This window comes from Micromonospora sp. NPDC047756 (assembly GCF_055587245.1).
This window is the reverse complement of the sequence record NZ_JBVJGQ010000001.1, coordinates 398,375-454,608: the sequence shown is the minus strand read 5'-3', so window position 1 is coordinate 454,608 and position 56,234 is coordinate 398,375. Positions and strand designations below refer to the sequence as shown.

54 protein-coding genes and 1 riboswitch (2 of these 55 running past the window's edge) are annotated in these 56,234 nt (G+C 71.6%); of the genes, 32 read left to right on the top strand and 22 right to left on the bottom strand.

Annotated elements, in window-relative coordinates:
- Positions 1–507, top strand: the 3' portion of a protein-coding gene (locus tag ACZ6NZ_RS02105; RefSeq protein WP_465855009.1) for a DUF3027 domain-containing protein. It extends 423 nt beyond the left edge of the window; 507 of the gene's 930 nt are visible here — the last part of the coding sequence; its start codon lies beyond the left edge, outside the window; it ends in the stop codon at positions 505–507.
- A 36-nt stretch (positions 508–543) separates the two neighbouring features.
- Here the strand turns inward: ACZ6NZ_RS02105 and ACZ6NZ_RS02100 are convergent, their stop codons facing one another.
- On the bottom strand, positions 544–789 hold the full coding sequence (locus tag ACZ6NZ_RS02100) for a DUF2530 domain-containing protein (protein WP_091395273.1): 246 nt from the start codon (positions 787–789) through the stop codon (positions 544–546).
- An 88-nt stretch (positions 790–877) separates the two neighbouring features.
- On the opposite strand from ACZ6NZ_RS02100, the gene ACZ6NZ_RS02095 reads away from it, so the two are divergent.
- The 4 genes from ACZ6NZ_RS02095 (at position 878) to ACZ6NZ_RS02080 (ending at position 4,882) form a co-directional block, all read left to right on the top strand.
- On the top strand, positions 878–2,356 hold the full coding sequence (locus ACZ6NZ_RS02095) for an NCS2 family permease (RefSeq protein WP_465855007.1): 1,479 nt from the start codon (positions 878–880) through the stop codon (positions 2,354–2,356).
- A gap of 115 nt (positions 2,357–2,471) precedes the next feature.
- The gene (locus ACZ6NZ_RS02090; RefSeq protein ID WP_366605676.1) at positions 2,472–2,921 is read left to right on the top strand and encodes a MarR family winged helix-turn-helix transcriptional regulator; all 450 of its coding nucleotides are present in this window, start codon (positions 2,472–2,474) and stop codon (positions 2,919–2,921) included.
- A gap of 71 nt (positions 2,922–2,992) precedes the next feature.
- Positions 2,993–4,276 carry an MFS transporter gene (locus tag ACZ6NZ_RS02085; RefSeq protein ID WP_366605675.1) on the top strand — a complete coding sequence of 428 codons (1,284 nt, stop codon included), beginning with the start codon at positions 2,993–2,995 and terminating at the stop codon, positions 4,274–4,276.
- Positions 4,277–4,372: 96 nt separating this feature from the next.
- Complete coding sequence (locus ACZ6NZ_RS02080) at positions 4,373–4,882, top strand: hypothetical protein (protein ID WP_465855004.1); 510 nt, start codon at positions 4,373–4,375, stop codon at positions 4,880–4,882.
- A 16-nt stretch (positions 4,883–4,898) separates the two neighbouring features.
- Here the strand turns inward: ACZ6NZ_RS02080 and ACZ6NZ_RS02075 are convergent, their stop codons facing one another.
- Positions 4,899–5,648, bottom strand: coding sequence for a helix-turn-helix domain-containing protein (locus ACZ6NZ_RS02075; RefSeq protein WP_465855002.1), 750 nt, complete (start codon positions 5,646–5,648; stop codon positions 4,899–4,901).
- A gap of 237 nt (positions 5,649–5,885) precedes the next feature.
- Here ACZ6NZ_RS02075 and ACZ6NZ_RS02070 point away from each other — a divergent pair, with 237 nt between their 5' ends.
- Positions 5,886–6,551: a DUF4097 family beta strand repeat-containing protein gene (locus tag ACZ6NZ_RS02070; protein WP_465855000.1), complete on the top strand. Its 666-nt coding sequence runs from the start codon at positions 5,886–5,888 to the stop codon at positions 6,549–6,551.
- A 65-nt stretch (positions 6,552–6,616) separates the two neighbouring features.
- Complete coding sequence (locus ACZ6NZ_RS02065) at positions 6,617–7,411, top strand: alpha/beta fold hydrolase (RefSeq protein WP_465854998.1); 795 nt, start codon at positions 6,617–6,619, stop codon at positions 7,409–7,411.
- A gap of 171 nt (positions 7,412–7,582) precedes the next feature.
- Here ACZ6NZ_RS02065 and sepH read toward each other — a convergent pair whose 3' ends face one another.
- From sepH to ACZ6NZ_RS02050, 3 genes are all read right to left on the bottom strand, one after another.
- Positions 7,583–8,662 carry a septation protein SepH gene (sepH, locus tag ACZ6NZ_RS02060; protein ID WP_366605667.1) on the bottom strand — a complete coding sequence of 360 codons (1,080 nt, stop codon included), beginning with the start codon at positions 8,660–8,662 and terminating at the stop codon, positions 7,583–7,585.
- Positions 8,663–8,847: 185 nt separating this feature from the next.
- On the bottom strand, positions 8,848–9,975 hold the full coding sequence (serC, locus tag ACZ6NZ_RS02055) for a phosphoserine transaminase (protein WP_465854995.1): 1,128 nt from the start codon (positions 9,973–9,975) through the stop codon (positions 8,848–8,850).
- A gap of 226 nt (positions 9,976–10,201) precedes the next feature.
- Positions 10,202–11,308, bottom strand: coding sequence for a citrate synthase 2 (locus tag ACZ6NZ_RS02050; protein WP_091395245.1), 1,107 nt, complete (start codon positions 11,306–11,308; stop codon positions 10,202–10,204).
- Positions 11,309–11,587: 279 nt separating this feature from the next.
- On the opposite strand from ACZ6NZ_RS02050, the gene pdxH reads away from it, so the two are divergent.
- The 7 genes from pdxH (at position 11,588) to ACZ6NZ_RS02015 (ending at position 17,705) form a co-directional block, all read left to right on the top strand.
- On the top strand, positions 11,588–12,217 hold the full coding sequence (gene pdxH / locus ACZ6NZ_RS02045; protein ID WP_465855902.1) for a pyridoxamine 5'-phosphate oxidase: 630 nt from the start codon (positions 11,588–11,590) through the stop codon (positions 12,215–12,217).
- A complete protein-coding gene (locus tag ACZ6NZ_RS02040) occupies positions 12,214–13,512 on the top strand; it encodes an MFS transporter (protein WP_465854993.1) in 1,299 nt (432 codons plus the stop codon). Before pdxH ends, ACZ6NZ_RS02040 begins: the two co-directional genes overlap by 4 nt.
- 18 nt (positions 13,513–13,530) lie before the next feature.
- Positions 13,531–14,460 (top strand): aldose 1-epimerase family protein, encoded by a 930-nt coding sequence (locus ACZ6NZ_RS02035; protein ID WP_465854991.1) that lies wholly within the window; start codon positions 13,531–13,533, stop codon positions 14,458–14,460.
- Positions 14,460–15,062, top strand: a complete 603-nt coding sequence (locus ACZ6NZ_RS02030; RefSeq protein ID WP_465854989.1) for a nitroreductase family protein — start codon at positions 14,460–14,462, stop codon at positions 15,060–15,062. The genes ACZ6NZ_RS02035 and ACZ6NZ_RS02030 overlap by 1 nt, the downstream gene beginning before the upstream one ends.
- A 187-nt stretch (positions 15,063–15,249) precedes the next feature.
- Positions 15,250–15,555: a type II toxin-antitoxin system VapB family antitoxin gene (locus tag ACZ6NZ_RS02025; protein ID WP_030329612.1), complete on the top strand. Its 306-nt coding sequence runs from the start codon at positions 15,250–15,252 to the stop codon at positions 15,553–15,555.
- A gap of 44 nt (positions 15,556–15,599) precedes the next feature.
- Positions 15,600–16,763 (top strand): acyl-CoA dehydrogenase family protein, encoded by a 1,164-nt coding sequence (locus tag ACZ6NZ_RS02020; RefSeq protein WP_465854987.1) that lies wholly within the window; start codon positions 15,600–15,602, stop codon positions 16,761–16,763.
- A 99-nt stretch (positions 16,764–16,862) separates the two neighbouring features.
- Entirely contained in the window at positions 16,863–17,705 is an 843-nt protein-coding gene (locus ACZ6NZ_RS02015; protein WP_465854985.1) for a DUF4230 domain-containing protein, read from the top strand.
- Between the two features lie 81 nt (positions 17,706–17,786).
- Here the strand turns inward: ACZ6NZ_RS02015 and ACZ6NZ_RS02010 are convergent, their stop codons facing one another.
- On the bottom strand, positions 17,787–17,996 hold the full coding sequence (locus ACZ6NZ_RS02010; RefSeq protein WP_030486383.1) for a PspC domain-containing protein: 210 nt from the start codon (positions 17,994–17,996) through the stop codon (positions 17,787–17,789).
- 629 nt (positions 17,997–18,625) lie between these two features.
- On the opposite strand from ACZ6NZ_RS02010, the gene ACZ6NZ_RS02005 reads away from it, so the two are divergent.
- The 9 genes from ACZ6NZ_RS02005 (at position 18,626) to ACZ6NZ_RS01965 (ending at position 31,113) form a co-directional block, all read left to right on the top strand.
- On the top strand, positions 18,626–19,996 hold the full coding sequence (locus ACZ6NZ_RS02005) for an L-serine ammonia-lyase (RefSeq protein ID WP_465854982.1): 1,371 nt from the start codon (positions 18,626–18,628) through the stop codon (positions 19,994–19,996).
- Positions 19,997–20,067: 71 nt separating this feature from the next.
- Entirely contained in the window at positions 20,068–20,895 is an 828-nt protein-coding gene (locus ACZ6NZ_RS02000) for an ABC transporter permease (RefSeq protein ID WP_433315376.1), read from the top strand.
- Between the two features lies 1 nt (position 20,896).
- Positions 20,897–21,643 (top strand): ABC transporter ATP-binding protein, encoded by a 747-nt coding sequence (locus ACZ6NZ_RS01995; protein ID WP_465854980.1) that lies wholly within the window; start codon positions 20,897–20,899, stop codon positions 21,641–21,643.
- Positions 21,640–23,694, top strand: a complete 2,055-nt coding sequence (locus tag ACZ6NZ_RS01990; RefSeq protein ID WP_465854978.1) for a DUF5941 domain-containing protein — start codon at positions 21,640–21,642, stop codon at positions 23,692–23,694. The genes ACZ6NZ_RS01995 and ACZ6NZ_RS01990 overlap by 4 nt, the downstream gene beginning before the upstream one ends.
- A gap of 14 nt (positions 23,695–23,708) precedes the next feature.
- Positions 23,709–25,919 (top strand): bifunctional glycosyltransferase/CDP-glycerol:glycerophosphate glycerophosphotransferase, encoded by a 2,211-nt coding sequence (locus tag ACZ6NZ_RS01985; RefSeq protein ID WP_465854976.1) that lies wholly within the window; start codon positions 23,709–23,711, stop codon positions 25,917–25,919.
- Between the two features lie 124 nt (positions 25,920–26,043).
- Entirely contained in the window at positions 26,044–27,342 is a 1,299-nt protein-coding gene (locus ACZ6NZ_RS01980) for an ABC transporter ATP-binding protein (RefSeq protein WP_366605648.1), read from the top strand.
- 74 nt (positions 27,343–27,416) lie between these two features.
- The gene (locus ACZ6NZ_RS01975; RefSeq protein WP_357232408.1) at positions 27,417–27,881 is read left to right on the top strand and encodes a DUF4442 domain-containing protein; all 465 of its coding nucleotides are present in this window, start codon (positions 27,417–27,419) and stop codon (positions 27,879–27,881) included.
- Positions 27,882–27,940: 59 nt separating this feature from the next.
- Positions 27,941–28,744, top strand: coding sequence for an HAD family hydrolase (locus ACZ6NZ_RS01970; RefSeq protein WP_465854973.1), 804 nt, complete (start codon positions 27,941–27,943; stop codon positions 28,742–28,744).
- Positions 28,741–31,113 (top strand): glycoside hydrolase family 65 protein, encoded by a 2,373-nt coding sequence (locus tag ACZ6NZ_RS01965; protein ID WP_465854972.1) that lies wholly within the window; start codon positions 28,741–28,743, stop codon positions 31,111–31,113. The genes ACZ6NZ_RS01970 and ACZ6NZ_RS01965 overlap by 4 nt, the downstream gene beginning before the upstream one ends.
- A gap of 98 nt (positions 31,114–31,211) precedes the next feature.
- On the opposite strand, the gene ACZ6NZ_RS01960 is transcribed toward ACZ6NZ_RS01965, so the two are convergent.
- Positions 31,212–31,406, bottom strand: coding sequence for a hypothetical protein (locus ACZ6NZ_RS01960; RefSeq protein ID WP_366605643.1), 195 nt, complete (start codon positions 31,404–31,406; stop codon positions 31,212–31,214).
- Positions 31,407–31,597: 191 nt separating this feature from the next.
- Between ACZ6NZ_RS01960 and ACZ6NZ_RS01955 the strand changes: the two genes are divergently transcribed.
- Positions 31,598–32,251 carry a dienelactone hydrolase family protein gene (locus ACZ6NZ_RS01955; RefSeq protein WP_465854971.1) on the top strand — a complete coding sequence of 218 codons (654 nt, stop codon included), beginning with the start codon at positions 31,598–31,600 and terminating at the stop codon, positions 32,249–32,251.
- Here ACZ6NZ_RS01955 and ACZ6NZ_RS01950 read toward each other — a convergent pair whose 3' ends face one another.
- Positions 32,252–33,352 (bottom strand): AI-2E family transporter, encoded by a 1,101-nt coding sequence (locus ACZ6NZ_RS01950; protein ID WP_465854969.1) that lies wholly within the window; start codon positions 33,350–33,352, stop codon positions 32,252–32,254.
- Between the two features lie 213 nt (positions 33,353–33,565).
- Between ACZ6NZ_RS01950 and ACZ6NZ_RS01945 the strand changes: the two genes are divergently transcribed.
- Positions 33,566–33,736 (top strand): antitoxin, encoded by a 171-nt coding sequence (locus ACZ6NZ_RS01945; RefSeq protein ID WP_231393380.1) that lies wholly within the window; start codon positions 33,566–33,568, stop codon positions 33,734–33,736.
- Positions 33,737–33,806: 70 nt separating this feature from the next.
- Here ACZ6NZ_RS01945 and ACZ6NZ_RS01940 read toward each other — a convergent pair whose 3' ends face one another.
- Positions 33,807–34,406 (bottom strand): hemerythrin domain-containing protein, encoded by a 600-nt coding sequence (locus tag ACZ6NZ_RS01940; protein WP_465854967.1) that lies wholly within the window; start codon positions 34,404–34,406, stop codon positions 33,807–33,809.
- 96 nt (positions 34,407–34,502) lie between these two features.
- Between ACZ6NZ_RS01940 and ACZ6NZ_RS01935 the strand changes: the two genes are divergently transcribed.
- On the top strand, positions 34,503–35,894 hold the full coding sequence (locus ACZ6NZ_RS01935; RefSeq protein WP_465854965.1) for an FUSC family protein: 1,392 nt from the start codon (positions 34,503–34,505) through the stop codon (positions 35,892–35,894).
- A gap of 10 nt (positions 35,895–35,904) precedes the next feature.
- On the opposite strand, the gene ACZ6NZ_RS01930 is transcribed toward ACZ6NZ_RS01935, so the two are convergent.
- The 8 genes from ACZ6NZ_RS01930 to eccB all read right to left on the bottom strand — a co-directional run bounded on the left by ACZ6NZ_RS01930 (position 35,905) and on the right by eccB (position 42,506).
- Positions 35,905–36,549: a C39 family peptidase gene (locus ACZ6NZ_RS01930; RefSeq protein WP_465854963.1), complete on the bottom strand. Its 645-nt coding sequence runs from the start codon at positions 36,547–36,549 to the stop codon at positions 35,905–35,907.
- A gap of 223 nt (positions 36,550–36,772) precedes the next feature.
- Positions 36,773–37,180, bottom strand: a complete 408-nt coding sequence (locus ACZ6NZ_RS01925) for a pyridoxamine 5'-phosphate oxidase family protein (RefSeq protein ID WP_357200033.1) — start codon at positions 37,178–37,180, stop codon at positions 36,773–36,775.
- Positions 37,181–37,211: 31 nt separating this feature from the next.
- The gene (locus ACZ6NZ_RS01920) at positions 37,212–37,553 is read right to left on the bottom strand and encodes a YkvA family protein (RefSeq protein WP_465854960.1); all 342 of its coding nucleotides are present in this window, start codon (positions 37,551–37,553) and stop codon (positions 37,212–37,214) included.
- 33 nt (positions 37,554–37,586) lie between these two features.
- Positions 37,587–38,405: a hypothetical protein gene (locus ACZ6NZ_RS01915; protein WP_465854958.1), complete on the bottom strand. Its 819-nt coding sequence runs from the start codon at positions 38,403–38,405 to the stop codon at positions 37,587–37,589.
- Between the two features lie 158 nt (positions 38,406–38,563).
- Positions 38,564–38,884, bottom strand: a complete 321-nt coding sequence (locus tag ACZ6NZ_RS01910) for a hypothetical protein (RefSeq protein WP_465854957.1) — start codon at positions 38,882–38,884, stop codon at positions 38,564–38,566.
- Between the two features lie 266 nt (positions 38,885–39,150).
- Positions 39,151–40,449, bottom strand: coding sequence for a WXG100 family type VII secretion target (locus tag ACZ6NZ_RS01905; RefSeq protein ID WP_465854955.1), 1,299 nt, complete (start codon positions 40,447–40,449; stop codon positions 39,151–39,153).
- Positions 40,442–40,852 (bottom strand): hypothetical protein, encoded by a 411-nt coding sequence (locus ACZ6NZ_RS01900; RefSeq protein ID WP_355004994.1) that lies wholly within the window; start codon positions 40,850–40,852, stop codon positions 40,442–40,444. Before ACZ6NZ_RS01900 ends, ACZ6NZ_RS01905 begins: the two co-directional genes overlap by 8 nt.
- A 46-nt stretch (positions 40,853–40,898) precedes the next feature.
- Complete coding sequence (gene eccB / locus ACZ6NZ_RS01895; RefSeq protein ID WP_465854953.1) at positions 40,899–42,506, bottom strand: type VII secretion protein EccB; 1,608 nt, start codon at positions 42,504–42,506, stop codon at positions 40,899–40,901.
- Between the two features lie 163 nt (positions 42,507–42,669).
- Between eccB and ACZ6NZ_RS01890 the strand changes: the two genes are divergently transcribed.
- Positions 42,670–43,857 carry a type VII secretion protein EccE gene (locus ACZ6NZ_RS01890; RefSeq protein ID WP_465854951.1) on the top strand — a complete coding sequence of 396 codons (1,188 nt, stop codon included), beginning with the start codon at positions 42,670–42,672 and terminating at the stop codon, positions 43,855–43,857.
- A 19-nt stretch (positions 43,858–43,876) separates the two neighbouring features.
- Here ACZ6NZ_RS01890 and eccD read toward each other — a convergent pair whose 3' ends face one another.
- Positions 43,877–45,274 (bottom strand): type VII secretion integral membrane protein EccD, encoded by a 1,398-nt coding sequence (eccD, locus tag ACZ6NZ_RS01885; RefSeq protein WP_465854949.1) that lies wholly within the window; start codon positions 45,272–45,274, stop codon positions 43,877–43,879.
- Positions 45,275–45,440: 166 nt separating this feature from the next.
- Between eccD and eccCa the strand changes: the two genes are divergently transcribed.
- From eccCa to ACZ6NZ_RS01870, 3 genes are all read left to right on the top strand, one after another.
- A complete protein-coding gene (eccCa, locus tag ACZ6NZ_RS01880; RefSeq protein WP_465854947.1) occupies positions 45,441–49,406 on the top strand; it encodes a type VII secretion protein EccCa in 3,966 nt (1,321 codons plus the stop codon).
- Positions 49,407–49,610: 204 nt separating this feature from the next.
- Positions 49,611–49,919, top strand: a complete 309-nt coding sequence (locus ACZ6NZ_RS01875; protein WP_030329557.1) for a WXG100 family type VII secretion target — start codon at positions 49,611–49,613, stop codon at positions 49,917–49,919.
- A gap of 25 nt (positions 49,920–49,944) precedes the next feature.
- Positions 49,945–50,223 carry a WXG100 family type VII secretion target gene (locus ACZ6NZ_RS01870; RefSeq protein WP_366605620.1) on the top strand — a complete coding sequence of 93 codons (279 nt, stop codon included), beginning with the start codon at positions 49,945–49,947 and terminating at the stop codon, positions 50,221–50,223.
- Between the two features lie 102 nt (positions 50,224–50,325).
- On the opposite strand, the gene mycP is transcribed toward ACZ6NZ_RS01870, so the two are convergent.
- Positions 50,326–51,555, bottom strand: coding sequence for a type VII secretion-associated serine protease mycosin (gene mycP, locus ACZ6NZ_RS01865; protein ID WP_465854944.1), 1,230 nt, complete (start codon positions 51,553–51,555; stop codon positions 50,326–50,328).
- A gap of 51 nt (positions 51,556–51,606) precedes the next feature.
- A complete protein-coding gene (locus ACZ6NZ_RS01860; RefSeq protein ID WP_366605616.1) occupies positions 51,607–51,942 on the bottom strand; it encodes a helix-turn-helix transcriptional regulator in 336 nt (111 codons plus the stop codon).
- 226 nt (positions 51,943–52,168) lie between these two features.
- On the opposite strand from ACZ6NZ_RS01860, the gene ACZ6NZ_RS01855 reads away from it, so the two are divergent.
- Positions 52,169–52,885, top strand: a complete 717-nt coding sequence (locus ACZ6NZ_RS01855; protein ID WP_465854942.1) for a carbonic anhydrase — start codon at positions 52,169–52,171, stop codon at positions 52,883–52,885.
- 59 nt (positions 52,886–52,944) lie between these two features.
- On the opposite strand, the gene ACZ6NZ_RS01850 is transcribed toward ACZ6NZ_RS01855, so the two are convergent.
- A complete protein-coding gene (locus ACZ6NZ_RS01850) occupies positions 52,945–53,964 on the bottom strand; it encodes a coiled-coil domain-containing protein (protein WP_465854940.1) in 1,020 nt (339 codons plus the stop codon).
- Between the two features lie 4 nt (positions 53,965–53,968).
- Positions 53,969–54,099: riboswitch (cyclic di-AMP (ydaO/yuaA leader) on the bottom strand.
- A gap of 166 nt (positions 54,100–54,265) precedes the next feature.
- Entirely contained in the window at positions 54,266–55,636 is a 1,371-nt protein-coding gene (locus tag ACZ6NZ_RS01845) for a YibE/F family protein (RefSeq protein WP_465854939.1), read from the bottom strand.
- A gap of 300 nt (positions 55,637–55,936) precedes the next feature.
- On the opposite strand from ACZ6NZ_RS01845, the gene ACZ6NZ_RS01840 reads away from it, so the two are divergent.
- Positions 55,937–56,234: the beginning of a copper-translocating P-type ATPase gene (locus ACZ6NZ_RS01840; protein ID WP_465854937.1), read on the top strand. It continues 1,787 nt past the right edge of the window; the window shows 298 of its 2,085 coding nt (coding positions 1–298); the start codon lies at positions 55,937–55,939; the stop codon falls past the right edge of the window.

Below are 56,234 nucleotides of genomic sequence, written 5' to 3'. Positions count from 1 at the left end.
CCGGGCGACCTGGGTCCGGGTGACCTGCTCCCGACCTCGCCCGACGACGATCGACTGGTCCCCGGTTACCTGCTCTCCGACGACCCGGCGGTCGAGGAGACGGCTTGGGAGTTGGGCCTCGGGCGCGCCCGCGTGCTCTCCCGGGAGGGTCGCATCGACACGGCGCAGCGCTGGTACGACGGTGACCACGGCCCCGCCGCGGCCATCTCGTCCGCCGCACCGGCCGCCGCCCGCTGCGGCACCTGCGGCTTCTACCTGCCGCTGGCCGGTGCGATGCGGCAGGCATTCGGGGCGTGCGGCAACTTCTACGCTCCCGACGACGGCCGGGTGGTGAGCGCCGACCACGGTTGCGGCGCCCACTCCGAGACGTTGATCGAGGCGGCCGAGACCGCTGTCGACGAGCTGCCCACTGTCTACGACGACAGCGCGGTGGAGGCCATGTCGGTCAGCCGGGCGCCGGGCTCGGTGGAGGCCGCTGAGCCGGCGGAGCCGTACGGGCACTCCTGATCGTCCGCGCCGGAGTGCTCCGGCGCGGCGGCCGGCTCACCTCGCGCGGCGACGTCGTCGGTTGGCGTCGTGCCGCATCATCACCGCGAGGCCCGGGAAACCCCACAGGAAACCGGCGAGGCAGGTCCAGAGCCAGTTCTGGTGACCGTGGTCGGTCAGCCAGCCCCGGAAGAAGATCAGCAGGACCAGCCCGGCCACCGCCCACGCGATCAACCCGGCGAGGGCGAACGGCACCATCGGCGGATCCAGTGGTGCGGGCCGCGGTGGCTGCTCGTTCGGCATTCGGCAAGCGTACGGGATCTGCTTCCCCTGCCCATCGACGATCTGGGACGATGCGCGCGACAACTGGAAGATCACCTGCGAGGACCTGATGGCCGTAGCGCCGCCCGAGAACGGCACACCTTCCAATCCCGCCCATCCGCGTAACGGTTTCGACCGGTTCTTCGAGATCTCCGCCCGCGGCTCGACGTTGAGCCGTGAGGTACGCGGTGGCCTGGCGACCTTCTTCACGATGGCGTACATCGTGGTGCTCAACCCGCTGATCCTGGGTGGTGCCGTCGACGGTGACGGCAAGAGCCTCCCGATTCCCGCGCTGGCTGCCGCGACCGCGCTGGTCGCCGGCCTGATGACCATCCTGATGGGTGTGGTCGGCCGGTTCCCGTTGGCGCTCGCCGCCGGTCTGGGTGTCAACGCGCTCGTGGCGTACGAGATCGCCCCCGAGATGACCTGGGCAGACGCGATGGGCCTGGTGGTGATCGAGGGTCTGATCATCGCGGTGCTGGTGCTGACCGGTCTGCGCACCGCTGTCTTCCGCTCGGTGCCGACCCAGATGAAGAGTGCGATCGGGGTCGGCATCGGTCTGTTCCTGACCATCATCGGCCTGGTGGACGCCGGCTTCGTCCGACGCATCCCGGACGATGCCAACACCACCGTTCCGGTCGGCCTGGGCATCGGTGGCAAGCTGGTGAGCTGGCCGATGCTGGTGTTCGTGGTGGGCCTGCTGATCACGCTGGTGCTGGTGGTCCGCCGGGTGAAGGGCGCGATCCTGATCGGCATCCTCGCCTCGACGGTGCTGGCGGTGGTCGTGGAGGCGATCGGCAACATCGGCCCGTCGTTCGTCAACGGTCAGCCCAACCCGAAGGGCTGGTCGCTGAACGTGCCGGAGTTGCCGAAGTCGGTGGTCGACCTGCCGGACCTGTCGCTGCTCGGCAAGTTCAATGTGTTGGACTCGTGGGGCCGGGCCGGCTGGCTGGTCGTACTGATGTTCATCTTCACGCTGTTGATCACGGACTTCTTCGACACCATGGGCACGATGGTCGCGGTCGGCCAGGAGGGTGGCCTGCTCGACGAGCAGGGCACCCCGCCGAAGGCCAAGGAGATCCTGCTGGTCGACTCGATCGCGGCGGCGGCCGGCGGTGCGGCCAGCACCTCCAGCAACACGTCGTACATCGAGAGCGCCGCCGGTGTCGCGGAGGGTGCCCGGACCGGTGTGGCCAACCTGGTCACCGGCGCGCTATTCCTGCTGGCGATGTTCCTGGCGCCGCTGGTCGTGATCGTGCCGTTCGAGGCGGCGTCGACGGCCCTGGTGGTGGTCGGGTTCCTGATGATGACCGCGGTGCGGACGATCGACTGGTCCGACTACGAGATCGCCATTCCGGCCTTCCTCACCATCGTGTTGATGCCGTTCACCTACTCGATCTCCAACGGGATCGGCGCTGGTCTGATCACCTTCGTGGTGGTCAAGCTGGCGCGGGGCAAGGCCCGGGAGGTGCACCCGTTGCTGTACGGGGTGGCCGCGCTCTTCGTGCTGTACTTCCTGCGTGGGCCGATCGAGTCCCTGGTGCTCTGAGGCACGTTCGGGCGGGGAGTCGATCGGGATTCCCCGCCCGTACCATTCGAATCCCCCTCGTGAGCCTGGTCATAACGGATGTCGTTAGCCATGCTCATTAGTTAAGCTAACTACTGTGACGGAGCGGACGGTGACGGCGGAACGCGTGCCACCGGCGCAGCTGGCTCCCCAGCTGCGTGATGCGATCACCCGACTCAACCGGCGGGTCCGACAGGCCCGACCGGTCGGCGACCTCACGGTCACCCAGGTCTCCGCGCTCACCAGCCTGCGGCTGGCGGGCGCGATGACACCCCGTGAGCTGGCCGACGTGGAACGGGTGCAGCCGCCGACGATGACCAAGATCGTCGGGAAGCTGGAGGACCGCGGCCTGGTGCGGCGGACACCCCATCCGACCGACGGGCGGCAGGTCATCCTCGCGGCGACCGAAGGAGCGCAGGCCGTGCTCGACCAGTTCGAGCGGGCCCGCGACGAATGGCTGGCCCACCGGCTGGCCGCGCTCGACGAGGACGAACGGGAGACCCTGCAGAGGGCCGCCCAGATTCTTCAGCAGCTCGCTCGCGCCTGAGCCGCGCCCGCGCCACCGGGTCCGTGCCGTCACCTGTCGATGACGCGTACGTCCGAGGAGGCGCACCAAGAGTGCAGGCGAAGCTGAGCACGATGTTCCAGTCCCTACAGGTCCGCAACTACCGGCTCTTCGCATCCGGGCAACTGATCAAACTGATCGGTGTCTGGATGATGTTCATCGCCCAGGACTGGCTCGTCCTCGACCTCTCCGACAACTCGGCGACCGCGCTCGGCGTTGTCACCGCCTGCCAGTTCACCCCGGTGCTCCTGCTCACCCTGTTCTCCGGCCGGCTCGCCGACCGGTACGACAAGCGGGTGCTGCTCTTCGTCGCCAACGCCTTCTGGAGTGTGCTGGCGCTCGGCATGGCGGTGCTGGTCCTCACCGACCTGGTGCAGCTCTGGCATGTCTTCGCCTTCGCCGCGCTGCTCGGCACGGCCAACGCCGTGGAGACCCCGGTCCGGCAGGCGTTCGTCTCCGAACTCGTCGGCACGCCGCTGCTGCCCAACGCGCTGTCGCTGAACGCCGCCGTGTTCAACTCCGCGCGGATCGTCGGCCCGGCCGTCGCCGGCCTGGCGATCGCCGCGTTCGACGTGGGCCCGGTCTTCCTGTTCACCGCCCTCAGTTCGGTCGCGCCCCTGGTCAACGTGGTCCGGATGCGGACGGCCGACCTGCATCGCGAGGCCCTGCTGCCGCGCGACGAGCGGGCGTCCGCACGGGTCGTCGATGGGCTGCGGTACGTGTTCCGTCGCCCCGACCTGCTGCTGCCGATGGCTGTCATGTCGGTGATCGGCATGTCGCTGTTCAACTTCCAGCTCACCCTCGCCGCGCTGGCGAAGACGGTCTTCCACACCGGTGCCGCCTCCTTCGGCCTGTTCAGCACGGCGCTGGCCGTGGGCGCGCTCGGCGGCGCGCTCAGCGGCACCGGTCGGCGCAGCCGGCCGTCGGTCTGGCTGGTGCTCGGCGCGGCGATCGCCTGCGCCAGCTTCGGCACCCTGGTCGGCCTCGCCTCGACGTACTGGCTGGTCGTGGCCCTGCTGGTGCCGACCGGCTTCTTCATGGTCTTCTTCGCCCAGGCCGCCAACCAGCGGGTCCAGTTGGGCGTGGACGCGGCCTTCCGGGGTCGGGTGATGGCGCTCTGGGTGCTGGTGTTCCTGGGCACCAACCCGGTCGGCGCGCCGCTGATCGGCTGGGTCGCGGAGCACTACGGTGCCGGTGCCAGCATCTGGATGGGTGGGCTCATCTCGCTGGCCGCCGCGGTGATCGCCCTCACCTGGCAGCTCCGCCACTCCGGTGCCCGGCTGCGTTTCCGGGTGCTGCCGATGCCCCGCTTCTACGTCACCTCCACCGACTGCTGAGGTTTACCACCGGCTCCGGCCGCGTCCGGTTGCGCGGATGACGCGGATGCGGCCAAACCGGTGGCGGGGTGGCACGGTGGGGCTTAGCGTCGATGCGTGGGGATCGGACACGCGCTGATGCTGGCCCTGGCGTTCCTCGCCGTGGCCACGCTGCCGGCGGCGTTCGCCCTGATCTTCTGCTACGACGAGATCCTCGACCGGGTGGTCTGCGGCTGGTCCGAGTGGCGTGACCGTCGACGGGAGAGGCGCACGATCGCCACCCTCGACCGCGCCATCGAGGCCGACGCGCTGACCCGCGACATCGACCTCAGCGAGTTCGACAACGTCGACCGCCGGCCACTTGAGCAGATCGCCGCCGACCTGCGTCGTCTCGGCGGTCAGCGGGTTGGCGGCAGCGGTCGCTCGATGGTCTGGGACAGCGCGCTGCTCCAGGCGTACGACGACCGGCTTCGTCTCGCCTGCCGCGCCCTCGGCATCGCCGAGCACCTCGCCGAGCTGGAGGGCGTCGACCAGGAGATCGAGCGGGTCCGGGTGGAGGGCGTGCTGCACGCCGCCGGTCTGGCTCTTCCGGCGGCCCGCCCCGGGCAGCGGCAGCGGCACCGCTGACCCACCCGCCCGTCGGTCACGTCCGATCCGGTTGCCCGGTGGCCTGGGCAGCGGGTTGGGATCCGGTGTGCAGCACCGCGCGGGCCTGTTCGGCGGCGCGGACGACGCTCTCGCTGATGAAGTCGAGAAAGCGGGCGATGTTCTCCAGTCGGGCGGCGGCGGGGGTCTGCGGGCCGAGGATGGCGACGCCCTGGCGCGCGGCGGCGACGAGCTGGTCGTTGGCCCGGGCGCTGGCGATCGTCGCCTGGTAGAACAGCTCGTTGTCGACCACGTAGCGGTCGCGGCGACGTTCGTCGCGTTCGCGGCGGACGAGGCTCTGGCTCTCCAGAAAGGTGATCGCCTTGGAGACGGACGCCGGGCTGACCTGAAGACGTTGGGCGAGCTGCGACGCGGTGAGGCTGCCCGAGTCGGTGATGAACAGGTGGGTCAGGACCCGAGCCGCCATCTTGGGCAGGCCGGAAGCCATGAGGACCGTGGTGAACGTCTCCCCGTACTCCGCCAGGGCCCGGGCGTCACGTCCATGCTCCTGAGGGAGCGCGGTGGCCCCCGGTGAGGTGACTGTCCTGCGCCGCTGGGCGCGACGTTCGGTGGCGCGGTGGGCCAGCTCGGCGCGGTACGCGGTGGGGCCGCCGTTGCGCATCACCTCACGGGTGACTGTCGACGTGGGACGGTCGAGGCGCCGGGCGATCTCAGCGTAGGGGAGGCTGTCGATCAGCCCCAGCGCGATCTGCTGGCGCTCCTGCTGACTGAGTCTGCCTCCCGGCATCACGATCTCCCCGGTGATTCCTCGTCGCCTCCGCTGACTGCTCCACCATAGCGTTCACCCTCCGGCTGTTGCAACGCCGATAGCCTTCGTCGTTGCGTTAGATCCAGAGTCGTTGCAACAGTTTATGCGTTGTGAACTGCTCTTATGTAACTTCACCGCAACGGGCTTGTTGTTAGGTTTTGGAAAGCAACGTAGCGTTTCCTGTGTCAGAAAGAGCTGTGAGCGTAGGAGAAGACGATGCAGACGTTCGACACCCCCGCCCCCATCTCGGCCGTCCTCGACATCCCCGCCGGACGAATCCAGTTGATCGCCGCGGACCGCGCCGACACCGTCGTCGAGGTTCTGCCCACCGACCCCTCGAAGAAGCGCGACACCAGGGCCGCCGAGCAGACCACTGTCGCCTACACCGATGGCGTCCTGCGGATCACGGCCCCAGCCCCCGGCAACCCGCTCGTCGGCCCGGCCGGGTCGCTCGAGGTGACCGTCCAGCTTCCCGCCGGCTCCACGATCAAGGCCAGGACCGCCAGCGCCGAACTTCGCGGCGTCGGGCGACTCGGTGACATCGCCTTCGACGGGGCGTACCGCCAGATCAAGATCAACGAGGTCGCGAGCCTGCGGCTCACCGCGATCGACGGCGACGTCGAGATCGGCCGGCTCAACGGCCCTGCGGAGATCAGCACCGCTCGGGGCGACATCCGGATCGCCGAGGCCGTGAGCGGCGCGGTCGTGCTCAGCACCCAGTCCGGCGACATCTCGGTCGGTGCCGCCGCCGGCGTCTCCGCCGCACTCGACGCCGGCACCGGTCACGGTCGGGTCAGCAACGCCCTCAAGAACCACGGCGCCACGACGCTCGACATCCGCGCCACCACCGCCCAGGGCGACATCACCGCCCGAAGCCTCTGAACCCCACCACGACCACCCGACAGGAGTACGACATGAACCCAGCTACCAGCTCCCCATGGACCGGAATGGTATCGGTCGACGACACGGCCCTGGCCGTCACCGACAGCGGCGGCCCCGGCCTCCCGGTGGTCTACCTCAATGGTCAGTTCGCCACCCAGGGCTACTGGCGGCGGGTCATCGCCGAACTGGGCACCGAGTTCCGGCACATCACCTACGACGAGCGGGCTCGCGGCAGGAAGTCGGGGCGCTCAACCGACTACTCGTTCGAAGCTGCCGTCCGGGACGTCGACGCCGTGCTCGCCGCCCGGGGGGTGGCCCAGGCGGTGGTGGTTGGCTGGTCCTACGGAGCGGTGGTCGGGGCGCACTGGGCCAACCGGAATCCGGAGCGTGCCGTGGGCGCGGTCCTGGTCGACGGCGCGTTCCCGCACGACTGGCTCGACGAGGCCATGGCGCAACGGATCCGCAGGATGTTCCGACGGATGAACCTGTTCATGCCGCTGCTCCGCCCGACCGGCCTGACCCCACGGATGAACGCGAACCAGATGGCGGACAGCAACATCGAACTGGGCGAACTCTCCCGGGAGCGCGAACTGGGCCCGGTGCTGGACGCGATCAGCGTCCCGGTGCAGTACGTCGTCGCCTCGGGAACGTCCCTCGGCAGTCGCGGGGACGAGCAGGAGCAGATTCGCACCAGCCTCGACGCGGTGACCGCCCGAAACCCCCACATCACCATCGGAGCGAAGGTCGCCAGCAATCACGGTGCGATCCTCAAGAAGGACTTCCGCGCCGTCGCCGAAGCGGTACGCGGAGTCGCCGCCCTCAACCAAACCCCACAAAGGACCCTCAACGAGGATGCGTAGTCGGCCGCTACCCCGCGCCGATCTTGCAGTTTCGGTGGTCGATACGAGCGGATTGCCCCATGATTCCCGACAGAAAGTGCAAGATCGCGGGGCGCGAGCGTGTCGCTCGGGGGCTGAGGTTCGAACGCGCGTGTTGACGGGTGACGCAAGGTCACCCGTCAACACGAGGCGTCAGGAAGATTCGCGGGCGGCCGGGCCGCTGCCGAAGAGCACGTCGTCCCAGCTCGGCAGCCGCTTGCGTGGCTTGCCGTTGGCGTCGGTGGACTCGCCGCCGGTGGCCGCCGCGGCACCCGTGCGGCGGGGCCGCAGCACCGCCAGCGACGGCACGGCCGGCACCTCCTTGGGCGCGTCCGAATCGTCGTCGAAGGCCGAGCCCTGACCGCCGCCGAGCAGCGCGGCAGCGCCGCCACCGACCGGCCGCTGCCGGGGCGCGTCCGACCCGGCCAGGGCAGCCGGGGTACGCGGCTCCAGCCCGCGACCCGACGAACCGCCGAGCGGACGGTCCAGGGAGGCCAGCAGGGCGTCACGGCCGGCCCGGATCGGATCACGGCCAGGGCGCGGGTGCTCGGACGCCGCCGGCAGACCGTGCCCGCCACGACTCGGCTCACCGCGCGACGGGCCCGGCAGGGCGTGCCCGCCGCGCTCCGGTGCCGGCTCCTGACCGAGGATCGGCGTGGGCCGCTCGGCGCACAGGTACTGCGCCATGTCGTCGTGCGGCGTGACCACCTGCCGGGCCTTGTCCATGTCCCAGATGGCCTGCGCGGTGGCCTTGCCCGACGGCCAGGTGGCGATGATCCGCCAGGTGCCGTCATCGCGCCGGTACGCGTCCCAGGAGATCTTCTCGGTGTCGATGCCGTGCTGGCTCAGCCGGCCGTTGACCACCTCGGCGAGCGGGGTGGGCTTCTCCGCGCCCTTGAGGCGGGTGCGCCGGGCGTGCTGGGCGAGCATCGCCCGCTCCTGCAACACCGGGCCGGCATAGCGCAGCACCCGGTCGACCGGCACACCGGCGATCCGGGCGACGTCCTCCGCGGACTCACCCGAACGGATGCGGGCCTGGATGTCCCGAGGGGACAGTGAGGGAACCGGGTCGACGGTGCTCGGTGCCACCGCGAGCGGCGGGGCACCCGGCTCGGGGTGCATCACGCCGGCGATGCGTTCGTCGATGGGCAGGGCGAGAAGGCGCCCGACCTCGTCGGCGAGCACCAGAGCCTGGCCGTCCTCGGAGAGGGCGACGAAGCGTACTGGGCGCATAACGTTGCCTCCGTCCCGCTTCGCTGGCCGCACACCACGAGTCGGCCACCCAGGCGTCTCGGACCACCGTACGCGCATCTGTCTCGGGGTGGGGGAAGCGACACCCCGCATGTCGTGACTGAGCTGCGGCGATGATCACGGTCGGTGTCCGTGGAGGCCCCAACGGACACCGACCGTGACGAACGTCAGAGTCGCTCGACCACGTAGTCGATGGACGCGGTGAGCGCCTCGACATCGGCCGGCTCGACGGCCGGGAACAGCGCCACCCGCAGCTGGTTGCGACCGAGCTTGCGGTAGGGCTCCGTGTCCACGATGCCGTTGGCGCGCAGCGCCTTGGCGATCGCCGTGGCATCCACCCCGTCGGCGAAGTCGATGGTGGCGACCACATTGGAGCGCAGCGCCGGGTCGGTGACGAACGGGGTGGCCACGCTGGACCGCTCGGCCCAGCCGTAGACCGCTGCGGCGCTCTCGGCGGTGCGCTTCGCTGCCCAGGACAGGCCGCCCTGCGCGTTCATCCAGTCGGTCTGCTCGGCGGCCAGGAAGATGGTGGCCAGCGCCGGGGTGTTGTAGGTCTGCTCCAGCCGCGAGTTGTCGATGGCGGTGACCAGGTCGAGGAAGGCGGGGATGTAGCGCCCGGACGCCTTGATCTCGGTGGCCCGGTCCAGTGCGGCCGGGGACATCAGGGCCAGCCACAGACCGCCGTCGGAGCCGAAGCACTTCTGCGGGGCGAAGTAGTAGACGTCGGTCTCACCGACGTTGACCTCCAGGCCACCCGCGCCGGAGGTCGCGTCGACAAGCAGCAGCGAGCCCTCGTCGGCACCGGCCACCCGGCTGATCGGGACGGCCACACCGGTCGAGGTCTCGTTCTGCGGCGTCGCGTACGCATCCACGCCGGACTCGGCGACCAGGGTCGGCGCGGTGCCCGCGTCGGACTTGCGGACGGTCGGCTCACCCAGGAACGGGGCGTCCTTGACCGACTTGGCGAACTTGGCGCCGAACTCGCCGAAGCTGGCGAACTGGGCCCGGTCGCGAATCAGGCCGAAGGTGGCGACCTCCCAGAACGCGGTGGTGCCGCCGTTGCCGATGATCACCTCGTAGCCCTCGGGCAGCGAGAAGAACTCGGCGATGCCGGAGCGCAGCCGGGCGACCTGGTCACGGACCGTCTTCTGCCGGTGCGAGGTGCCGAGATAGGTGGTCGCGACCTCGGCGAGGGCGGACACCGCCTCCGGGCGGACCTTGGACGGGCCGCAGCCGAAGCGTCCGTCGGCGGGCTTGATGTCATCGGGAATCCGGATGATCGGTGCGTCAGCCACGGTCTTGAAGATCCTTCCGCAAGGGCGAGGGCGGGCCCGGCGACACTGCCGGCCCTCATCCTCGCACCCGGACCGGACGACGATGGGCGGGGTCCCGGCGGTCGGTCTGAGTCCTTCGCCACAGTCGGCGCCGATGACCGACGACAACGACCATTGCGCGACCCACCGCATGGACAAGGGCCCTTCCTCGACGCGCGGCGTCGAGGAAGGGCCCTTGTCGACCAGCTCAGACGCCGTGCGGGATGGCCGCCCAGCCCTCGACGTCGGACGGCTTGCGGGTCTCCGGGCCCATGTAGCGGGCGGACGGGCGGACCAGCCGCTGCAGGCGCTTCTGCTCCAGGATGTGCGCGCTCCAGCCGCCCATCCGCGCGCAGGTGAACATCGAGGTGAACATGTGCGCCGGCACCTCGGCGAAGTCCAGCACCACGGCCGACCAGAACTCGACGTTGGTGGCCAGCACCCGGTCCGGGCGGCGGGCCTGAAGCTCGGCGAGGGCGGCCTTCTCCAGCGCCTCGGCGATCTCGAAGCGCGGGGCGCCCAGCTCCTTGGCCGTACGCCGGAGCACTCGGGCGCGCGGGTCCTCGGCGCGGTAGACGCGGTGGCCGAAGCCCATCAACCGCTCACCCCGGTCGAGGACGCCCTTGACGTAGCCCTCCGCGTCGCCGCTGCGCTCCACCGCCTCCAGCATGCTGAGCACCCGCGACGGGGCGCCGCCGTGCAACGGGCCGGACAGGGCGCCGATGCCCGACGAGATGCAGGCAGCCGCGTCCGCCCCGGTGGAGGCGACGATGCGAGCGGTGAAGGTGGACGCGTTGAGGCCATGCTCGGCGGCCGAGATGAAGTACGCGTCGACTGCCTTGACGTGCCGCGGGTCCGGCTCGCCGCGCCACCGCTTCATGAACCGCTCGACGATGGTCTGCGCCTTGTCGATCTCCTTCTGCGGCACCGCCGGCAGGCCGAGGCCGCGGGCGGACTGGGCGACGAAGGAGAGCGCGGTCACCGACACCCGGGCGAGATCCTCACGGGCCTGCTCGTCGGAGATGTCCAGCAGTTGGTTGAGACCCCAGTACGGGGCCAGCATGGCGACCGCGGACTGCACGTCGACGCGGATGTCACCGGAGTGCACCGGCACCGGGAACGGCTCCGCCGGCGGCAGGCCCGGCCCGAACCGGCCGTCGACGAGCAGCGCCCACACGTTGCCGAACGACACCTGGCCGATCAGATCCTCGATGTCGACTCCGCGATAGCGCAGCGCGCCGCCCTCACGGTCAGGTTCGGCGATCTCGGTCTCGAAGGCGACGACGCCCTCCAGCCCGGGTTTGAAATCAGCCATGTCGCTCTCCTGGATCTGGTCGGTGCGCCCGATCGCTCATCCGGCCCGGATCGGCCGAGCGCCTTAGGCGACCCTCAGGGATGTGTTCGCAACATACTGCCTGCTGAGTAAGGGATACGCGACCCGCTGCGACTGTGCTGCACGCGACATCCCCGGACGCGCATTCTCCGTCCGGCTCGGTGAGACTGGGCAGGGCGGGCTGGTCAGCGCTGGAGGGTGCTGGCGGGGCCCCCGAGAAGGAGTGGGGACGTGACGGGCGACACACCCGCCCCGGCCGCGATGCGTAACGAGTACGCCGCGGACCTGGGCCTGACCGAGGCTGACCTGGCCGCCGACTGGCACACCCAGTTCGACGGCTGGTTCGCCGACGCGGTGGCCTTCGGGCTGCCCGAACCGAACGCCATGGTGGTGGGCACCGCCGACTCGGCCGGCCGGCCGAGCGGGCGGACGGTGCTGTTGAAGGGGTACGACCCGGAGGGCTTCGTCTTCTTCACCAACCACCTGTCGCGCAAGGGCGTCGAGGCGACCGCCAACCCGTACGCCAGCCTGGTCTTTCCGTGGTTTTCCATGCAGCGGCAGGTGGTGGTCGCCGGACGGGTCACGCCGGTCGACCGCGCCACGAGCGAGGCGTACTTCGCCAGCCGGCCGCGCGGCTCCCAACTGGGTGCCTGGGCCAGCCCACAGTCGCAGGTGGTGTCGGATCGGGCGGCGTTGGAGCAGCGGTACCAGGAGGCGGTCGAGCGGTTCGCCGATCAGGCCGAGATCCCGACCCCGTCGCACTGGGGAGGGCTGCGGGTCCAACCCGAGTCGGTGGAGTTCTGGCAGGGCCGGGCCGGCCGGTTGCACGACCGGCTGCGCTTCCGCCGCCTCGACGAGGGTGGCTGGATCGTCGAGCGGTTGGCGCCGTGACAGGTGTGCGGGAGACCCGGCCGCGCGCAGCGCGCCGCTGGGCGATCGACGTGCGTCCGCTGCGGGTTCCGGCGTACCGCCGGCTCTGGCTCGGCAACACGGTGGCGATGTTCGGCTTCCAGTTCACCGCCGTCGCGGTGCCGGTGGAGATGTACGCCCTGACCCGGGACTCGTTCTGGGTGGGCCTGCTGGGTGTGGCTGCCTTCGTACCGTTGCTGGTCTTCGGGCTCTGGGGTGGCGCGGTCGCCGACGCCCGTGACCGGCGTGCGGTGCTGCTCGGCGGCTCATTGTTGCTCTGGGCATCCACTCTTGGGCTGCTGCTCCAGGCGGTGCTGGACGTGGGCAGCCCGGTGCTGCTGCTGGCGTTGATGGCGTTGCAGTCGGTGGCCTTCGCGATCAGCTCGCCGGCCCGCAGCGCCATGCTGCCCCGGCTGGTGCCGGAGAACCTGGTGGCGTCCGCCACCACCCTGAACTACACGACCTTCACCGCCGCCTCGGTCGCCGGCCCGCTCGCCGCCGGTCTGATCCTCTCCGCGTCGCCGGACACCACTGTGGTCCTGCCGATCGCCTACGGGCTGGACGCGGTGCTGTTCACCGCGATGCTCTGGGCGGCGCTGCGGCTGCCCTCGCTCCCGCCCGAGCCCACCGCCGACGGCCAGGCCCGGCGTGCCGGTCTGGCCAGCGTCGTCGACGGGTTCCGCTACCTGGCCACCACCCCGGTCCTGCTGCTGTCCTTCGCGGTGGACCTGATCGCGATGATCCTCGCCATGCCACGGGCCCTCTTTCCGGAGATCGCGCACGAGCGCTTCGGTGGTGGTGGCTCGGTCGGTCTGCTCTACAGCGCCATCGCGATCGGTTCGATGATCGGTGGGTTGACCTCCGGATGGATCGGCCGGCTCCGCCGGCAGGGGCTCGGCCTGGTGCTCGCGGTGGTCGGCTGGGGCCTGGCGATCGCCGCGGCCGGGTTGGCCCACCAGCTCTGGTTGATGGTCGTGCTGCTCGCCGTGGCCGGCGCCGCCGACCTGATCAGCGCGGTGCTGCGGCAGTCGATGCTGCTGGTCTACGCGCCGGACCGGATGCGCGGCCGACTCCAGGGCGTGAACACGGTGGTGGTGGCGGGTGGCCCACGCCTGGGTGACCTGCGCGCCGGCACCATGGCCGCCGGGTTCGGTGGCGGGGTGGCCTGGGTGGCCGGTGGGCTCGCCTCCGCGGCGCTCGTGGTGGTGCTCGCTGTCGCGTTTCCGGCGCTGCTGCGCTACCGGGCGGCGACGGCGTCGAGCGACAACCGGACCTGACCGGTTAGTGTCGCCGGCATGGAAAGCCCCGATCCGCGCCCGTTCTCCGGCGCCCAGTGGACCATCTCCGCCGCCGGCCACGAGGCCGTCATCGTGGAGGTCGGCGGTGGGCTCCGGACGTACCGGCACGACGGTGTCGACCTGCTCGACGGGTACCGGACCGACGAGGTCTGCCCCGGTTGCACCGGGCAGGTGCTGGCTCCGTGGCCGAACCGGATCCGCGATGGTCGCTACTCGTTCGACGGGCGGACGCACCAGCTCTCGCTGACCGAGCCGGAGCGGCACGTGGCCATCCACGGGCTGGTCAACTGGGTGCCGTGGCAGTTGCTGGAGCAGTCGGCGGACGCCGTGACGGTCGGGTACGACCTGCCGCCGCAGCCCGGCTACCCGTGGCCGTTGCGGCTGCGCAGCCGGTGGAGCGTCGACGCGGACGGGCTGCGCGCCGAGCACGAGGTGACGAACATCGGCGGGGAGCTCGCCCCGTTCGGCTTCTCCGTGCACCCGTACCTGCAACTGCCGGGCGTCGCGGTGGACGACCTGGTGATGCGGCTGCCCACCCGCAGCCGCGTGCTGGTGGACGGTCGGCTGCTGCCGGTGGGGGTCACCCCGGTGGCCGGCACCGAGTACGACTGGACCAGCCCCCGCCGGATCGGCGCTGCCGTGTTGGACTCCTGCTTCGGCGAGGTGATCCGGGACGCTGACGGCGGTTCGTCGGTGAGCCTCGCCGCGCCGGACGGTTCGGCCGGGGTGAGCATCTGGGCGGACGCCGAGTTCGGCTGGTGGCAGGTGTTCACCGGGGACGCCCTCACCGGCGAGCGGCACCGCCGTTCGGTGGCGATCGAGCCGATGACCTGCCCACCGGACGCGTTCCGGTCGGGCCGGGACCTGCTCACCCTCAAGTCCGGCGCGACCTGGCGAGGTGCCTGGGGCATCCGCCCCGGCGCCTGATGGAGTTCGCCGAGGTCGTCCGCCGACGGCGGATGGTGCGCAACTACGACCCGGACCGCCCGGTCCCGCCCGACGTGGTGGACCGGTTGCTCGACAACGCGGTCCGCGCGCCGTCGGCCGGCTTCGCCCAGGGCTGGGGCTTTCTGGTGTTGGAGGAGTCGGCCGATCGGGAGCGGTTCTGGGCGGCCACCACCCCCGATGGCGGTGGGCGGGAGCGTTGGCTCGCGGGCATGCGCCGGGCACCCCTGATCGTGGTGCCGCACGCCAACGAGTCGGCCTACCTGCGGCGGTACGCGGAGCCGGACAAGGGCTGGACGGATCAGTCCGCGGACCGGTGGCCGGTGCCGTACTGGCACGTGGACGCCGGATTCGCGGCGTTGCTGATGCTGCTCACCGCGGTGGACGAGGGGCTGGGGGCGTGCTTCTTCGGCATTCCGCAGCAGCGGCTCGCCGCCTACCGGGACGCGTTCGGTGTGCCGGCGGAGTACCAACCCATCGGTGCCGTCACAATCGGTTACCGTGCGCCCGACCATCGGTCACCGTCGTTGCGCCGTGGACGTCGCCCGATGGACGAGGTGGTGCGGCGCGGCCGGTGGAACTGACGCGGACGTCCCGTTCGTCCGGTTGAGGATCGGACGAGCGATAGCGAAACTGACATCAGGGAGCAGAACGTAGCGTGCGCTGGGCGGCTAGGCTGGCACGGTCATCGGTGCCGCGCCGCGCGGTGCCCGCCGCGGCCCGGCTCGGCGCCGTCGGTCGGCCCGGCCACGGGGAGGGGAGCGTGCCGTCGTGATCTTCAGAGCGGTCCGGGACGGGCGTCCCTATCCGGAGCACAATCTGACGCTCAAGCAGTGGGCGGAGATCCCGCCGAGGCCACTGCGCCTGGATCAGATGATCACCACGAAGCGCGAGCTGGCGCTGGACAAGCTCCTCGCCGAGGATTCGACCTTCTACGGTGACCTCTTCCCGCACGTCGTGCAGTGGAACGGCGGGCTCTACCTGGAGGACGGGCTGCACCGGGCGCTGCGCGCCGCCCTCCAGCAGCGCAACCAGATCCACGCGCGGGTGCTGGTGCTCTCCGAGCCCATCGAGTGACGAGCCCTTCTTCCCAGCGCTGAACCTTCGTTAGGGTGGCGTCCATGACCGCTGCGCTGGATCTGCTCGACCTGGACCCGTCGCTCAGCGAGGAGGAGCGGCAGATCCGCGACGTCGTCCGCCAACTCGTCGACGACCGGGTGCGACCCCACGTCGCCGAGTGGTACGAGGACGGCCGGGTGCCCGCGAGGGAGCTGGCCCGTGAGTTCGGCAAGCTCGGCCTGCTCGGCATGCACCTGACCGGCTACGGCTGCGCCGGCGCCTCCGCTGTCGCCTACGGCCTGGCCTGCCAGGAGTTGGAAGCCGGCGACTCCGGCCTCCGCTCCCTGGTCTCCGTGCAGGGGTCGCTGGCCATGTACGCCATCTGGCGCTACGGCAGCGAGGAGCAGAAGCAACGGTGGCTGCCGTCGATGGCCACCGGCGAGGCGATCGGCTGCTTCGGCCTGACCGAGCCGGATCACGGCTCCGACCCCGCGTCGATGGCCACCCGGGCCCGCCGCGACGGCGACGACTGGGTGCTCGCCGGCGGGAAGATGTGGATCACCAACGCCCCGATCGCGGACGTCGCGGTGATCTGGGCGCGCACCGACGAGGGCGTACGGGGTTTCGCCGTACCCATGGACACCCCCGGCGTCTCGGCCCGCGAGATCCGCCGCAAGATGTCGCTGCGCGCGTCGGTGACCGGTGAGATCGTGCTCGACGACGTCCGACTCCCGGGCGACGCCCAACTACCCGAGGCGGTCGGGCTCAAGGCCCCGCTGAGCTGCCTGACCGAGGCCCGCTACGGCATCGTCTGGGGCGCGGTCGGCGCGGCTCGCGACTGCCTCGAAACCACACTGGCGTACGCGAGCACCCGCACCCAGTTCGGTCGCCCTCTGGCCGGGTTTCAACTCACTCAGGCGAAGCTCGCCGACATGGCCGTCGAGTTGGTGAAGGGGCAACTGCTCGCGCTGCACCTGGGCCGGCTCGCCGACGCCCGGCGGTTGCGGCCCGAGCAGGTCAGCGTGGGCAAGCTGAACAACGTGCGGGAGGCGCTGGCCATCGCCCGGCAGTGCCGGACCATCCTCGGGGCCAACGGTGTGTCCGGCGAGTACCCGGTGATGCGGCACGCCAACAACCTGGAGAGCGTGCTGACCTACGAGGGCACCTCGGAGATCCACCAACTGGTCATCGGGCAGCGACTGACCGGGCTCTCCGCATTCGCCTGACCTGCTCGTTTGTCGCTTCCTGGCGCTCGCCGCGCGACTGTCGTATCGGGGCCGTACCGTCATTGACAGACGACGTGTCTGACGAGGACGGTGAGCGTGATGGCCCGCGACGCTGGCAGCAACGAGCCCACGAGAGAGTTCCCCGGTTACCCGACCGGTGACGATCTCAAGGCGCGGTCGACCGCGACACCCGGGTGGACCACGGAGACGCCGGGTGGCCCCGGCGAGCCGGCCGGCCCCGGTGGACCTGGAGGCCCCGGTGGCCCGACGAGCGGTGGCGACGGCCCCGTCGGTGGTGGTGGTGGGGCGGCCCGCGGTCTGCTCCTGCTGCTCGGCGCCGCCGCGCTGGCCGTGGTCGTGCTGCTCGGCATTCAGGCGACCGGCATCCTGCCGGAGTTCCGCAACCCGTTCGCCAAGGAGCAGACCGACCGCAGTCAGCCACCGCTGCTGAAGTCGATCCAGGACCTCAGCCGCTACGTGGCCGCGGAGGGCAACTTCCAGGTCGTGGTCGACACGCAGAACGACCGGCGCAACGTCCCGGACTTCCTGCTCAACGAGCGCACCCTGTTCGTCGGGGCCGGCAGCGTCGAGGCGTACGTCGACTTCACCAAGATCGGTGAGGGCGCCGTCGTCCAGTCCGCCGACGGCAAGTCCGTCGAGATCAAGCTGCCCGCGCCGCAACTCGGTGAGACCAACCTCGACATGGAGAAGAGCTACGTCTTCGCCGAGCAGCGCGGTCTGCTCAACCGACTCGGTGACCTGGTCGGCAACGACCCCAACCGGCAGCAGCAGGTCTACCAGCTCGCCGAGGAGCGGATCACCGCCGCCGCCCGGGACAGCGGGCTGTCGGCGCGAGCCGAGGAGAACACCCGCAAGATGCTGGAGGGGCTGCTCCGCTCCCTCGGCTACCAGCAGATCACGGTCACCTACATCGCCCCCTGACCTGCCCTCCGTACGCCGAAGCGCCCGCCCCGACCTCCGTCGGAGCGGGCGCTTTCGGTTCCGTGGGGGTGTGGGGCGGGGTCAGTGTCCGGTGGACGCGAGGTAGCGGTCCTCGTTCGGCATCAGCACCCACAGGATCAGGTAGACGATCACCTGCGTGCCGGGCAGCAGCAGAGACAGCAGGAACAGCAGCCGGACCATTCCGGCCGACATGCCGAACCGCCGCCCCAGACCGGCGCAGACACCAGCGATCATGCGCCCCTCGCGGGGTCGAACCAGTTTGCGACTCATCGTCGTACTCCCACTCTGCGGCGGTGCGCCGCGTCTGCAATCCACGGTAGAAGGGGATAGCCACCTCGCCCTCGGTCCCGAGGAGGAGTGGCGACCCGTGGACCCGTAGGTGCTTTACCCGGGTAACCCCTCGCTGACGCCTCCCGCGAGCCCGTCCGTCGCGGCCGTCTGGTGCGCGCCGCTCGTCGCGGCCGTCTGGCGCGCGCCGTCTGCAGCGGCCTCCCCGATTTGCTCGCCCTGTCCCCGCGCCACGTGCCGGCGCCGAGTCTGCGCGGTGTGCTCTGGAGCTGATGTCGCAAACGATTCAGCGTCTCGCAGGGAGATCGTGCTCGATCCTGGTTGTAGTGGCATCGAACGCGCGTTGACACCACTGGATCCTGGATCGAGCACGATCTTGCGAGCGGGGACCGGGCGAGCGGGCGGGGCGCGGGGCGGGCGGGAGATGGCGGTCGGGTGTTCACGTGCCGGACCGGGTCGGCGGTGAGCTGGGCGGGTAGGCTGATTGATCGGCCTTCCACACCCCGGGAGGCCGGCACCCATACCCCGGACGGTCACAGCGGGGCCGCCAGACCGGCGGTCACGACCCGGCCGGGTCCCGTACGCCGGGACGACGGCGAGGAAGCGCAGCCATGATCAGTGTTTTCGACCTCTTCAGCGTCGGTATCGGGCCGTCCAGCTCACACACGGTGGGGCCGATGCGGGCCGCGCGGACGTTCGTCGGGGGGCTGAAGGCCGACGGGCTGCTCAGCGACACGGCGCGGGTGCAGGCCGAGTTGTTCGGCTCGCTCGGTGCCACCGGGCACGGCCACGGCAGTGGTCCGGCGGTGCTGCTCGGGTTGGCCGGCGAGTCGCCGGAGACCGTCGACACGGACACCGTCGGCCCTCGGGTCGAGCGGATCCGGGCCGAGCGGCGGATCAACATCCTCGACGCGCACGAGATCGACTTCGACCCGGATCGGGATCTGACGCTGCACCGCCGCCGGTCGTTGCCGTACCACCCGAACGGGATGACCTTCGCGGCGTACGACCGGACCGGCGCCGAGCTGCGCAGCCGCACCTACTACTCGGTGGGTGGCGGGTTCGTGGTCGACGAGGCCGCTGCCGGGGCGGACCGGATCAAGCCGGACAGCACCGTGGTGCGGTACCCCTTCCTGACCGGGGCGCAACTCCTCGACGTCACCACCCGCACCGGGCTGTCGATCAGCGAGGTGATGCTCGCCAACGAGCGTTCCTGGCGCAGCGAGGCGGACATCCGGGCCGGTCTGCTGGAGATCTGGCGGGTGATGCAGGAGTGCGTGCGCAACGGCTGCGAGCGCGACGGCGTACTCCCTGGGGGGTTGAAGGTCCGGCGGCGCGCGGCGGAGCTGCGGCGTGGCCTGGAGGCGGAGGCCGGGTCGGCCGACCCGCTGCACGCGATGGACTGGGTGACGCTGTTCGCGCTGGCGGTCAACGAGGAGAACGCGGCGGGCGGCCGGGTGGTCACCGCGCCGACCAACGGCGCGGCCGGGATCATTCCGGCGGTGCTGCACTACTACACCCGGTTCGTGCCGGACGCCGATGACGAGGGTGTGGTGCGGTTCCTGCTGACTGCGGGCGCGATCGGTGTGCTGTTCAAGGAGAACGCCTCGATCTCGGGCGCCGAGGTGGGCTGCCAGGGTGAGGTCGGTTCGGCGTGTTCGATGGCGGCGGCGGGGCTGGCCGAGGCGCTCGGTGGCACCCCGGAGCAGGTGGAGAACGCGGCCGAGATCGGGATGGAGCACAACCTCGGGTTGACCTGTGACCCGGTGGGTGGCCTGGTGCAGATCCCCTGCATCGAGCGGAACGCGGTGGCTAGCATCAAGGCGATCACGGCCGCCCGGTTGGCGTTGCGCGGCGACGGGGTGCACAAGGTGTCGCTGGACAAGGTCATCAAGACCATGCGGGAGACGGGCGCCGACATGAAGGTCAAGTACAAGGAGACGGCGCGCGGCGGTTTGGCCGTCAACGTGATCGAGTGCTGAGTCCGGTCGATTCGGGGCAATCGTTCACCGACTGCTAACCTGTCGTCCGTTTCAGGAGGCGGGAGGCTGCGGTGACCTCTGGCGTCGCGGCGTTGTGGTCGCACCGCAACTCGCTGCGCATCCTGGTCAGGCGGGATCTCGCGGTCAAGTACCAGCAGTCGGTGCTGGGCTACTTCTGGTCGTTGATCGAGCCGCTCGGCATGGGCGCCATCTACTGGTTCGTCTTCGGGGTGCTCTACTCCCGGGACACCGGTCGGCACCTCGGTGAGGCGGCCGGGTCGTACCCGTTGTTCCTGATCACCGGCATCTTCGCCTGGATGTGGACCAGCTCCGCGCTGAGCGAGGCGACGAACGCGCTGACCGGCCAGTCCCGGCTGATCACCACGATGAACGTCCCGCGTCAGGTGTTTCCGATCGGCCGGGTCACCGGCCGGTTCGCCGAGTACGCGGCCGGCCTGCCGATCCTGATCGCCATCGCGGTGATCTACGCGGTGCACGGTCGGATCCACCCGGGTTGGTCGCTGCTCTCCCTGCCGCTGGCGGTGGCCGTCCAGGCGGTCCTGTTGACCGGGCTCGCCCTGCTGCTGTCCGCCTGGAACGTGCTCATGCGCGACGTGGAACGGCTGATGCGGCTGATCATTCGGGTGCTGTTCTACGCCACACCGATCATCTATCCGCTCAGCCTGGTCCGGGAGTCCGGGCTGCCCGGCTGGCTGAAGGTGGTGTACGAGCTGAACCCGCTGGTCGGGATCTTCCAGCTGCACCACGCGATCTGGTATCCGGACGAGTTCCCGGACGCCCGACTGCTCGCCACCACGATCGCCGGCAGCCTGCTGGTGCTGGCCGCCGGTTGGTGGTCGTTCCGCCGGTTGGAGCCCGCCGTGCTCAAGGAGCTGTGAGGTGGCCGCGCCGATCATCGAGGCCGACGGCCTGGGCATTCGGTTCGTCCGCAACCGTCGCCGTCAGCTCCGCCTGCGGGAGTTGTTCATCCACCGGGGTGCCCGTGGCGCGCTGCCCGGCCAGTTCTGGCCGCTGCGGGACGTGTCGTTCGCCGTCGAACCCGGCGAGACCGTCGGAGTGATCGGACGTAACGGCACCGGCAAGAGCACCCTGCTGCGGTTGATCGCCGGGGTGCTCATCCCGGACGAGGGCGGCATCCGGGTGCACGGCGCGGTGGCGCCGTTGCTGGAGTTGTCCGCCGGTTTCTCCAACGACCTGACCGGGCGGGAGAACCTGCACCTCGTCGGTGGGCTGCACGGACTGTCGACGAGCTACCTGAAGCGGCACTTCGACGAGATCGTCGAGTTCGCCGGTGAGCAGGTGGAACGGGCCATCGACACGTCCGTGCGGCACTACTCGTCGGGAATGAAGGTGCGGTTGGGCTTCGCGATCATCTCGCACCTGCCGCACCCGATCCTGCTGATGGACGAGGTGACCGCGGTCGGGGACGCGGAGTTCCGCAAGAAGTGTTACGCGACGATTGATCGTCTGCTCGGGGAGGGGCGCACGCTGGTGCTGGTGTCACACAACGAAAAGGACCTGACCCGGTTCTGTCGTCGGGGGTTGTACCTCGACGCGGGCCGGTTGACGCTCGACGGCACCATCGCCGAGGCGCTCGACGCGTACCACGCAGCGGTTCCGCGGTGACGCTTGCGATCGTGCTCGCCGCCGGAACGTCCGCGGCGGGCCTCACCACGGCGACAGGTGAACCGCTGGCCGACCGGTTGGCCGCCCAGTTGCGGCTGGCCGGGGCGGACCAGGTGCGCTTCGCCGCCACCCTCGACGAGTTGTCCGACCTGGTCACCACCGCGACCGCCCCGGTGCTGATCACCGGCACCGACCTGGTCGCGCACACCGCCGTACTGCGGCACCTGGCCACCAGCCCGGTGGGCCCCACCGTGGCGCTGGTGCTCAGCGACCCGCCGGTGCCCGGTCGGACCGCCGTGCGGGAGGAGCGCGGCCAGGTGGTCGACGCCGGCGCGTTGGACGCCCTCGACGGGGCTGCCACCGGCGTGTTCGGCGGCGCGCTGCGGGTCGGCGTGGACGACCTGCCGACCCTCGCGGCCGCCGCCCGGGCCGCCGCGTCCGGGATGCTTCCGGTCGCCGCGCCGATCGGCCCGGCCGGCGACGTGGCGCCGCTGCCCGCGACCGGCGGGGCCGGCGGGTCGGTGGCGGCCGGTGGCCCCGGTTCCGCCGTGGACCGGCTCTTCGCGGGCCTCACGGCGCTCGGCACCCTGGTCTTCGCCCAGCGGGTACGCCTGCTCGTCGCCCACCGGGTCGAGGACCCGCCCGGGCTGACCGCTGCCGAGGCGGCGGTGACCGCTGTCGACGAGGACCGGGCCGAGTTGCGACTGTCGGTGAAGGAGAAGGACGACTTCTTCTCCACCTACTTCGTCAGCACCTGGTCGCCGTACCTGGTCCGGCTCTCGGCCCGGCTCCGGCTCACCCCGACCGGGGTGACGGTGATCTCGGTGCTCTTCGCGCTCGGCGCGGCGGTGCTGTTCGGAGTCGGTGGGCGGCCCGCGCTGGTCGGTGGCGCGGTGCTGCTCTACCTCGGCTTCGTGCTCGACTGTGTCGATGGCCAACTGGCCCGCTACACCCGGCACTTCAGCGCCTGGGGTGGCTGGCTGGACACCATGGCGGATCGGGCCAAGGAGTACCTGGTCTACGCCGGGTTGGGCTTCGGTGTGAGCCACGCCGGGCTGGGCAACGGGTGGGCGCTCGCGATCGCCGCGATGACGTTGCAGACCGTCCGGCACATGACCGACACCTGGTACGGGGTGCTGCACGACGAGGCGGCCCGCCGCCCGCGTACGGCCACGAACGCCAGCGGCGGGATCGGCGACCGGCTCAACGCCGCGTCGACCCGGGTGCAGGCGGACACCGGGTCGGTGTCGTACTGGCTGAAGCGGACGGTGGTCTTCCCGATCGGTGAGCGGTGGGCGCTGATCGCGCTGACCGTGGCGCTGTTCAACCCACTGGTGAGCCTGATCGCGGTGCTGGTCTGGGGGGTCCTGGCGTTCGCGTACACCGGGGCGCTGCGGACCCTGCGGGCCCGGTGGATGTGGGTGCCGGTGCTGGACACGGTCGACGCCACCCTGCACCGCGACGACGGCCCGTTGGCCCGTTGGCTGCCGGTGGTCCGCCCGATGGGCCCGCTGACCCTGGCGGTGATCGCCGCGCTCGGCCCGGCGGCCCTTCTGGTGGCGGCTCTGCTGAGCGACGCCCCGGACGGGCTGCGCTGGGCGGTGCCGGTGGCGCTGCTGGTGCTGCTCATCGGTGGCCTCGGGGCCGGGGCGGCGCACAACGGCCCGCTGGACTGGCTGGTGCCCGCGGCGTTGCGGGCCGCCGAGTACCTGTTCGCCATCGCGGTCGGGGTGGTCGGCGCGGCACCCGGCTGGCTGATCTTCGGGTACGTCTTCGTGCTCACCGTGCACCACTACGACCTGACCGCCCGGCTGGAGAAGCGGCAGGCGGCACCGCCCCTGCACGCGGCGACGCTGGGCTGGGAGGGGCGCTCGGTGCTGCTGGCCCTCGCGGCGATCGCCGGCATTGCGGGTATCGGACTGGCTACACTCGGTGCGTACCTTCTCGTGGTTTTCGTGGTGAGCGTCGTCCTGGCCTGGTTCGTGCGACCGGCCCGTAGCGCGCGGGCGTCGGTGGCGCCGGCGGGCGCTGGAGGTGTCGCGCCGCGCTGACGGAGGGCGGCCGGATGACTCTGATCAGCTTCGTGGTGCCGGCCTTTCGGGTGCAGGGATACCTGCGGGAGTGCCTGGACTCCATCCTCGGTCAGCCGGAGACCGACATCGAGGTGATCGCCGTCGACGACTGCTCGCCGGACGCCAGCGGCGACATCATCGACGAGTACGCGGCCCGCGACCGGCGGGTCCACTCGGTCCGGCTGCCGGAGAACGTCGGCCTCGGTCCGGCCCGGAACATCGGGCTGGACCGGGCCGTCGGCGAGTACGTGTGGTTTCTCGACGGTGACGACTGGCTCGCTCCGGAGTGCCTGAGCGAGGTCGCCGAACGGTTGCGGGTCACCCGCCCGGACGTCCTGCTGGTCGACCACGTCCGCACCCACTGGAACGACACCGCCACCCGCAGCGCGATGGCCGAGGTGTTTCCGGAGTCCCCGGGGCCGGGCACCTTCCGGTTGCGGGACCGGCCGCAGGCGATGCACCTGCTGCACACCGCGTGGAACCGGCTGGTCCGTCGGGAGTTCCTCGCCGACCTGGGGTTGCGTTTCGCGCCCGGCTGGTACGAGGACGTCTCGTTCAGCTACCCGGTGCTGATGGCCGCGCACCGGATCGGCGTACTGGACCGGGTCTGCGTCAACTACCGCCAGCGCCGCGCCGGCGCGATCACCCGGACCCGGGGTGACCGGCACTTCGAGGTCTTCCCACAGTGGCACCGGGTCTTCCACCTGATGGAGTCGTGGGGGCCGGCGACGGAGGCCCTGCGGCCGGCGGTCTTCGAACGGATGATCTGGCATTACCTGACCGTGCTCGGCAATGGTCAGCGGATCGCGCCGGAGCTGCGGGAGGCGTTCTTCGCGCAGATCACCGCGGATTACGAGCGCTGGCTGCCGCCCGGCGGCTACCCGGTGCCGGACGGGGTCGAGGGGATCAAGCACAAGCTCGTCGCCTCCGGCCGGTGGCGCACCTTCAGCGCGTTGCGGGCCGCCAGCCGGGCCCGCGACTCCGCCCGCCGGCGGGCCCGCTCCGCGCGGCGCAAGGTCGGCCCGGTCGCCCGGCGCGGTGCCCGGCTGACCCGGGACGGGCTGCTGCGTGAGTACTACCGGGCCGAGTTGCGGCGGCCGGTCGACCCGACGCTCGCGGTGTACGCGGCGTACTGGTACCGGGGCTACTCCTGCAACCCGGCGGCCATCTACGAGGTCGCCCGCCGGTTGGCGCCGGGGGTGCGCGGGGTGTGGGTGGTACGCCGGGACCGGGTGGAGGCCGTGCCGCCCGGAGTGGAGTACGTGGTGGCCGGCACGCCGGCGTACTACCGGGTGCTCGCCCGCGCCCGGTGGCTGGTCAACAACGTCAACTTTCCGGACTTCGTCCGCAAGCGACCGGAACAGGTGCACGTGCAGACCCACCACGGCACACCGGTCAAGGTGATGGGGCTGGATCAGCAGCGTTACCCGATCGGCGCGGGCCGGATGGACTTCGCAGGGCTGCTGCGCCGGGTGGACCGCTGGGACTACAGCGTCAGCGCCAACAGCTTCTCCACCCAGATGTGGGACCGGGCGTACCCGGCCACGTACACCACGCTGGAGGTGGGCTACCCGCGCAACGACCGCCTGGTCACCGCGGGTCCGGACGAGGTGCGCCGACTCCGCGCGGAGTTCGACCTCGACCCCGACGAGCAGGTTGTCCTGTACGCCCCGACGCACCGCGAGCACCTGCCCGGCTACCGGCCACCGTTCGACCCGGACCGGATCGTCGCGGCGCTGGGTGACTCGGGCCGGCTGCTGATGCGCAGCCACTACTTCCACGACCGTGACCGACGTCCCGGCCAGCCGAGGGACTGGGAGCGGGTTCGTGACGTCAGCGGCCACCAACGGGTGGAGGATCTGTACCTGGTGGCGGATGTGCTGGTCACCGACTACTCGTCGGCCATGTTCGACTATGCGGTGTTGGATCGGCCGATCGTGCTCTACACCCCGGACTGGGAGGCGTACCGGCTGGCCCGGGGGGTCTACTTCGATGTCACCGCCGAACCGCCGGGGGCGGTGGCCTCCACTTTCGCCGATCTGCTCGATCTGTTCCGCACCGACGGGGTGCGCTCGGACGCGGCGACCAAGGCCCGGGAGCATTTCCGGGCCCGGTTCTGCACCTTGGACGACGGGCGGGCGGCGGAGCGGGTGGTGCGGAGGGTGTTCCTCGGCGAGCCGGACGAGCGCTCCACACGCTGCTGATCGCGCTTTCTGTCGTGTAATAGCAGTGTCATCGATCGAACATGAGACGTTTACCCGATGTCACAAACCCATGATCCTGGTCACAGTCTTGGGGGGTTCGGCCGACGCGCTGGGGGGGAAGACGGTGAGCACCGTCACGCTCAAGGATGTGACCAAGGTTTTCCGAGATGGCACATTGGCCGTCGACAGCATCAACCTCGATGTGAACGACGGCGAGTTCATGGTGCTGCTCGGGCCCTCCGGGTGCGGCAAGTCGACAGTGCTGCGAATGATCGCCGGGCTGGAGGAGCCGACCACCGGCGCGGTCATGCTCGACGGGGAGTTGGCGAACGACCTCCCCCCACGCGACCGCAGGATCGCCATGGTCTTCCAGGACTTCGCCCTCTACCCGCACATGACGGTCGGCGACAACATCGCCTTCCCGTTGCGGCTGGCCGGGGTCGAGCCCGAGCCGCGGGGCGAGCGGGTCAGCGACGTGGCGAGTGCGCTGGGCATCGGTGACGTGCTGGCCCGCAAGCCGGGTCAGCTCTCCGGCGGGCAGCGGCAGCGGGTGGCGATGGGGCGCGCGATCGTCCGCCGGCCCGGCCTGTTCCTGATGGACGAGCCGCTGTCCAACCTGGACAGCGGCCTGCGGGCCGAGTTGCGCGCGGAGATCTCCGGCCTGACCCGCGAGCTGGGCGTCACCACTGTCTACGTCACCCACGACCAGGCCGAGGCGCTCACCATGGCCGACCGGGTGGCGATCATGCGCCGCGGCGTGCTCCAGGACGTGGGCACACCGACCCAGGTGTACGGCCGGCCGGCGACGCTCTACGTCGCGGCGTTCCTGGGCAGCCCACGGATGAACCTGCTGGAGGCGTCGGTCTACGTCCATCTCGACCGGTACGTCACGCTCAACCTGGGCGACCAGTCGCTCTACCTGCCCTGGAACGACATCCGCAGTCGGGCGGTGGCGCACTACCACGGTGAACGGATCGTGGTCGGCATGAGGGCCGAGGCGCTCACCCCGGTCGCACCGGACACCCCCGGCGACGTGCTGCGCGGGCGGATCCGCTATCTGGAGCACCACGGGCACGAGTCGTTGGCGTTCCTCGACATCGGCGCGACCGCGATCGTGGTCGACGAGATGGGCGCCCCGCTCGAACCGCCGCCGGTCGGTCAACGCGGCCTCCGCCGCTTCGGCTCGGTCATGCAGCGGCTCACCGGCAAGCCGGTGGATGCGCAGGAGGCCCCGGCCAGTGGCGTCCAGACCAGCGTGCTTCCCGATCCGGGCCGGCACCACCGTCGCCCGGCGGAGCTGGCGGTGCGGCTGGCACCGTACCCGGCGGTCAGCGCCGGTCACCCGCTGGCCGTCTCGGTACGGATGGACGCGCTGCACTTCTTCGACGAGCGGGGCGACCGGATCGACGTGGGTTGGCGCTGACGGCGACTGACCGTGCCCCTCTGGCGGCGAAGGCGCTGGTTGCCGGCCTGGTTACCGGTTAGTAACGTCAGGCCATGACTATCGACTCCCGCCAGGTGGCGGCCGGCATGTTGGAAGCGGTGCCGTTCGCTCGCACGCTCGGTATCGAGTTCGTCGAGGTGGCGCCCGAGGCGGAGGGCGGTGTGCGGGCGGTCGTGCGGCTGCCCGACTCGGCGGCCACCCACAACCACATCGGCGGGCCGCACGCCGGCGCGATGTTCACCCTCGGCGAGACGGCCTCCGGCGCGGTCGTGCTGGCCGCCTTCGGGCAACTGCTCGACCGGGCCGTGCCACTGGCCGTCCGGGCCGAGATCGCGTACCGGAAACTCGCCATGGGTCCGGTGCTGGCCACCGCGCGCCTCGGCCGGCCGGCGGCCGAGGTGACCGAGGAGTTGGCCGCCGGTCGACGCCCGGAATTCCCCGTCGCGGTCCAGATCACCACCGAGGACGGCAAGCCGACCTCGGAGATGACGGTGATCTGGACGCTGCGACCGAACTGAAACGCCTCAGGGCGGCTGAAATGGGTTTGCGGGCCCAGCAGGGTGGATAGATTCGTACCGTGCTGGGCCTACCTGCTCACGTGACCGCCTGTCTCTTCGACCTGGACGGTGTGCTGACGCAGACCGCCCGCGTACACAACGCCGCCTGGACGCAGACGTTCGACGAGTTTCTCCGCCAGCGCGCCACGACCTCCGGCGAACCGTTCCAACCGTTCGACCCGGGCCCGGACTACAACCGTTATGTCGACGGCCGCCCCCGGGCCGACGGCGTGCGGTCGTTCCTCGCCTCCCGAGGGATAGTGCTGCCCGAGGGCAACCCGGACGACCCGCCGGAGGCGGAGACCGTCAACGGCCTGGGCAACCGCAAGAACATCCTGCTGCTGCACCGTCTGCGTACCGCAGGCGTCGAGGTCTACCCGGGCTCGGTGCGCTATCTCAAGGCGGCGACCGCCGCCGGGCTCCGCCGCGCCGTGGTCACCGCCAGCGCGAACGGGGGTGAGGTGGTCGCCGCCGCCGGGCTGGAGCCGCTGCTGGAGGCCCGGGTGGACGGGATCGTCGCCCGCACGCAGGGGCTGCGCGGCAAACCACACCCCGACTCCTTCCTCGCCGGAGCCAGGCTGCTCGGCGTCGACCCGACGCAGGCCGCCGTCTTCGAGGACGCGCTCTCCGGGGTGGCCGCCGGCCGCGCCGGTGGCTTCGGCTACGTGGTCGGCGTCGACCGGGTCGGGCAGGCCGACGAGTTGCTGGCCCACGGGGCCGACATCGTGGTGACCGACCTCGCCGACCTGCTCGACGGCGCCAACCCCCCGGCGCCGAACCGCACCGCCACCGACCCGCTCGCCGCCGAACGGGGCTCTGGATGATCCGGGAGCGCGCCTACCCGGTCGAGCCGTGGCACGTCCGGGAGACGCGGCTGGACATGGACGTGCTGGCCCAGTCGGAGTCGGTCTTCGCGCTCTCCAACGGGCACGTCGGCCTGCGAGGCAACCTCGACGAGGGCGAACCGCACGGCCTGCCCGGCACCTACCTCAACTCGTTCTACGAGCTGCGTCCACTGCCGTACGCGGAGGCGGGCTACGGCTTTCCCGAGTCCGGGCAGACCATCGTCAACGTCACCAACGGCAAACTGATCCGGCTGCTGGTCGACGACGAACCGCTCGACGTGCGGTACGGCGAGCTGATCGCCCACGAGCGGATCCTCGACCTGCGGGCCGGCACGCTGCACCGCGAGCTGCACTGGCGCTCGCCCGCCGGCCGGGAGGTCAAGGTCCGCAGCACCCGTCTCGTCTCGTTCACCCAGCGGTCCGTGGCCGCCATCAGCTACGAGGTTGAGGCCGTCGACGGCCCGCTGCGGCTGATCGTGCAGTCCGAGCTGGTGGCGAACGAGTCGCTGCCCGCGCAGAGCAAGGACCCCCGGGTCGCGGCGGTGCTGGAGTCGCCACTCCAGGCCGAGGAGGAGCTGACCACCCCCGACGGAGGCCAGCTGATCCACCGCACGAAGGTCTCGGGTCTGCGGGTCGCCGCCGCCATGGAGCACGAGGTGCACGGCCCGGACCACACCACCATCGAGTCCGAGGGATACCAGGACTGGGTGCGGACCACCATCGCCTGCGTGCTCCAGCCCGGCGAGAAGCTACGGGTGATCAAGTATCTGACGTACAGCTGGTCGAGTCGCCGGTCCCTGCCGGCGTTGCGCGACCAGGTCGGCGCGGCACTGGCCGGCGCCCGGCTCGACGGATGGGACGGGCTGCACCGGGAGCAGCGCAACTACCTCGACGCGTTCTGGGACGCCTCCGACGTGCTGGTCGAGGGCGACCCGGAGGTGCAGCAGGCGGTCCGGTTCGGGCTCTTCCACGTGTTGCAGGCCGGCGCGCGGGCCGAGCAACGGCCGATCTCGGCGAAGGGGCTGACCGGCCCCGGTTACGACGGCCACGCCTTCTGGGACACCGAGATGTTCGTCCTTCCGGTGCTCACGTACACCCAGCCGAGCGCGGTGCGCAGCGCGTTGCAGTGGCGACACAGCACGCTGGGCTCGGCGCGGGAACGCGCCGAGACGCTCAACCTCAAGGGTGCCGCCTTCCCCTGGCGCACCATCGGCGGCCCCGAATCATCCGGTTACTGGCCGGCCGGGACGGCAGCCTTCCACATCGCCGCCGACATCGCCGACGCCGTGCGCCGCTACGTGATGGTCACCGGGGACACCCAGCTGGAACGGGAGATCGGGCTGGAGCTGCTGGTGGAGACCGCCCGACTGTGGCGCTCGATCGGCCACCACGACCGGCACGGGCAGTTCCACATCGACGGGGTCACCGGCCCGGACGAGTACACCGCGGTGAAGAACGACAACGTCTACACCAACCTGATGGCGCAGCGGAACCTGCTCGCCGCCGCCGACGTGGTCATGCGCCATCGGGACGAGGCGTTCCACCTCGGCGTCACCGACGAGGAGGCCGCGAGCTGGCGCGACGCCGCCACCTCCATGCACGTCCCGTACGACGATGAGCTTGAGGTCCACCAGCAGGTGGAGGGTTTCACCCGACTCCAGGAATGGGACTTCACGCACACACCGGCGGAGAAGTACCCGCTGCTGCTGCACTACCCGTACTTCGAGCTGTACCGCAAGCAGGTGGTGAAGCAGGCCGACCTGGTCCTCGCCATGCACTGGCGGGGGGACGCCTTCACCGCCGAGGAGAAGGTGCGCAACTTCCTCTACTACGAGCGCCGCACCGTCCGCGACTCGTCGTTGTCGGCGTGCACCCAGTCGGTGCTCGCCGCCGAGGTGGGCCACCCCGAACTCGCGCACACCTACCTGCGCGAGGCCGCGCTGATGGACCTGCACGACCTCAACGAGAACACCCGCGACGGCGTACACATGGCGTCGTTGGCCGGCGCGTGGCTCGCCCTGGTCAGCGGGTTCGGCGGTCTACGCGACCACGACGGCGAGCTGTCCTTCGCCCCCCGGCTCTCCAGCCGACTCAGCCGGTTGGAGTTCTCACTCCAGTGGCGGGGGTTGTCGCTGCGGGTGGATGTCCGGCCGCACCAGACGACGTACTCGCTGCGACACGGCGGCCCGGACGACGTGGTGGAGCTGCGCCACCATGACCAGCTACTGCGGGTGACCTGCGACGAGCCGGTGACGGTGCCGGTGCCGCCGGCCGAGCCGTCCGGCCCGCCGCCCGAGCAGCCGCCGGGCCGGTCCCCGCTGCTGCGGTTGCCCGAACGCGAACAGTGACGGGCGGGGCGGGAGTCTCCCCGCCCGCCCGCCCGCGCCGTCGATCAGACCGGCTCGCCGGTCACAGTTGATCAGACTGGTTCGCCGGTCACAGTCGATCAGACCGGCTCGCCGGTCGACGGACGCCCGATCGCGTCCCGGGGCGCCGCCGCCTTCGGGTCGTCGGGCAGCCGGGCCGAAGCGGCCTGATCACCGAAATCCTGGTCCCCGACGTCCTGGTTGCGCCCGGCGTCCTGTTCACGCTGGGCTCGCTCGGTCAGCTGCTGCTGCCGGGAAATCTGCTGCTTGGCCATGGCGATCCTCGCGATCCGTCGGGGCGCGGCTGCGCCGACACGGTCTGCGGTCGCTCGTCGCGTACCCGACGCCCCAGCCGACAAACGCGGCCCGGCGGCGGGCCCACGGCCCGCGGTTGACGCCGTCGCGGCGTGCGTGCCCGGCGGTGGGCGGGGTACCCGGGCCACCGGCGAGGACGCGGAGGTGGGGCATGGACCAGCAGCGCAGCGTGACCGTTCCGGTCGGGGACGCCCAACTCGCCGCCGATCTGACGCTGCCCGCCCAGCCGGTCGGCGTGGTGCTGTTCGCGCACGGCAGCGGCAGTTCCCGGCACAGCCCGCGCAACGTGGCGGTGGCCCGGACGCTGAACGACCGTGGGCTCGGCACGGTGCTGGCGGACCTGCTCACCCCCGCCGAGGACGAGGTGGACGCGCGCCCGGCCGAACTGCGCTTCGACATCGGGCTGCTGGCCAGCCGGCTGGCCGGGATCGTCGACTGGCTGGCCGTCGAGCGTCCTGCCGGCGATGCGCCGATCGGGCTGTTCGGAGCCAGCACGGGTGCTGCCGCCGCCCTGGTCGCGGCGTCGTCCCGTGCCGATCGGGTGGCCGCGGTGGTCAGCCGGGGTGGTCGGCCGGACCTGGCCGGGAACGCGCTGGCCCAGGTGCGTACCCCGACATTGCTTCTGGTCGGCGGGCTGGACGAAGAGGTGATCACACTCAACGAGCGGGCGCTGGCCGAGTTGGGGGAGGTCGGCGAGTTGCGGGTGATCCCCGGCGCCACCCACCTCTTCGAGGAGCCCGGCACCCTTGAGCAGGTCGCCGATCAGGCTGGCACCTGGTTCACCACGCACCTCGGTCGACGATGATCAGTCCGAGGGCAGCAGTGCCGCGGCCGAGCGGCGCTGCTGGACGGTGTCGATGACGCGCCAGAGGACGGCGGTGATCGGGACGCTGACGAAGGCGCCAGCGATGCCCGCGATCAGCGTGCCAGCGGTGACCGCCACCAGGATCACCGCCGGATGCAGTCGGACCTGCCGCTTCATGACCAGCGGCTCCAGCAGGTTGCCCTCGATCTGCTGGACGGCGATCACCGCCGCGAGGGTGAGCAGTGCTGTGGTCGGACCGTTGGCGGCCAGCGCCACCAGCACCGCCACCGCGCCGGCCACCGTCGCCCCGATGATCGGCACGAACCCACCGAGGAACGTGATCAACGCCAGCGGCAGGGCGAGTGGCACCCGCAGCACCACCAGAGCCAGCCCGATGCCCAGCGCGTCGACCGCGGCGATGAACATGGTGCCCCGGCTGTACGCGCCCAGCGTCTGCCACCCGTTGCGGCCGGCCTCGGCCAGCACGGGTTGGTTCGGACCGGAGACCCGGGACAGCACCCAGTGCCACATGGACCGGCCGTCCTTGAGCAGGAAGAAGAGCAGCACCAGAGCCAGCAGCGCGGAGCCGAACACCTCGGTGGCGGTCCGGGCGCCGGCCACCGGGTCCGGGGAGCTGCCGCTGAGCCCCTCCCGGGCCTGGTCGACCAGCCGGTCCAGCTGTGCCTCGCTGACCGGCAGGGTGGACGTCACGAAGTCCCGGCTGCGATCGACCCCCTGCGTCAACTCCTGGCTGAGCTGATCGAACTGGCTGGCGGTCAGGTTCCAGACCAGAGCGCCGACGCCGACCAGGATGCCGAGCAGCAGCAGTACGGTGCAGAGCGCGGCCAGCGCCGCTGGCAGGCGGAACCGGCGCAGCAGCAGCAGGACCGGATCCAGCAGCGCGGTGAGGAAGATGGTGGCGGCCAGCGCGATGGCCAGCGGCGCCAACAGGACGGCGATCCGGCCGAGCAGGTAGAGCCCGGCGGCGATCACCACCAGGCAGGCGCTCCACAACACGGCGGTCCGGACCAGCCACGGCAGCGCCGCCCAGGTCTGGCGCGGCCCGGGGCCGCCTGTCGGTCCGGGTACCTCTGCGGCCATGTCGGTCCTCCTCGATGTCGACGAGGTCGGTACCCGGTCGGTCGTGCCCCGACACCCGATTCGCTGGCCGTCGCCCGCGCGGATCGTACGTCGGCCGGAGTGACGCCGGTGGGTGTTCGCCGATCACGTCCGCAGCGGCGGCGTTTGCGTGGTCCGGCCGAGGGAACGCGAAGGGGACGGACCGGACTGAGGAGGAACGCCGTGGGTGACTTCATGGACAAGGCCAAGGACTTCGCGGACAAGCATGACAAGCAGGTCGACCAGGGTGCGGAGAAGGCCGGCGACATGGCCGACAAGCGCACCGGCGGCAAGTACGGCGATCAGATCGACAAGGGCGTCGACCAGGCCCAGGCGCGCACCGGTGAGGGCGATCAGGTCCGCTGACCCGCCGCGCTTCTCCCGGGTCGCCGAGCCGTCGGCGACCCGGGAGTGCCAGGTCCGGATGGTGCCCGGGTCAGCGCTTGTCGGGTAGCTCGTCCAGCGAGGTGGGTCGGCCGCTCAACGCGTCGCGTAGCCGGTCGACCAGGCCGATGCCGGGGGCGAGCAGCTTGTTCGCCGGTGGGTGCTCCGGGCTCCCCGGGTGTGGCCGGGTCGGCCCGATCTCCTTGATCACCGTCACCCGGGCGGCGATCTCGACCAGCTCCTCGCGGGCCGTCGCCGCGCGCAGCCGCGGAAAGAGCTCTTTCTCCTCTTCCGCCACGTGCTGTCGGACGGTGCTGGTCAGGTGGGCGAGCAGCTCGTCGAAGTGGGGGTCGGACGGGTCGGCCGACTCCAACTCCTTCATGGTCCGCTCGACGTCGGCGTGCTCCGCGATCTCCCGGTCGGCGATCTCGTTGCCGTCGGGCAGCACCTTTCGGGCGATCGGATACACGTACGCCTCCTCGGCCACCGAGTGGCGGACGAGTTCGGCGATCACCACGTCGGCGAGGCGGCGGCGGTGCTCGACAGTGCCCTGCCGGGTCGCCAACTCGACCAGGACTGCCTCGATCGCACGGTGATCGGAGACCAGGATGTCGACAGCGTCGTGGTCGTCGGTGTTCGGTGGATTGGTCATGTCACGGCCCCTTACCGGTTGCGGATCGGTGGGAGGTGTGTGGCTCTGGTACCCCCACGGGGCTGCACAAACCCACGGTTGACGATGCGTACGACGGTGTCTGTGGTACCTGCGGTGACGGTGGTGCCGGGCCGACACGATTGCCGTGCCGCCGCCGGGGTAACCGCCGCCATGGCCGACGACCGCCCACCCGCCGACCGTGATCAGTCGCGGTTCGATGAGACCGCCCAGCGGACGGTCCGGCGGGTGCGGCACCGTGGCGGGCAGGCCGGTCGGATCCGGGCCCGGCAGTGGGAGGTCACCCTGGTGATCTCCATTCAGGCCGGGCTGGCCGCGGCGATCGCCGCCCTGCTCGCCCAGCACCTGCTCGGCCAGGGATCGCACGTCTTCGCACCCGCCGCCGCCGTCGGCACGATCGCCACCGCCATCGGGCAGCGGGCACGGCGCACCTTCGAACTGTTGGGCGGCGTGGCCCTGGGCATCATCATCGGCGACACGCTGCGATTCCTGCTCGGCTCGGGTCCGTGGCAGACCGGTGTGGTGGTCGCGCTGGCCATCGCCAGCGCGTTGCTGGTGGCCGGCAAGGGTGGTCCGCTCGTCGGTCAGGCCGGCGGTACCGCCGTGCTGATCGCCACGCTGGCCCCGATGCAACGCGGCCTGGAGGTGCCCCGCATCTTCGACGCGCTCGTCGGTGGGGCAGTCGGCCTGGTGGTGGTCGCGCTGTTGTTGCCGATCAATCCGATGCGGGTGCTGGACCGGGCCGCCGCACCGATCTTCGCGATCCTCTGCGAGCAACTCGACGAGCTGGCGCAGGCGATGCGCGGGCGCGACGTTGCCCGGACCATGGGCGTCCTCGACCGGCTTCGCAGCACCGAGGACGATCTGGGCCGGCTGCACGACGCGCTCAGCGGCGCCGAGGAGGTGGTGACGATCGCCCCGGTGCGCTGGCACCGCCGGCAGCAGTACCACCGTTACGCCCGCAGCGCGGGCCACCTGGAGCGGTTACTGCTGGACAGCCGGGCGATGGCCCGCTGGTCGACCACCGCGTTGCAGTACGACGAGCCGATCCCACCGGAGCTGCCGGACGCGATGGGCCGACTGGGTCAGGCGGTGGCGGAGATGCGTGCGGAGTGCAAGGTCGGCGACGACACCCAGCGCACCCGTCGGTTGGTCGAGCAGTGCGCCGAGTTGGCCGGGCAGGCATCGGCGGCCGGGGTCAGGTCGTTCGGCGAATCCCTCGTCACCGGGCTGCGTACCGCGGCCAGCGACCTGCTCCGGGCGGCGGGTTACGAACCGGAGGACGCCAACCGCATCGTGCGCCGGGCGGCCGGAGCCGGCGAGGCGGAGATCCACCCGCCACTGCGCCGACAACTGCACCGGGCTCCACCGACGCGAGCCGCCCGAGCCCGCCGACGCGCGCACCTGGCGTCCCGCACCCGTGACAACGGTCGGGCCGGCCTCCCCGCACGGGAGAGGCCGGCCCGGTGAACTGTCCGGATCAGGAGGAGTAGCCGCGCTCGGCGATCCAGTTGGCGACCTTCGGCAGGCTCATCCAGTACTCGCCCAACGCCGGGTCGGCCGGGTCGGCGACCCGGATCGTGTCACCACCGTCGCGGTAGCCGACGAGGGTGAGGTAGTGGCCCCCCTCGTACGAGTGCGGGTTGCCGTCGGTGTCCACGGTCGTGCCCTTGATGTTGGCCACCACCGGGCGGCCGGCGTCCACCGCGGCCAGCACGTCACGGCGCAGCTGCTCGACCTGCTCGGGGCGGGCCACCGAATCACGGATCTCGGTGGTCCGGTACTTGCCGCCGGTCAGTTCGTTGAGCACCCGGGTGGTGTCCAGGGCCGAGGGGGTGCCCGCCTCGGTGGTGCCGAGCAGCCGGGCCACCTCGTCCTGGGAGAGCGCCTTGCCCTGGGCGGACAACGCGATCCTGGTCGCGGCCGGGCCGCAGTAGTAGAAGTTGGGCTGGGCCTGGTAGTCGACGCCGAGGACCCGCTCGGCGTGCCTGTCGGTCTGGCTCGACGAGGCCGGCGCGGCGGGTGCCGGCGCGGCCTGTGCGGCCACCGCCGGGCCGAGGGCGCAGCCGCCGGCGACGAGCAGGCCGACGACGGACAGACCGCTCTTCTGGACGATCGGGTTCATGGTCGAGTCTCCGTTCGGGGGTTGTCGGCTCCGACAAGCGGAGGGCGGCAGCACCGGGAATGGCGCTCGGCGCAACACGGGGGCCGACCAGCTGTGGTCTCGGCCCTGGGCGTACCGAGGGCGTAACGGCTCTGCTCCACCGAGAATTCCGCCGGCTGTCGGCACCGGGGGCCGCAGGGCGTCCGGCCCGACCCGAACCGGTCATCGGGGACACCCGGTCAGCTCAGAGGCTGCCCAACAACCTGGTCACGGTGATCTCGATGACCACCCGCTCCGGATTCGGACGTGGTGTCCGATACCGCTCGGCGTACCGTCGCTCCGCCTCCGCCACGGCGGCCGGATCCGACCGCAGCACCGCGCGGCCCTCGATGGTCAACCAACGGCGGCCATCCACGTGGCAGACGGCCACCGCCGCGCCCGCCGCGCCGGCAGCCGCCACCTGACGGGCTTTGCGGGACGCGCCGGAGGTGATGACCCGGGCCAGGCCGGCCGCCGGGTCGAGAGTCACCCCGACCGGTACGACGTGCGGGGTGCCGTCCGCCCGCAGGGTGGTCAGCGTCGCCAGGTGTCGTTCGGCGCAGAAGGCGACAACCCGCTCATCGTGCACGTCCAACCGATGATCGCCCGCCATGCCCGTCCCCTGTCCGCCGAACCGATCCCGATCATGGCACGCGGCGGCGCATCTGGCCGCGATCCGGCGGGGCGTCCGGCTGACCGGGCAGCTGGCGACCGGCCGCCCGACGCTGGTGCACCAGCCGGGTCAGGTAGATCAGCGCGGCGGCCAGGACCCCCATGTCATCCAGGTAGATCGGGTCCGGCAGCACGTCGACCGGGAAGATCGTGTAGATCAGCGCCCCGTAGAAGGCGATCTTGCCGCCCGCGCCCAGCCCGGTCAGCATCCGCCGGGTACGCACCACCCGTACCGCCAGCACCACGGCACCGACCAGTGTGGCGAGCGCCAGGATGCTGGCGATCACCACGAGGACCCACGCCTGTCGGGACATGCCGTCACGCTAACCCACCAGAGCCCGCGCGGCTCAGAACGCGGGCACCGTCGCACGGCCGCGAGCGATCACCGTGTTCTCCCGGGTCTGCTCGACGTTCTCCCGGGCCTGCGCGCCCACCGGCCGGGCGACCTCGCTCAGCGGCAGCACCGACGCGGACTCGGCGACCCGTCGTCCGCTCGCGGCGTGCGCCTCCTCGCGCAGACTGCGAGCCGCGGCAACCGCCACCTCCGCCGCCCGCCACGCGCTCTGCTCCCGCTCGCGGGCTGCGGCGTGCCGGGCCGCCAGGTTGTCCCGGATCGCCCGCTGGAGCACCAGCTCCTGCTCGACCGGGTGCAGTCGCGGGTCCCAGCCGTCGCGGTGCGCGAAGACGTCGCTGAGCTGCTCCACCGACAGCTCTCGCCGCCAGTACGCGTCCAGCGCCGCTCGGTGCAGGTAGCGCTCGCGGTCCGCGTACTCCGCGGGGGTCCGTACGGTGTGCGGCAGCGGCATCGCGGCCGCCGCGTCGAACCGCCGTACGCCGGCCTCGGCCGCCTCGTACGCCAGCCAGGCCGCCTCGACCGCCTCCTGCGCGGCCACCCATTCCGCCCGTCGACGCCGCACCGTGGTGGTCGCCCGCTCCGCGGCGACCGCGACCTCCTGCGCGTAGCGGCTCTGCTCCCGCTCCTCCTGCGCCTGCTCAAGTTGGCTCGGCATCGCGGCGCGCCGGATCCGGGAACCCGGGTCGAAGCGGAGCCGGCCGGGTCGCAGCAGGAGGGCGGAGACGGCGACGGCCACCACCCCCAGGAGGCTCAGCCAGATGACGGCGGCCCGGGAGAGGTCGGGCAGGACGGCGGAGAGGACGGTTTGCATGTTTCAGCACCTCGCGGTCGAAGGCGGGTATCGACGGGCGGCAGGAAGGCGCGGCGGCACCGGTCGGCGCGGTGGCGGGATGATCCCGTGGACGGCGAACTCAGGTGCCGTGCGGGAGGATCAGTCGGGGTCGGGCCCCGGGGATCGCCGGGCCTGGCTCAGCGGGCGGGTGGGCCGCGTCGTGCGGGAGAGCCACGGCCGGGATCGGCGGCCGGGGCGTGCGTCGGGCCCGCCGCGACCGGACCGGTCGCCGTGGCGGTGTCGAGCGTGCCAGCCGGCGGGGCTTCAGCGGGCTGGCCGGCGCTCTCGTCGGCCGCGACGGCGACCGGGCTGACAGTCGCCACCCGGCTGCTCACGGCGCTGGGCCGCAGCTGCGTGGGGGTGGGCGGTGGAGTCGCGGCGAGAGCGGCACCGAGGCCGACCGCGAGGACCAGCGCGGTGACCGCCAGGCGGGTCAGTTCCCGCAGTGACCGCAGCACAGCCCACCTGGCTGGGCGGACGGACGCTGCGGATGACACCCGACCAACCTATCGCCCGTTCCGGCCGACCGCAGCACGGCGATGGACGGCGCGGGCGTGACCGCCACCACCATGCGCACTGTGGACACCGCCGACCAGGGCCCGGGAACGGCAACGCCCCCGACCGGATCCGGTCCGATCGGGGGCACCGCTTGCATCATCCGGGTGGCACCGCCGATGGCGCGGGTGGCCCGTGGTGGTGCGGTCCGCCCGGCGGTGGGCCTTGGTCAGTCGCCGGTACCGAGCACCGGGGGCGCAGCCCTCTCGTCGCCCTGCCACACCATCTCGTCCTCGGTCAGCCAGGTCAGCCGCTCGTCGGAGTCGTCGTCCTGCGCACGACCCTGCCCGCCGAGCACACCGGGACGAGCGCCGCCGGACCCCGGCCGGGCGTTGCCACCGGTCATGGCCGGACGGCCGCCGCTCCCACCACGCTGGCCGTCGATGCTGCGCCCGACCCCGTTGGCGGCGCGGGTCTCCGCCGGGGCCGCGCCGCCGCCGGTCGGTCGAGCCGACGTGGGGGCCGCGCTGCCCGAGCCGGCGAGCGCGCCGCTACGCAACACCCCGCCGGCCGGTGCCCCGCCCTGCGCCCCGTAGAGCAGGCCGGGACCGGTGCTCGCCGCGGTCGGCGCGCCGGCCGGCCCGGACAGCCCGACCAGCCCGGCGGCACCCCCGCCGAGCAGCGCGCCGCCGAGGAGCGGGTCCGCCCCGGCGAGGGACGTGCCCCCGCCAGCGAGATCGTTGCCAGCGCCGGTCGGAACGGTCACGACAGCAGCCCCGCCGCCGGTGACTCCGCCGACCTCGCCCGGCGTCGAACCGTCGTCGCCCGGCGGTTGCGCGACATGGTCGGGCGTCGAGATGGTCGCGTCACCCTTGCGCCCGGTGTCGGTGCCGGTGTGGGGGCCGCCGCTCACCCGGGCGATCGCCGAGACGCTCTGTGGCGTCGTCGGATCCTTCCGGGCGGTGGTCGGAGTGTCCGGGTCCGGTGGGGGCGGCTCGACCACCCGGTCGTAGGCGGAGAGCTCGTAACTGTTGGCCAGGCCGGCCACCAGGTTCACCATCCGCTGGTGGGCCTTCTCCTGCTCTGCCTTGTCCTGCTGGTGGCCCGCGATGCCCCCGACGATCAGACCGGTCAGACCGAAGACCGCGCCACCCTTGATCGCACCGCCGATCGCCTTGTCGTTGTCGTCGGTCTCCTCCGGGCTCTCAGCCTGCTTGTGGGCGTCGCGCAGATGGTCGGCCATCATGGTCAACCCCTGCCTGATGCCGGCCATCCCTTCGCCCAGCGCGTCGGTGTGGGCGACGATGAAGCTGAGTCGCCGGTGGAACTCCTGACCCGCCGAACCCGTCCAGGCGTTGGCGAGCTTGTCGAGGTCGCCGCTCAGCTCCCGGCCGAGACCGTCGAGGATGCCCTTGAGCTCGGCCCACTGGGTGGCCACGCCCTCGATCTGCTCGGGCTTGCCCGCCATCAGGCCGTCGTACAGCTGCTGGTGGCTGTTGCCCTGGTAGCGCTGGGTGTAGTCAGACACGCCCGTCCTCCTTCGGCTGCAACGCCCGGTCGACCGGGGTCAGCGCGGCGGTGACATCGTCGGCGTTCGCCGCGTTACGCGCCTCGGCGGTGCGGTAGTTGTTCAGGATCGTGCTCGTCGCCTGCTGCGCCGCCAGCACCGCCTGCCGGATCCGTTCGGCCTGGTCGACATAGGACTGGTGGACCTCGCTGTAGCGCCGCGCCTTGTCGGTGGCGTCGAAGAACGAGCCCAGCGCCGGAGGACGGCACTGCATCTCGGTGTTGAGCTTGCGCAGCACCGACTCGGCCTGGCTCAACCGCGACGCCAGGTGCTCGTGGAAGTCCTCAAGGGACAACAGGTCGACTTCCGTACGCCCGGCCATGGCAACATCCCCGTCGTTCTGGTTGACAACCGTCAGCGGCATCCAGGTTAGTCCACCAGTGCGACTCCGGGCGACCCGTCGGAGCTGCTCAGCCGTCGGCGTCGGTCGATTCCGTGGACCCCCCGCCGGTCCCACCGCTCGACGGGGTGCCACTGGCCGGACTCGGCGGTGGCGACCCCGACGGTGGCGCGGCGGACGGCGTGCCCGACGGTGGTGCCGCGGACGGCGAGCCCGATCTCGGCGCGGCCGACGAGGGTGCGGCCGACGGCGGTGCGCTCGGTGCCGGTCCGTCGGCGGCGAAGACGGCGAACGCGTCCTCGCGGTTCAGCGTCGGCCCGGTCGGGATCAGTGCCAGCAGGGAGCCGGGCACCGCCAGCGGGGTGATCCCGCCGTACCCGAGCACGTCGAGGGTCGCCGCCGAACCGAGCGGATACCGGATGCCCTGCGGGCTGATCAGGTAGATCGTCGACCCGGCGGCCCCGGACCCGCTGGTCCCGGCGCCGGGCGAGGCCTGCGCGATGACACCCTTGCCGCCGGGCAGCAGCACCGCCTCGGCGGTGCGTACGGCGTCGCGCCTGGTCTGGCGCACCGGCACCAGGCCCGGATCGCTGTCGGTCAACTCGCTCGGCACCCGGTCGAAGACCTCCAGGGTGGTGGTCGGCGGGCCGCCCGCGCCGCCCTTGCGGTACGTCGCGCACAGCGTGGTCTGACCGGGCTGGGCCGGGTAGAGAGCGGGCATCGTCGCCGGCACCCCCTCCTCCTCGATCCGACGTTCCTCGAACGCCTCGCTGGCCTGGTTCGGCGTGATGTCGGTGATCCGACCGCCGTTGCTGACCAGCAGCAGCGCGGTGATCTCACTGATTGAGACGAGAGCGTCCCGGGTCAGCACGTAGTGCCGCCCGGCGGCCTTGAACACCGAACCGACGTCGTACGTCTGCCCTGCCACCGTGCGACTGCTGGGCTCACCCTCGCCGGGCAGTGACGGCCGGCGCAGCGGTGGCCCGGCCGGGACGGCGTTGAGCAGCTGCTGTCCGACCTGGAGTCGCTCGGTGCCGGCCATCCGCAGCGCCGTGATCGTGCGGGACGGGTCGAGCAGCTGGAGTCGGGTGTCGCTGGTCACCAGGTACCGCTGGTCGTTCGCCGAGACCAGCACCGCCCGGTCACCCAGTGGCGTGCCGCCGGGCAGCGCACGGTCGATCACCAGCCGGGTGCTGGACCGCTGCCGGTCGACCGGATCGGGCACGTCGCAGACCGACCAGGGCAGGCCGGTCAGCGACTTGCGGTCCGGCAGGGCGTCCGGTGCCCCGACGATGCCGACGGTGACGCCGCGGGGCCGGTCCCGCAGCGACGCCTGGGACATCGTCCGCACCTGGGCGCTCGCATCGTTCACGATGAGGCGCGCCGAGGTGTAGTTGAGCGTCGGGTGCAGCTTGCCCTCGATGAACACGTACGTCGCGCCGGTCTCCCGTTCGATGACCAGGGTCTGGTCGTCCAGCGGTGCCGTACCACCGGTCAACTGGCCGTAGGCGCCGACCCCGCCGAGCACGATGGCCGCGGTGAGGACACTGCCGAAGACGGCCATGCCGAGCCGTCGCATCGGCAGGTTGGTGGTCTCCGGATCACCCGACAGCAAGGCGGAGACGATGCGGCGGGTGACGAAGCGGTACGCCTGCACCTGATCGCGGCGGGTCCGCATGACTTACCTCCGGCGGGGTGGATCCGCGACGATCAGGGTCGGGGTGCCGTCGCGGGTTTCCCTACGATAAGGGGCCGACTGTGGTTCCTTGGGACCACCGCTCGTGGCCGGCACCGGAGAAGACCCGGCGCAGAGTCGTACCGTGCAGGAGGGACAGTCAGCGATGACGCAGGTTCAGGCGCCACCCGCCCGAGCGGTCACGGACCCTGTCGACGCTCCGACCCGGCCGGCGCCTCCGGCCGAGCGGCCCGGCCGTGGGCGGGTCGGCCCGGTGCTGGTGGGGCAGCTCGTCGTGCTGGAGCTGTGCGTGGTCGGCGTCTGGGCCGCCACGGCCGGACCGAGCTGGGTGCTTGCCGCGGCGGGTGTCGCCTCGCTGCTGGTCGTCCTGGCGGCCTTCGCCCGTCGGGGTGGCCGCTGGTGGTTCGAGGACCTGCTGCTGCGGCGACGGTTGCGTCGACGTGGTGACCGGGCGTCGGCGGCGCTGGCCAGCGGCACGGCGACCGACCCGAGGTTGGCCGCGCTCGCTCCCGAGCTGAGCGTCATCGAGTTGACCGACCGAGGCACCCGGCTCGGCATCGGGCGCGACGACCAGGGCTGGTTCGCCGCCGTCGCCCTGCAGTCCGCCACCGGCGCGGCGGTCGGCTCCGTCGACGCCGCCGCCGTGGACCGCGCGCTGCGGGTGCTCGCGGACTTCAGCGCCCCGATCTCCCGGGCCCAGGTCGTCGCGCACACGTTGGTCTGGTACCCGGCACCCGGCGCTCCGCCGGCTGCGCACCGGACCGTCTGGGTGGCGGTGCGACTCACCGTCCGGGACGCCCGGGTCGAGGCGGTGAGCCGGGGCGGCGGGTTGACCGGCGTACACCGGACGGTGGCGGCCGGCATCGGCCGGCTCGGCAAGGCGCTGACCTCGGCGGGGCTGGCGCATCGCCCGCTGGGCCGGGAGGAGCTGCGCGCGGCAATCGTCTCGGCCGCCGGCCTCGACCTGGTGCCCGAGGCGCCGGCGGAGAGTTGGCGTGGGTTGCGCGGCGGCGGCTGGACGCACCGCTGCATGGCGTTACGGGGCCGCTTCGACGCGCCGCTCGGTCCGCTGGTGGACGCGATCACCGCGACCTCGGCGCCGTCGCACACGGTGGCCGTGACCGTCTCGTCGGACGGTCGGGTGGCAGCACCGCTGCTGCGGGTCGCGGCGATGGACAACCACGTCGAGGCCCTGGTCAAGGTGGTTCGGGAGGTCGCCGGCCGGGTGGGCGCGTCCACCCGGCCGATGGACGGTCAGCACGCCCCGGGCGTCTACGCCACCGCTCCGGTCGCGTCGGCGCTGGGCGTCTCGGCCGACCTGCGGTCGCGCTGAGAAGTGCCGGGGCGCACGGTCAGGGGCGGAGGTTGACGATCCAGCCGTAGAGGCCGCAGACCCAGAAGGCGAGCGGCACCAGCGAGATGATGAGCAGGATCTCGGCGATGTCGAGCAGGCGGCCCCAGACCGGCGAGATGCGCTTGCCGGCGACGGTCAGGCCGTAGATCAGGCTGATCACCGCGGCGAGCACCAGACCGCCCAGGATCAGGCCGAGCCGGACCGGCAGCGACCCACCGGCGAAGGTGGTCGCGGCGGCCAGGCCCAGACCCACGGTGCCGGCCAGCAGCACCGGGGTGCGCTGCGCCCGGCCCAGGAGGGGGCGGGCCCGCAGCAGTGCCAGCAGTGCCAGCACCAGGCAGAGCAGCACCGCGGGCAGGCGCCCGTCCAGGGCCAGCACGAGTTGCGCGCCCAGCACCAGCAGCGACACCGTCCACAACAGACCGGTCAGGAACGCGTCGGCGCGCTCACTCTGCTGGAGCACCTGCCGGCCGTCCACCGACTCGCTGTCGGTCTTGAGATCCTCCGGCCCGGTGGGAATCGACGGCACCGGCAGCCGGGCCAGCCGGTAGGCCATCATCGGCAGCGCCGGCACCACGCCGAACGCGACCGCCGCGACCACCGCCGCGGAGGCCGCCGCGTCGAGGCCGAGGGCCAGGCAGAGCACAGCGCCCAGGCCGGTCGCGGCCGCGACCCCGATCGCCGCGAAGAAGAGAGGATACCGGTCGCCGACCGCCAGCACCGCCACCGCGCCGGCCACCACCGCGGCGGTCGCCGCGAGCAGGACATGCGGGCTGGCCAGGTCGGTGAGCGCCCGATCACCGGCCAGCAGCAGCAGGCCACCGGTGGCCGCGTGCACCAGGCCGACCAGGGCCAGCACCGCGCCGGTGCCGCTGTCACCGGCGGCCCTGGACAGCACCGCCGCGCCCACCAGCAGCGCCACCGCGACCAGCAGCGCGGCCAGCGCGCCGGGCAGGTGCGGCGGACCGGCGAAGAGGGCGGCGAGCGCGCCGGCGCCGAGCGCCGCCGCCGCGAAGACCACAGCGAAGGAGCGGGTCGCGCCGACCTGCCAGGCGCCGGGGCGCTGGTTGGTCGCGGTGGCGACCGCGTCCACCACGTCGTCGAACACGATCTCCGGCGCGGCGTCGTACCGGGGGTTGAAGTAGAGCACCTCACCGTCGCGGACGCTGAGCTGCGCTACGGTACGACCACCGTCGAGGGGCGCACCACCCAACCGGGACAGTGCCCAGCCGCCGTGCCGCGCGCCCTCGTCGGCCATGTCCTCGCCGGCGTAGCGCAGCAGCGTGGGAAGCAGGTCCGCCAACGGCACGTCCGACGGCAGCGCCAGGTCCATCCGGGTACGCGGGGCCACGATGGTGATCCGGCTGAGACCGCCGGTCGCCGTCTTCGTCGCCACAGTGGCCTCCAGGTGTGCGTCTGTGATCGGCGGGCTGGGATGCCGCGGTCCGGGTCCACCGCGCACACGGCAGATTACCTACGATGACGGCACGTACGATGCCCACCCGCGGGCGGTGTTCCGCGGGAAGCACGTCATCAGGGCCGCTTCTGGGGAGGAGACAGCCGTGAGCACTGTGGTGTTCCGCCGGCTCCCGCGTCAGCCGGGGCCGGCCCTGCCGCGCGGCGAGGTGCTGCTGGAGTCGCCTCCTGAGCTGCCCGAGCCGACACCCCGCGGGATGGGGCAGCTGCTCATGATCCTGCCGATGTTCTGCGGGGTCGGGGCCATGGCATTCCTCTACGCCGGCAAGGGCGGCGGCATGATGACCTACGTCGCCGGTGGTCTGTTCGGTGTCTCGATGCTCGGCATGGCGATCGGCTCGTTGGCCAACAGTGGCGGCAAGGACAAGGCGGAGCTGAACGCCGATCGCCGCGACTACATGCGCTACCTGGCGCAGATGCGTAAGCGCACCCGGCGGGCCGCCGAACAGCAGCGGGCCGCGATGGCCTGGCGGCACCCGGAGCCCGACGCGCTCTGGTCGATCGCCGCGTCCCGGCGACTCTGGGAGCGGCGGATCACCGAGGACGACTTCGGCGAGACCCGGATCGCCCTCGGCCCGCAGCGGCTCGCCGTGGAGATCGTCCCGCCGGAGACGAAGCCGGTGGAGGACCTGGAGCCGATGAGCGCCATCGCGCTGCGCCGGTTCGTCCGGGCACACTCCACGGTGCCCGAACTGCCGACGGCGCTGTCGGTGCGCGCGTTCAGTCGGGTGGTGCTCCGCGGTGACCGCGAGCCGGTGCTCGACCTGACCCGGGCGGCGCTGGGGCAGCTGACCACCTTCCACGCACCGGACGACCTGGTGATCGCCGTGGTCGCCGCACCCGACCGGCAGTCGTCCTGGGACTGGGTGAAGTGGCTGCCACACGCCCACCACAGCGGTCGGACGGACGCCGCGGGCGCGCGCCGGCTGGTCTTCGCCAGCCTGGCCGAGGCCGAAGCCTCGCTCGCCGCCGAGCTGGCCGGGCGGCCCCGGTTCGCGCCGGAGGCCAAGCCGCTGACCACCGCCCCGCACCTGGTCGTGGTGATCGACGGCGGGGAGATCTCGCCGACCTGCCAGCTGGTCGGTCCGGGTCTGCTCGGGGCCACCGTGATCGACCTCTCCGGGACGGTGCCGCGCGACGCCGGCCGCTGGCTGCTCTGCCTCGACGTGAACGACGGAGCCTCACTCGACCTGGTCCGGGGCAGTTCGTCGTCGACGCTGGGTCGTCCCGACCGGCTCAGCGCGGAGGCCGCCGAGGGGCTGGCCCGACAGATCGCCCCCTTCCGGCTCTCCCAGCAGCAGACCGGCGGCGACGAGCCGCTGGCCCGCAGCACCGAGCTGCCGGACCTGCTCGGCGTCGGTGACGCCGCGGCGGTGGACGTGCAGAACACCTGGCGCCCGCGTGGGCACCGCGACCGGCTGCGCATCCCGCTCGGTGTCGGCCCGGACGGCAACGTGGTCGAGCTCGACTTCAAGGAGTCGGCGCACGAGGGCATGGGCCCGCACGGTCTGGTGATCGGTGCGACCGGCTCCGGCAAGAGCGAGCTGCTGCGTACGGTGGTGGCCGCGTTGGCGGTGACCCATTCGTCGGAGGAACTGAACTTCGTCCTGGTGGACTTCAAGGGCGGCGCGACCTTCGCCTCGCTGGAGGCGCTGCCGCACACCAGCGCGGTGATCACCAACCTGGCCGACGAGCTGCCCCTTGTCGACCGGATGCGCGACGCGCTCGCCGGCGAGATGGTGCGCCGTCAGGAGCTGCTGCGGGCGGCCGGCAACTACGTCTCCCGCTTCGAGTACGAGAAGGCGCGCTCGGCCGGTGAGCCGCTGGCGCCGATGCCCAGCTTGTTGATCATCTGTGACGAGTTCAGTGAACTGCTCGCCGCCAAACCGGACTTCATCGACCTGTTCGTGATGATCGGCCGGTTGGGTCGGTCCCTCGGTGTGCACCTGTTGCTGGCCAGCCAGCGTCTCGAAGAGGGCAAGCTGCGGGGCCTCGACACGCACCTGTCGTACCGGATCGGTCTGCGGACCTTCTCCGCTGTGGAGAGCCGCATCGTCCTCGGCGTCCCGGACGCCTACGAGCTGCCGAACGCGCCGGGCCACGGCTACCTGAAGACGGACACCAGCACCATGCTGCGGTTCCGGGCCGCGTACGTGTCCGGCGCGTACCGGGCGCCGGGGCAGCAGGCCTCCGCCTCGCAGGCGCTGGTGCAGCGCCGGATCGTGCCATACGGTCTGGACTTCGTGCCGGTGCAGGTCCCGCAGGTGCCGGTGGCCACCGCTCCGGAGGCGGAGCAGCCGGCCGACGGCAAGGCCGTGGCGATGCTCGACGTGCTGATCGACCAGCTCAAGGGTCGGGGTCGCCCGGCGCACCAGGTGTGGCTGCCGCCGTTGGCCGACCCGCCGGGTCTGGGCGAGCTGCTCGGTCCGCTGGCGGTGGACCCGACCTACGGGTTGTGCACCGCCTCCTGGCCCGGGCGTGGGCGACTGACAGTGCCTGTCGGCGTGGTGGACCGCCCTTACGAGCAGCGTCGGGATCCGATGATGGTCGAGCTGGCCGGGGCCGGCGGCAACGTGGTCATCGTCGGTCGGTCGCTGAGCGGCAAGAGCACGATGCTGCGTACGCTGCTGGCCTCGTTGGCGCTCACGCACACGCCGCGGGAGGTGCAGTTCTTCTGCCTGGACTTCGGTGGTGGCGCGCTGCGCAGCATGGAGCGGTTGCCGCACATGGCCGGGGTGGCGGGTCGGCGCGACGTCGAGGCGGTCCGCCGGACGGTGGCCGAGGTGGTCGCCGTCCTGGACGATCGGGAGGGTCGTTTCGCCCAGCACGGCATCGACTCGGTGGCGAGTTACCGTCGCCGTCGTGCCGCCGGTGAGTTCGCCGACGACCCGTTCGGCGACGTGTTCCTGGTGGTGGACGGGTGGAACACCCTGCGCCAGGAGTACGAGGAGCTGGAGCAGACCATCACCACGTTGGCCAACCGGGGCCTCGGCTTCGGTGTGCACGTGGTGCTCACCGCCGTGCGGTGGGCGGAGATCCGGATCAACATGCGGGATCTGCTCGGCACCAAGCTGGAGCTGCGCCTCGGTGACGCGTCGGAGTCCGAGATCGACCGTCGGGCGGCGAACAACGTGCCGGAGAAGTCGCCCGGTCGTGGTCTGACCCGGGACAAGCTGCACTTCCTCACCGCGATCTCGCGGATCGACGGCCGCCGCGACATCGAGGATCTGAGCGAGGCGTCGCTGTCCCTGGCCGGGCACGTGGCGGCGAACTGGCCGGGGCGTCCGGCGCCCAAGGTGCGGTTGCTGCCACGCCGGTTGCCGGTGTCGGAGCTGGCCCGGATCATCGACCGCTCGGCGCCCGGTCTCCCGATCGGTGTCAACGAGTCGGCACTCGCGCCGGTCTACCTGGACCTGACCAACGAGCCGCACCTGACGGTCTTCGGCGACGCGGAGTGCGGCAAGACGAACATGCTGCGCCTGATCGCCCGGGGGATCACCGAGCGGTACACGCCGGCGCAGGCCCGGCTGGTGATCGCCGACTACCGGCGTGGCCTGCTGGGGGCGGTGGAGGGTGACCACCTGCTCGACTACGCCCCGTCGAACCAGGCGTTCGCCCAGGGGCTGGGGTCGATCCGTAGCGCGCTGTCCAACCGGCTGCCCGGCCCGGACGTGACCACCGCACAGCTGCGTGATCGGAGCTGGTGGAAGGGTCCGGATCTCTACATCCTGGTGGATGACTACGACCTGGTGGCGTCGGGCGGCAGCAACCCGCTGAGCGCCCTGCACGAGTTGTTGCCGCAGGCCCGCGACATCGGCCTGCACCTGATCGTCACGCGCCGAGTCGGTGGTGTGTCCAGGGCTCTGTACGAGCCGGTGCTGCAACGGCTGCGCGAGTTGGACTCGCCGGGGCTGCTGATGTCCGGCAACCGGGAGGAGGGTGCGGTCTTCGGCACGTTGCGGCCGAGCCCGCAGCCGGCCGGGCGGGGCACCCTGGTGCGCCGTCGTGACGGCCAGCAGCTGATTCAGACCGCGTGGTCTGAGCCGGTCTGAGCGCTGTCGTTCGTTCGGCAGTGGTGGTGGGCCGTTCCGGCCCGATTCACCACCATCCATCGAACGTCCCCGGTCAGGGCTGCGAGAGCTGGACACGTTCCGCTACGGTCTTCACAGGAGTGTCCGTCGGTGGGGTGTTGCTGCCTTGCCGCGGGGGAGGGGTGCGGCGAAGCCGCCACCACAACAGACGGAAGGGTGTGAAGCATGGCGTTCGAGGTCGAAGCTGCGACTCTGCATACCGCCGCGAGTGACGTGCGGTCCACGCGCAGCGAGGTCGACGGCGAGCTGAAGAAGCTGTGGAACGTGGTCGACGACCTGGCCATCGCGTGGAAGGGTCAGGCGTCCACGGGCTTCCAGTCGCTGATGACGCGCTGGAACGAGGACACCGTCAAGCTGCTGACGGCGATGGACAGCATCGCGGACCTGCTCGACAAGTCGGGTACGACGCACCAGGTCAACGACGAAGAGCAGCAGCAGATGCTGGACAAGTTCCACTCTGCTCTCAACCCGTGATCCGTAGCCGGCAGAGGAGGAAATCGTGACGATCAAAGTTGACTATGCGGTCCTCGAGAGCAGCAACCAGCAGATGCAGAGCATCTCGAAGACCCTCGAGGAGAAGCTCGACACGCTGCGGTCGATGCTGACCAAGCTGCACTGGGACGGCGAGGACCGGGTCGCCTACGAGCAGCACCAGGCGAAGTGGGACGCGGCGGTCCGGGACATCAACCGGATCCTGAACGAGATCGGCGGTGCCGTGGGCATCGCCCGCGAAAACTACCTCACCACGGAGATGAGCAACTCCAAGGTGTGGAGCTGAGGCATTCGCACCAGCGGCTCCGGTCCGGTTCGCCCGGCCCGGAGCCGCTGTGTGTCTGGCGTTGGCGGGTGTAGGAGTGGGTGCCGGGCCGCGGTGCGCGGGTCAGCCGGCGGTTGGCGCGTCGTTGCGTCGGCCGGGGCGCCAGTCGCGTCGGCGGCCCAGGGCCATGATCGGTCGCGCGACCAGCAGCAGCCCGGCGAGTAGCCCGCCGATGACCGCTGCCCAGATCGCTGTGGGGCGCTGCCAGCTCAGCGGGTCGTCCCGCACGGCGGGCGCCGGGAGCGCGCCGGCCGGCGGGTTCGCCCTGGTGCCGAGCAGGCTCGACACCGCCCGGTACGGGTTGACCATGCCGTACCCGATGTCGGCGTTCTGACCCTCGGGTGGGTTGTCGGCGGTGCGCTTCAGCCGCTCCGCGACCTGCTGCGGGTCCAGACCGGGGTAGGCGGCCCGGACCAGCGCGGCCGCCCCCGACACGTACGCGGCGGCGTAGCTGGTGCCACCCTCCGGGACGGTGCGGTAGCCGCTGTTTCCGGGTGCCGGCCCGACGATGTTCATTCCGGGCGCGGCGATGTCGACGTAGTCGCCGCTGATCGAGGTGCCGACGTGGCCGCCCTGCTCGTCCACCCCGCCGACCGCTATCACCCCGGGATACGCGGCCGGGTAACCCGGCAGGTTCTGCGAGTCTTCCGACCGGTTGCCCGCGGCGGCGACCAGCACCACCCCTTCGGCCAGCGCGCGATCGACGGCCGCCGTCAGTTCGGGCCGGGGCACTGTGGTCAGGGACAGGTTGATCACGTCGGCGCCCTGTTCGACGGCCCAGTCGATGGCCGCGGCGATCTGCGCGGGGAGTTGCGGGTTGTTGACCGCGCCGAGTTGCGGCAGCACCCGGATCGGCAGGATGCGGGCGGCCGGGGCGATGCCGCTGAAGGGGACGACGGTGCCCTCCCGGCCCGCGATGATGCCCGCGATCAGCGTGCCGTGCCCGGCCTCGTCGCACTGTCCCTGGCGGGCCGGCAGGCCGTTGAAGTCGCGACCCTCCAGCACCTGCCCCTTGAGCAGCGGGTGGGCGGCGGAGACTCCGGAGTCGATCACGGCCACCGTGATCCCGGCGCCCCGGGACAGCGGCCACGCCGAGGACGGCTCCAGTCGGCGGAGCGCCCACGGCATCTGGGTCAGGCTGTCGGTGCCGGTGGGACCACAGACTGGCGGCGCGGCGGTCGCGGGGGAGGGTGCCACCAGGCCGGCGCCGAGCAGGACCGCCAGCGCTCCACTGAGGACGCCGTGAAGGGCGCGGCGGGACGGGGTCGCGCTCAACGGCGGGCATTCGCGCACCAGCAAAGGTTACCGCCGTGACCGTCGCTCAGCGGCCCCCGGTGACCGGGGTCAGGCCTGAGGCTCCGCCTTCGCGGTGGGCACGTCGGCGAACAGCGCGAGCAGGTCGCCGACCTGCCGGTCGGCCTCGGCGGGGTGCCGGAACCGGCCGGCCGGGTTGAGGGTGTATTCGTTGCGCCGCCCGACCCGGGTGCGGTGCAGGTAACCGCCCGCCTCCAGGTCGGCGACGATCGCCTGCGCGGCCCGTTCGGTCACCCCGACCTCGGCGGCGACGTCCCGCAGCCGGGCGGTCGGATCGCGGGCGATGGCCAGCAGGACGTGTCCGTGATTGGTGAGGAACGTCCAGTTCCGCCCGCTGCCGGTGTCGCCCGTCACCGTGGTCGCCATCGTGTGACCGCCCTTCCGGATGTCCGTCTGCCCTCGCGAGAGTCTGGTCCGCCCCGCCCGGAAGAGGTTGCCCAGGGGGTGGCCGGCGTCAACGTATGAAATCTAAATCACGCATCCCTTGACGCATCTTACGGTGCGTGTGACGGTGGAGCACGAGCCAGCGCCCGCCGCCCGGCCGGCGGACAGCCGGTTTGACCAGGTCAGATGCGTCGAGACGAGGTGCGGGATGAGTCATACCGGAAGCTCCGGCGGTCAGCCGGGTCCGCAGCGGACCACCGACCGGGCCACCGCGCTGATCGAGCCGACCCGGGCGTACGCCGAACTGGTCGCCGGCAACCGGCGCTTCGTCGACGGCGCCCCACGCCACCCCAACCAGGATGCCGGGCGCCGGGCCGCGGTGGCCGACGGGCAACAGCCGTTCGCGGTGATCGTCGGCTGCTCCGACTCGCGGCTGGCTGCCGAGATCATCTTCGACCGGGGTCTGGGCGACCTGTTCGTGGTGCGCACCGCCGGGCACACCGCCGGCCCCGAGGTGCTCGGCAGCGTGGAGTACGCGGTGACGGTGCTCGGCACCCCGCTGGTGGTGGTGCTCGGTCACGACTCCTGCGGCGCGGTGCAGGCCGCCCGGGAGTCCGCCGCGACCGGTACCGCGCCGAGTGGCCATCTGCGGGCGGTGGTCGACGCCGTGCTGCCCAGCCTGGGCCGGGCCGCGGCCGAAGGCGTGGACGACATCGACGGCATCGTCGACATCCACATCGCACAGACCGTCGAGACGTTGCTCGCACAGTCGCCCGTGCTGGCCGAGGAGGTGGCGCGGGGACGGTGCGCGGTGGTGGGCGTGTCCTACCGGCTGGCGGCCGGAGCGGTACGTCCGGTGGCCGCCGTGCCGGCCGGCTTCGCGACGTCGACGGCGACCGACCCGGCCGCGCCCGCCGCCGTCTGACAACACGACGAGGGCCGCTCCGCGTCACGCGGAACGGCCCTCGACGGAAATCCTGCGGGTCAGAGCAGCGACATGTGCACGTGGTCGGTGTGGTTCGACGGCCCGCTGTACGAACTCCAGCCGGTGGCCGGGAACCAGATCTGCCGGTTCCAGATCACGTAGTAGATGCCGAGCCGGTCGGCGTTACGGATAAGGAACGCGGCGACGTTGTTGCCGTACGTGCGGGTGTCGTTGTTGTGCCACGGGGAGAACCCGCTCTTCTGTAGCGACCAGTCGCAGGCGCGGCCCTTCGGGTGCTCCCACGGCCCGCCGGGGCGGTAGCAGCCGACGAACCGGTTGAAGCCGGCCGCCTTGACCTCCTTGTACGCGTGCAGCGTGCGCGGCGTGACGCAGCCGGACGTGGTGGGGTCCTTCTCGCTGCACGACTGGGACTTCCAGTCACCGTCGGCGGTGCGACCCGGGCCGATCTTCGCGACCTTGGAGGTGGCATCCACCAGGCCGCCGGTGAAACCCTTGCCGCCGACGAGGGAGAGCGCCTTGTCGGCCTCGCTCTTGCGCTTCGCCATCAGAGCGGTCTGCTTCTGCTGCTCGCGGACCTCGGTGTCGAGCGCCAACTTGGCCTGCTCGGCGCGGGCCTTCACCTCGTTGACCTCGGAGAGCTTCTTCTCGTTGACCATGTTCATCTCGTCGAGCATCCCGGCGCGCTGGACGAACGAGTCGGGCGCTTCGCTCTCCAGCAGCATCGCGACCGCGCCGATCCGGCCGGTCCGGTACGCCTGGGCGGCGATCTGCCCGACCTGCGGGGCCAACGCGTCCAGGTCGGCCTTGGCCCGGTTGACCTCCGCCGCCAACTCGCTCTGCCGCTTCTTGGATTTGTCCAGCTTGGACTTCGCGGCGGAGTAGTCACGGTTGGCCTGCTCGATGACGTCGTTGAGCAGCTTGGGCTCGCCGTCCTCCTCGTGCCCGGACGGTGTGGGGTTCGTCGGGGCGGCATGCGCCGGGAACGGCCCGGCGAACACGGTCAGTGCGGCGATCACGGCCACCACGGGGGTCAACCAGCGGCGTAGGGGTGCCGTCACAATGTTCCCTTCCGTCGACCGCCGACCGGGTTAGCTGACGGGTTCGGGGCGGAAGCGGCCCCTACCGCTGATGCGGATTCACCCCAGGTACCTGGGTCCCCGGCTCGCCGGTTGGCGATTGGGCGGTGGCACCGCAGGCGCCGCTTCGCGCCTTCATCGGTAACCGGCAGCGAGGTTACCCGAGAGTCGACCGGCTGAGCTACGCCTGGATGCCGACCAAAAGCGTCATTTCGCCATAGCGTTGAGTGACCAGTGACGGGGTTCTCAGGGTGGATGCCCGATCTGGTCACGCTGAGGAGTGTCACCATGCCGTATCCGTGCTCCTGTTCGACTTCGGCCACCGGTCGGTGGCCTCGGGTGGGGGTGTGGTCCGCGTCCGGTCCGGCTCGTCGGAGCCGGCCGTTCGTGGGGAGCTGAGTGCGGCCAGGGCCTCGCTGCGATCCGGTTGGGGTCGGGACGTGGGAGCGTCGGTGGACGCTGAGGTGTCGGTGCGCCCGGCGGCGGTGACCACTGCGGCCAGCCCGGTGGTCAGCGGCACAGCGGCGATCAGACCGAGGGTGGCGACCGCGCTGCGGACGATCTCCTGCGCGAGGAACTCACTGGTCAGGATCTGCCCGATCGGCCGCGCGTCGGCGGTGAGCAGGAGCAGCAGGGGCAGTGACGCGCCCGCGTACGCCAGCACGATGGTGTTGACAGTGGAGGCGATGTGCGCGCGGCCGACCCGGGTGGCGGCGCGGTAGAGCTGCAACCGGGTCAGCCCGGGGTTGGCGTTCGCCAGTTCGGTGACGGTGGCCGCCTGGGTGACCGTCACGTCGTCGAGCACCCCGAGGGACCCGATGATGATTCCGGCCAGCAGCAGACCGTGCAGGTCCACGTCGCCCTGGAACATCGACAGGGTGGTGGCGTCCTCGCTGCCGAAGCCGGTGAGATGGGTCGCGGCCGTGGCGATGGTGGCGAGCACGCCGGTCAGGACCAGGCTGCCCAGGGTGCCGAGCACCGCGACCGAGGTCTGTGCGGTGACCCCGTGGGTCAGGTAGAGCACCACGAACATGATCAGGGCCGCGCCGACCACCGCCACCAGCAGCGGTGACCTGCCGGCGCTGATGCCTGGCAGCACGAAGGTGAGCAGGATGGCGAAGCTGGCGGCCAGCCCGGCGAGCGCGGCCAGACCTCGCCACCGACCGAACGCGACGATCGCGGCCGCGAAGATCACCGCCAGCCACACCATCGGGGTGCCGCGTTGGTGCTCGGCGATGTTCCAGTTGCTGGTGGTGGGGTCGACCGGGTCGGCCAGCTCGACCAGGACGACCTCGTCGCCGACCTCGACCCGGGGCGCGCCGGGCCCGTCCGGCACCGGAGTCCGTACCTGCTGGCCGGCGGTCGGCCCGTCGTCCACCCGGACGTCGACGGTGCCGCACCGCCCGTCGCCGACCCTCGGGGTCCCCTCGGGGACCGACGGCACCGGCGGGCACGGCTCGCTCACCACCCGGGTGACGGTGCCGGGGTAGCGCGGCACGTCCGCGCCACCATCGGTCTGCGGCGATCCGCCGCGCGGCCAGAGCAGCGCCGCGGCCAGCACGGTGGCGACGAAGAGGGGCACCACAGTCACGACGAGGATCCGTCGCACCCTCGGTGGGGCGGACGGAGCGGAGTGTGTGTGGTTGGCGGCCAAGGTGGGACTCCCAACGATCCGGTGCGGGGTACGGGTCAGCGGGCCGGGCGGTTCACCGTTTCGGTGGAAACGCGGCGGACGGCGGGGCGGATCGCTGCCTGACGACCCCTTGATCACGGACGGTCAGTGCTGGGCCGGGGGCGACGCCACGTGGAAGCGGCGCTGGTGCCCGACTGTGCAGCGGCATACGGAGGGCCATCGGGGAGATGCTAGCCAGCCCACCTGGGGGTCGCGGGTCGTGTCGGGTGTCGGGTGGCCGATCCGGCCGCGTGGCGGTCGCCGGGCCGGCATGTTGGAGCCATGCCCGCTGCGCCACCGCCGGACCCCGGCCACCCGCAACCCACCGGACCCGTGCCGCACGACAAGCACGGGCACGACAAGCGCCCCGTGCACGACAAGCACGCCGGGCACGATCCGGCGATGTTCCGCCGTCGGTTCTGGGTGTGCCTGGTGTTGACCGTCCCGGTGGTGCTGACGAGTCATCTCGTGTCGGGTCGGCTGGGCCTGAGCGGGGACGTCGTCCCCGCTCGGGCCTGGGTGGGCCCGGTGCTCGGCTCGGTGGTGTTCTGGTGGGGCGGTTGGCCGTTCCTGGTCGGCG

What these genes read in the sequence shown, in the direction of transcription:
- ACZ6NZ_RS02015 (WP_465854985.1), top strand. Translation starts at nt 16,863, where the DNA reads ATGGCCCGCGACGCTGGCAGCAACGAGCCCACGAGAGAGTTCCCCGGT.
- ACZ6NZ_RS02050 (WP_091395245.1), bottom strand. Translation starts at nt 11,308, where the DNA reads ATGGCTGATTTCAAACCCGGGCTGGAGGGCGTCGTCGCCTTCGAGACC.
- ACZ6NZ_RS01950 (WP_465854969.1), bottom strand. Translation starts at nt 33,352, where the DNA reads ATGGCCGCAGAGGTACCCGGACCGACAGGCGGCCCCGGGCCGCGCCAG.
- ACZ6NZ_RS01915 (WP_465854958.1), bottom strand. Translation starts at nt 38,405, where the DNA reads ATGCAAACCGTCCTCTCCGCCGTCCTGCCCGACCTCTCCCGGGCCGCC.
- ACZ6NZ_RS02075 (WP_465855002.1), bottom strand. Translation starts at nt 5,648, where the DNA reads ATGCCGGGAGGCAGACTCAGTCAGCAGGAGCGCCAGCAGATCGCGCTG.
- ACZ6NZ_RS01940 (WP_465854967.1), bottom strand. Translation starts at nt 34,406, where the DNA reads ATGACCAATCCACCGAACACCGACGACCACGACGCTGTCGACATCCTG.
- ACZ6NZ_RS01860 (WP_366605616.1), bottom strand. Translation starts at nt 51,942, where the DNA reads ATGGCGACCACGGTGACGGGCGACACCGGCAGCGGGCGGAACTGGACG.
- ACZ6NZ_RS02005 (WP_465854982.1), top strand. Translation starts at nt 18,626, where the DNA reads ATGATCAGTGTTTTCGACCTCTTCAGCGTCGGTATCGGGCCGTCCAGC.
- ACZ6NZ_RS01890 (WP_465854951.1), top strand. Translation starts at nt 42,670, where the DNA reads ATGACGCAGGTTCAGGCGCCACCCGCCCGAGCGGTCACGGACCCTGTC.
- ACZ6NZ_RS01975 (WP_357232408.1), top strand. Translation starts at nt 27,417, where the DNA reads ATGACTATCGACTCCCGCCAGGTGGCGGCCGGCATGTTGGAAGCGGTG.
- ACZ6NZ_RS02065 (WP_465854998.1), top strand. Translation starts at nt 6,617, where the DNA reads ATGGTATCGGTCGACGACACGGCCCTGGCCGTCACCGACAGCGGCGGC.
- ACZ6NZ_RS02070 (WP_465855000.1), top strand. Translation starts at nt 5,886, where the DNA reads ATGCAGACGTTCGACACCCCCGCCCCCATCTCGGCCGTCCTCGACATC.
- ACZ6NZ_RS01900 (WP_355004994.1), bottom strand. Translation starts at nt 40,852, where the DNA reads ATGCCGCTGACGGTTGTCAACCAGAACGACGGGGATGTTGCCATGGCC.
- pdxH (WP_465855902.1), top strand. Translation starts at nt 11,588, where the DNA reads ATGCGTAACGAGTACGCCGCGGACCTGGGCCTGACCGAGGCTGACCTG.
- ACZ6NZ_RS02095 (WP_465855007.1), top strand. Translation starts at nt 878, where the DNA reads ATGGCCGTAGCGCCGCCCGAGAACGGCACACCTTCCAATCCCGCCCAT.
- ACZ6NZ_RS02020 (WP_465854987.1), top strand. Translation starts at nt 15,600, where the DNA reads ATGACCGCTGCGCTGGATCTGCTCGACCTGGACCCGTCGCTCAGCGAG.
- ACZ6NZ_RS01965 (WP_465854972.1), top strand. Translation starts at nt 28,741, where the DNA reads ATGATCCGGGAGCGCGCCTACCCGGTCGAGCCGTGGCACGTCCGGGAG.
- ACZ6NZ_RS01855 (WP_465854942.1), top strand. Translation starts at nt 52,169, where the DNA reads ATGAGTCATACCGGAAGCTCCGGCGGTCAGCCGGGTCCGCAGCGGACC.
- ACZ6NZ_RS01960 (WP_366605643.1), bottom strand. Translation starts at nt 31,406, where the DNA reads ATGGCCAAGCAGCAGATTTCCCGGCAGCAGCAGCTGACCGAGCGAGCC.
- eccB (WP_465854953.1), bottom strand. Translation starts at nt 42,506, where the DNA reads ATGCGGACCCGCCGCGATCAGGTGCAGGCGTACCGCTTCGTCACCCGC.
- ACZ6NZ_RS01930 (WP_465854963.1), bottom strand. Translation starts at nt 36,549, where the DNA reads ATGAACCCGATCGTCCAGAAGAGCGGTCTGTCCGTCGTCGGCCTGCTC.
- ACZ6NZ_RS01925 (WP_357200033.1), bottom strand. Translation starts at nt 37,180, where the DNA reads ATGGCGGGCGATCATCGGTTGGACGTGCACGATGAGCGGGTTGTCGCC.
- sepH (WP_366605667.1), bottom strand. Translation starts at nt 8,662, where the DNA reads ATGCGCCCAGTACGCTTCGTCGCCCTCTCCGAGGACGGCCAGGCTCTG.
- ACZ6NZ_RS02100 (WP_091395273.1), bottom strand. Translation starts at nt 789, where the DNA reads ATGCCGAACGAGCAGCCACCGCGGCCCGCACCACTGGATCCGCCGATG.
- ACZ6NZ_RS01920 (WP_465854960.1), bottom strand. Translation starts at nt 37,553, where the DNA reads ATGTCCCGACAGGCGTGGGTCCTCGTGGTGATCGCCAGCATCCTGGCG.
- ACZ6NZ_RS01985 (WP_465854976.1), top strand. Translation starts at nt 23,709, where the DNA reads ATGACTCTGATCAGCTTCGTGGTGCCGGCCTTTCGGGTGCAGGGATAC.
- ACZ6NZ_RS01945 (WP_231393380.1), top strand. Translation starts at nt 33,566, where the DNA reads ATGGACAAGGCCAAGGACTTCGCGGACAAGCATGACAAGCAGGTCGAC.
- ACZ6NZ_RS02035 (WP_465854991.1), top strand. Translation starts at nt 13,531, where the DNA reads ATGGAAAGCCCCGATCCGCGCCCGTTCTCCGGCGCCCAGTGGACCATC.
- ACZ6NZ_RS01955 (WP_465854971.1), top strand. Translation starts at nt 31,598, where the DNA reads ATGGACCAGCAGCGCAGCGTGACCGTTCCGGTCGGGGACGCCCAACTC.
- ACZ6NZ_RS01875 (WP_030329557.1), top strand. Translation starts at nt 49,611, where the DNA reads ATGGCGTTCGAGGTCGAAGCTGCGACTCTGCATACCGCCGCGAGTGAC.
- ACZ6NZ_RS02030 (WP_465854989.1), top strand. Translation starts at nt 14,460, where the DNA reads ATGGAGTTCGCCGAGGTCGTCCGCCGACGGCGGATGGTGCGCAACTAC.
- ACZ6NZ_RS02010 (WP_030486383.1), bottom strand. Translation starts at nt 17,996, where the DNA reads ATGAGTCGCAAACTGGTTCGACCCCGCGAGGGGCGCATGATCGCTGGT.